Below are 57,671 nucleotides of genomic sequence, written 5' to 3'. Positions count from 1 at the left end.
CTTTTATATTTAGCAGAACCTAACCAGTCGTAACCTAATTCAAATGCTAAATAAGGATTTGCTTGAAAACCAAGGAAAGCACCACCAGCAACATTGCTACGATTTGATGTGCTAATGCCAACGTCATTCCACACACGAACTTTGTTTGCATCTAAGCGATAAAGCTCTGACCAACCTAATTTAGCACCAGTATAAAAAGTATTATTTTCATATGCTGCATTAGCTGCAGTGGTTGTTAAACTTGCAACTGCAATCGCTAGAGCTAGAGTAGTTTTTTTCATTTTATTGCCTCAACTTATATGTTGTTATAGACGATGTTTAGTTTCTTTATTGTTTAAAATTTACTTTAAATAAAAAGAACAATTACTTATTTTTATATAATTATGTCACCCATAATCTGTTGCCTAGTATAGCACATGTAATAGGCAAATCTATAGATAATGATAGTGCAATGAAAAAATATTTAAATGCTTTTTTAAACTATTTTGTTAATTGTTATATAAAAGTCATTAATGGTATTGGCTAATGAATTAGCCATAATAAAAAAGTCTGCTTCGAGTCTTTTATCAAACTCATCAGATCCTATATCTTCATTTTCGTCTAAGATAACCGAATCAAATTTAATTCGTTTAAAGGTTAAATCGCTATTAACAATAAAGCTGACGCCTCTTTCATCAATAATTTTAATTTTAGTGATCCATTTGCCAGAATCGAAATGAACACGCATTTCATCACTGGTGATTTCTTGATTTTTGCAGCTGATAATTCCATTTCCTTCAAGAGGATCTTTTAGTTCGGCTTGATCGCCTAATATAAAGGGTGGAAAATTCAGATTTTCTTTAACCCAAGTCGTCATGATTTGTTCAAGTGGTTTATCAATAGATAACGGCGTTAATGCAAGCGAGCCAAGCTCTTTACGCAAAATAGCTAAGATATCTTCGGCTTGTTTAAAGCTACTACAGTCAACAATAATGCGTTTATTATGCGTATCTAACCATAACCAATAGTGATTATATTTACTAAAAGCTCTTGGCATTAAGTCAATCATAACTTCATCTTTTAAAGTGGCTTTTTCGTTTTTAGTTAGTTTTCTGCTTAGTGCTTGTTCTTGTTTATCTATTTTTTCTAATAAAGCTTGTTTGATTACTGGAGAGGGCAATATTTTTGTCTCTTTTTTGATGCGTAATAATAAATGCCCTTGCATATCAACTATAAAATCCTCTTGATTATTATCATGATAAGGCGAAACCCAGCCCATTTTTGTGGTGTCTAAATTACCACATGGAGTAAAAGGGTGAGACTTTAGTGCTTTTTCTATTGCATCTTTATTAAGTAACGTGTCGTTATTAAGTTGGTAAATTATGGCATTTTTAAACCAAAGCATACTTTTCTATTTCCTGAATTTTTTGTAATAAAGATTTTATTTCATTTAAACAGCAATTACTGATTATTGTAAGTGTTGCTATTATGATTTTGATATTGAGTATCAATCAATATTAATTAAAAGTTATAAGATAACCCCATATAAACCGAAGTGATAGCACTATTGTCAACCATAGGACTACTTGCCGCATCACCAGTTAATTTGTCGATATGAATACCGCCAAAAGTCGCTATATTTTTGGTTAATGAATATTGCGCAGCTATTTCGGCATAAGGTGTTAATGAACTGCCTGCATTAAAGTATTGTAATTTTGAACGAGACGATTCTTTATGCGAAACGCCATAATAATAATCATTATGTTTACTATTAGCCCAATTTATACCAATAGACGGTGCTATAATTAAATTACCCTGCATATAAGGGACAGTATAATCGGCATTAGCTAAAACACTATCACTTTCGTTTAATACATCAGCGCCGATACTACTAGAAACCACTCCCCAATTGGTCACAATAGAATATTCTATTTCTGCCAGTAATGTTGAGTGACGGCTATTAAGTTGCCTTAATTGGTGATTATCTGAATTGTGTGGTTTAAATTCATTAGATAAGTAGCGAGCACCAATTGAGACGCTTTGATTATCAGTATTATAAGCATAAACGCCAGCAGATAAATCATCAATAAAAAATAGCCCATTGTCATAAACGATATGAGGAATAGGGTAATAATTATCATTATAATTTTTATAAGGTGAATTTGCCCAACCCATGCCTAAACCAAGGGAAGTTGGCTCAGCTAATGCAAACTGTGCAGTTCCTAAAGTGGTTATAGATAAAATAGACAGTCCACAAAGTATTTTTTTCATTTTTTTTATGCTTATATAAAAAGTGAATGTTTATTACAAATTAATAAGATTTAATTGTTTAGCTAATCGTCACACAATCTATACATTAACTGTACATTGTAACAAGCAAATTTCTTGAATAATAATGCCACATTTTATTGTATTTGAATATTGATTAGTGAGATAAATTATGAGTAAACCAACTTTAGAAATGACTAACAGTCGTCCTGATGATGCTACATTGTTAGCTGATGAAGCGAAATATTGCTCTTTTGGTGATACCGTACATTATGTTGAGCCACCAAAAATCTTTGACGGTTGTGAAGGTAGCTACATGTATGACAAAGAAGGTAAAGCTTTCCTTGATCTACAAATGTGGTACTCAGCATGTAACTTTGGTTATGCCAATGAACGCTTAAACAATGTTCTTAAAAAGCAAATTGATACCTTACCACAATGCGCTAGCCAATATTTACATCCTACAAAAATTGAATTAGCCAAAACCATTGCCCAAGGTATGGAAAAGCGATTTGGTTATGAAGGGCGGGTACATTTCAATGTAGGTGGTTCACAGTGTATTGAAGACTCGTTAAAAGTAGTGCGTAATGCAACAGGTGGTAAATCACTAATGTTTGCTTTCCAAGGTGGATACCACGGCCGTACACTTGGCGCCTCATCAATCACATCAAGTTATCGTTACCGCCGTCGTTATGGTCATTTTGGTGATCGAGCGATGTTTGTTCCGTTCCCATATCCTTTCCGTCGTCCTAAAGGTATGACTGCTGAAGAATATGGCGAACATTTAGTCGCTGAGTTTGCACGCCTATTTGAAACCGAATACCACGGTGTTTGGGATCCAAAAGTAGGGCAAGCCGAATACGCGGCATTTTATGCTGAACCTTTACAAGCAACGGGTGGTTATATTGTTCCTCCTCGTAATTACTTTAAAGGTCTTAAAAAAGTTTTAGATCAGTATGGTATTTTATTAGTCGTTGATGAAATCCAAATGGGCTTTTATCGTACAGGTAAACTTTGGTCAATTGAACATTTTGATGTTAAGCCTGATGTTGTGGTTTTCGCTAAAGCATTAACTAATGGTCTTAACCCACTTGGTGGTTTATGGGCGCGCGAAGAATTAATTAATCCTGAAGTGTTCCCTGTTGGCTCAACACATTCAACATTTGCATCAAACCCACTAGGTACGGCAGTTGGTCTTGAAGTATTAAAAATGACTTCAGAAACTGATTACGAAAAAATGGTTATGGATAGTGGAGCTTACTTCCTTGAAGGCTTAAAAACACTAGAGAAGAAACACAAAGAGATTGGCGAAGTTGATGGTTTAGGTTTAGCTCTTCGTGCAGAAATTTGTACAGAAGATGGCTTTACAGCCAATAAAGCACTTGTTGACAAAATGGTTGATATTGGCATGTCAGGTGATCTTGATTGGGAAGGTACCAAAATGGGCTTAGTACTTGATATTGGTGGTTACTATAAAAATGTGATTACTTTTGCGCCATCATTACATATTTCTCGTCAAGAGATTGATCAAGGTATTGAGCTTCTTGATCAATTAATTACACGAGCTAAAAAAGAACTTTAATCATTCATCTTAAATTCCCGCCAATATTTATTGGCGGGCTTGCGTGTTACAGCCAATCATTTATTTGAACGTTATGAAATACATCAACCAGTTAGAACCCAATGAATTAATAGACAATTTTCTAGAGCATCCGCCACAAGACTTTTCAGCATGGCTTAGTGAAGATGGTGTGCCTGTTTTTTCAGCAAAGTTTGATCTTTTGACTACTGCCGATGATGATTTCAGACATAAAATTCAAAAGCTTCCTTTTTATCATAAATGGCAACGCTACTTAAAACCTAATACCTGCTTTGTTGGAGCAACAGTTTCTGAATATTCGTTATTAAACGATAAAGTTGATGAAAATCAATTGGCTAAAAATTTAAAAACGGCTTATGCTAAACAATATCCTTTTTTGATTGTTAAAGATATTCCTGTTGCCTCGCCTTTACTGAGTGAAAAAGACAATGACTATTCATTACGCCTTATTTCATCATTAAAAACGCAAGGCTTTATTGAAGTTGAAGGGCAAGCATTGGCTTGGGTACCGATTGATTTTAGTGATATGGATGAAGTTTTTTCTCGTTTTTCGTATAGTCGACGTAAAAATTTTAGACGAAAACTAAAATCACGCAACAAGCTAGCCATTCATATTTTGCATAGTGGTGATGATTGTTTTTACCAACAAGCGGTTATAGATGAGTATTACCAACTTTATCTTAATGTCTATCAGCAAAGCGAAATACATTTTGATTTATTGACTAAATCTTTTTTTACTCAGCTATTACAAAACAAAACCCAAAATGCGCATATTGTAACTTATTATCATGATGATAAATTGGTTGGATATAATATTTGTTTTGTGGTTAATAATATGCTAGTTGATAAATATATTGGTATGGTTTATCCACAGGCTAGAGCGCTTAATCTCTATTTTGTAAGTTGGTTTGTTAATCTTGAATATGCTTTACAGCAAGGTTTTAGTCACTATATTGCAGGTTGGACTGATCCCGAAGTAAAAGCTTCGTTAGGTGCAAAATTTACCTTTACAAAACATTTAGTTTATATTCGCAATCCATTATTAAGAGCTGTATTACGAAGATTGATTAGTCATTTTGAAAGTGACAAGGAGAAAGTAGCATGACATGCCCTATTATTCTCAACTTTGATCAAAGTGTTGGTAAAATCGATTATGCTAACACAATTGATGTTACCCAGTGGCAAGATACAATTCGTTTTGGCTGTACTAAAAAGACGTTTAACCAATTTAACAATGTGTTACAGCAATTTTTACCAGAAAGTTATGGTACGGTACTAATGGGGAGTGGTGATTTTCATCATATTTCATTATTGCTTATTGAACGTTTAGCAAAGCAATATTCTGCTGATAACCCGATTCAAGTTGTGATTTTTGATAATCATCCTGACAATATGCGTTATTTGTTCGGTATCCATTGTGGATCATGGGTAAGTTATGTGGCAAGTTTGCCTTTTGTGAGCCATGTACATGTGCTTGGTATTACCTCTCATGATATTGGGCTTGCTCATTTTTGGGAAAATCGATGGGCGCCACTGTTTCATAAAAAGTTGACCTATTGGAGCTTAGATGTCAATATCACATGGGCCAAAAAAATAGGTTTAGGCCATGCTTTTCGGCATTTTGCGACACCAGATGATCTTATTGCTAACTTTCTATCGGAACAATATCATAGCGCACAGCCTGTTTATGTCTCGATTGATAAAGATGTATTGAGTGAAGAGGTTATTCACACCAACTGGGATCAAGGTAGATTACAAACTTACCACCTACTTGATACTATTTCTTCAATTAAATCTAGAATTGTCGGTAGCGATATTACGGGGGAACTATCAATATGGCAGCCAGCAAATTGGTTTAAGCGTTTGCTTAGTTCGCTTGATAAACAACCTACCATATCACCAAATAACCTTGTTAATTGGCAACAAGAGCAACATCAGCTTAATTTGACGTTATTAAAGGCATTAGCAGTATAAATTTTTGTAAAAAATTTTCAGGAAAGTACGCGTTTAAGTATAAAAATCACCTACTTTCCTTGCTATATTGGAATTTAACGTTGAAGATTGTTTGACTCTTGTTTAGATAATTTACTTTCTGCTAACGCTAAAAAAAGAATGCCAGAAATAATTAGTATTGTGCCAATTAACTTGAATAATGTAATTGGTTCGTGAAATAGCCAGATTGAAACAACCATAACAGTTACAATCTCAAAGTGAGATGCTGCAAAAGCAGGGCCTACAGGGGCTTTTTTTAGTAACGTCATCCAAGTAAAAAAAGTTAAAATATACCCAGCTATTGAGATATAAATCCATGGATTAGTAAATACACGAACTAACCAATCAACGCTCATAGCTAATGGTTCTGCATGTATTGCAGTTAATTTAAAACTACACTGTGCAATAGTGTCAAAAAACAACAATACGGTAAATCCAATGATATAAAATCTGGCCATATTAAGACATTCCTACAAAAATAACGCCTGCTGTGATTAATAGCATGCCAATTAAGCGATAAATGGTTAGCAATTCCTTAAAAATTACTCGACCTACTAGCATGATAGTAATGATATTAAATGAAGCAAGTAATACGCCTTGCGAAAGCGGTACTAATGTTAAAAAAGCCAACCATAATAAAAATTCAGCTACATAAGCGATAATGCCAACCCAAATCCACTTATTTTTAGCTAAATCTAACCAATAGTACCAACCATCGCGGTTATTGGGAGCAATGGCGGCAAATTTAAAAGCAACTTGCCCTAATGTATCAAAACAGATATTACTAACCCAAAGAATGATAACTAATGGCGACATTATGCTTTGATTCCTTCTGCAATATTATCAAAAAACGACGCGCACTCTTTGATTACTTCACGGCGTTGGCTATCAATTGTAATTAAATGATAACTATCATTTAATACCACTAATTTTGTTGCACCTGATACCGATTTTTCAACTAATTTGGCATTGGTTTCTATATTAGCAATATCATCATTACCTGAATGCATAATTAAACAGGGTGATGTCACTTTAGGTAATTGCTGACGCATCTCTTTTGCCAGTAATTGCATTTCGGCAAGTGCAGGAAACGGGTTACCAGCAAGCCCTGCTGATGCCGCATCGCCACTTAACATACTTTCAGAAACCACAGCCCTAATACGCTCGTCTTTAAGCCCGTAAGGTGGTTTTTCAATAAACACTTTCTTTTGGAAAATACCCAATTTCTTAAAATAAACCAGTAAGAAAAACAGTTTTTTTGCCCAAAATGGCATACTCCAACCATCATAACAAAATGTCGGTGCTAACACGCCAACGCCTTTAATTTGTTCAGGTCTGTCTGCGGCCAATTTTAGTGCCAATAATGCCCCCATTGATAAACCTGCTACAAACATATTCTCTACATGCTGTGCTAAATAATCAGCCCCATCTTGCACGCTTTTATACCAATCTTGCCATGTTGTTTTACACAGATCTTCTTCAGTACCACAATGCCCAGCTAATTGAATGGCATAAACGGTAAACCCTGCTTTATTTAAACCATTAGCTAAAATTCGCATTTCATTCGGAGTGCCAGTTAAACCATGAATCAATAACACGCCGTTTTTATTACCAGGTAGAAAGTAAGATAAATCTTCAATTTTACTCATTAAAATTCCTTATTCTTTTACCATCATGACAGGAATAACCCTTTGTTGTGCCTGTTTTAATGCGTTAGTTACATCAGCAAAGCTAGTGATTTTACGGTGTACTATTTTATTTTTTTCACAATAATTAACGAGCTTATCTTTGGCAAAAACAAAATCAACATTATGTGATACGCAATAGTCTGACGTACCATCGCCAACATAAAGAATCTGCGTAAAGTGCTGTTGTTTTTTAACATGGTTACATTTGCAGTTACCACTTTGCTTAATACAGCTTTTATTTGCGTAAGGGAATTCAAGACGCCAACTACGCGCATTATTATGCATCAGTTTATTGGCAAAAATAGGTAAATTCTCAATACCATGACGCTTTAAAATAAACTCAATGGCATAATCTAACCCATCACTCACCACGTGAACGGGAATACTATTTTGTTCGGCGTAATGAATAAAAGCTTTAAAAGCAGGATCAATCTCAATTTGTGATAAAACGCAATTAAGCTCCTCTAAGCTGGCGTCCATTAAAGCAATTTGTTTGCTCATACACTCTTGAGAGCCAATTTTGCCATTAACCCATAATTCTTCAAGCTCATCACAACCATCTTGACCAAAGTGGCTAAGTAACGTATCAGTCACATCTTTTACACTAATTGTGCCATCAAAATCACACAAAACAATTGGTGAGTGATGCTGGGTATAAGATGGGTGAAAGACCGTGTTTGTTATCGACGAAAAAGTGTTCATTTTTAATATAAAAATAGTCTAATTATAGATATTGGCGCAAATTCTCTCATAGAGTGGCAATAAACTTTGTAGGCTCTTTGTATATATTTTGTAACGGAGAATAAATTGTCTGTATAATGAAGTATCTTCAGTACAAGCAGTGGTAACTAAAAACAGATAATGAGTGAACGTATATTAATCATCGAGGATGATCAACGGTTAGCCAACTTAATTCAAGTTTATCTTATTCGACAAGGCTATCTTGTTGAGTGGCATAATAGCGGTGCTGGCGCTGAAGAAAAGATCCAACAACTAAACCCGGATTTAGTCATATTAGATGTCATGCTACCTGAAAAATCGGGTTTTGATATCTGCCGAGATATTCGCTCATGGTTTACTAACTATATCCTAATTATGACTGCTAGCGAAGATAATATTGATGAAATTGTAGGGCTTGAACTAGGCGCTGATGACTACTTGGCAAAGCCTGTTGAACCAAGACTACTGCTTGCCCGAATTCGAGCACTATTACGTCGAAAACAAATAGAAACCGACAAAGACAACACAAAAGAACATATTATACCTCAGAATAATAAAACATTAATCTTCGACCAATTAGCTATCGATGGCGAAAATCGCAAAGTCCTATTGCAAGAACATGAGATTGATTTAACCACCGCCGAGTTTGATCTGCTTTGGCTATTAGCTATTAATGCAGGAAGTATTTTGTCTCGAGATGATATATTTTCACAAGTTCGCGGTATTGATTTTGATGGCAGTGATCGTTCCATTGATGCGCGAGTCTCAAGACTTCGCCGAAAATTACTTGATGATCCCGATAATCCGTCACGAATCAAAACCGTTCGAGGCAAGGGCTATTTATTTATGCGAGAAGGGGAAAACCATTGAGACAATTACTTGCTAAGCCGCTATTTTTTAATCGCCGAATTGTCTTTTACCTCGTTATTTTACTATCATTGCAATGCATTATTGCCTATGGTGCATTACTAGTATTTGATTCGTTACCTTCATCATTAACTGATATGCCCGATGATCATATTGTCTTTCGAGAATCACAACGAGGCACGGTTAACTTGATTCGTATGCGCATTGATGAAAACAAAGATCGTCCTATTCAAGAAGTTGTTGACGAATTACAGCCTTATTTTGGTTATCCTATTATTGTGCTACCTGCCAATACACCACTATCTAAAACCGTGCACCAAGAGTTAGAAAAGTTAGGATTTTCATATGATAGTGATGAAGAGGTCATCTATATTGCTCTAAAAGACGGCCATTTGTTGCAACTAGGTCCAATGGTAATGCGAGATATTTTAAAATCCAATACGATGTCATTATCTGTGTTTTTAATTATCTGGGCTTTGTTCAGCGCGATTATCTTTTTTATTTTAATTTATATGGCTTTTAGTGCTGTTTGGAAAGATTTACTCAATATCAGACAAACAGCTGAACAGCTAGGACAAGGTAATTTAAAAGCACGGACAGTAAACGTAAAAGGCTGGTTATTTAAGCCGCTTGCCAACGTACTAAATAACATGGGCATGCACATTGAACACTTAGTCAGCACCAATCAAACCATCTCCCACGCAATGGCACACGAACTGCGTACACCACTGGCTAGAATGCGATTTGAACTTAGCATGCTTGAAGAATCTAACGACGAACAAGAACGCTTATTGTTACAAAAAGGCATGGGTGATGATATTAACGAACTTGAAACATTAATCAACGCCAGTTTAAATTACTTTAAAATGCAACAAAGTAATATTGAACTCAACTTAACGCGTATATCGCTAAAACAGTGGGGAGAAAGAATCTGTCAATCGTTAATATTATTTAAACCCAAAGACTTTGAACTTACTTGCAATAGCCAAAATGTCCAAGCAACCATTGACACCAATTTAGCTGAAACGATCGTCAAAAATCTTTTGCTCAATGCCTTTAAATATGCCACCCATAAAGCCGTATTAAACATTAGCAAACAAGAAAATCGAGTCATTATTGAAATTGATGATGATGGTGCAGGCATCCCCTTTGAAGCACGAGAAAAGATCTTCATGCCTTTTGCTAGACTTGATACCAGCCGTACTCGCTCAACAGGCGGATACGGCCTAGGTTTAGCTTATGTAAAATTAATGGCTGAATTTCATGACGGCAAAGCGTTTGTTGTCACAAGCCCATTAGGTGGTGCAAGATTTGTGGTTTCATTAAAATCAGGTGATGAATAGCGGCTATATTTATAGGTCAATGTGGTCAAAAACACCGAATTGTTTACACTTCATGATTAAAATAATCCGCTAAAAATCATAAGATGTTTTTCCTGAAATCGCTTTATGCGGTCTAACGGTATGATAAAAATTAATAAAGCATTTAAATTTTGTTTTCACTCTTTTGAGTCGTCAAATATTCGCTGATTATGCTGCATCTCAATTCAAAATTCGTATCACGCTTTCGGCTTTTCCATTAGTTTATGGGCAGGTGGTTTTTGCTTGATATACCGGTTATCACACAGTTTATCTAAATAAATCAATACAGTAGTATTTTTTGTTAAAAAGTTTCAGGAGTGTACTACGTTTATGTATAAAAACATTAAAAATCAAATAGATAATCTCAAGCAAATATTCTCTAGTTTGCTGCTTCGTTTCATTTTTAAGTAAAGGTAAACCTTTGGTATCAACCTGTCGTATTTCGTTCAGAAAGGTTTTGTTATCGCCTTTAGCTTGCCGTCTTAATTTATTTTCAATCGGGCTTTTTTTAGTGCGTTATAAATGGTAGGACAACTGACTATAAAGCGTTTAGCCAAAAATTGGTGACCGTTATTTTTCTTTTTGATATCAGCGCTCTATCGCTTGTCTGTGATAAGGCGTTAGTTCTGTTTTTGTATATTCATTACAGTAGTTTCTCAAATTACTGTAAACACCACGAAGAATTTCTACAGCTAATGCATTGGTTATTTTATTAAAAAATAGCATTGCTTAATCAAAAGCCAATTTTGTCGATACAAATAGCCTGTTTTCCGTTTCAGAAATAACAAAAATTTGTTATATTCATCAACTAACACAAAAATAATGGCAAGCAAATATTCTTAATTTGTTATTAATAAATATATCATCAGAGGTTTTTTATGAGCGGTTCACTACCGACTGAGACTGAAACTCGTCCAACAAACTTTATCCGTCAAATTATTGATGCGGATCTTGCTGCTGGCAAATATAAAACAACGCATACTCGTTTTCCGCCAGAACCAAACGGCTATTTACATATTGGTCATGCTAAATCAATCTGTTTAAACTTTGGCATTGCACAAGACTATCAGGGTAAATGTAATTTACGTTTTGATGATACCAACCCAGCTAAAGAAGATGTTGAATATGTTGAATCGATCAAACAAGATGTTCGTTGGTTAGGATTTGAATGGGATGGCGACATTTGCTATTCGTCTGATTATTTTGAGCGATTATATGAATATGCCATTGAGCTTATCAAAAAAGGACTTGCCTATGTTGACGAGCTATCAGCTGATGAAATTCGCGAATATCGGGGCACATTAACTCAACCAGGTAAAAACAGCCCTTATCGTGATCGTCCTATTGACGAAAACTTAGCACTGTTTGAGCAAATGAAAGCGGGTAAATTTGCTGAAGGAAAAGCCTGCCTAAGGGCTAAAATTGACATGGCATCACCATTTATCGTTATGCGTGATCCTGTGATATACCGTATTAAGTTTGCTGAGCACCACCAAACAGGTAACAAATGGTGCATTTACCCAATGTATGACTTTACGCATTGCATTTCTGATGCGATCGAAAACATCACACATTCACTCTGTACGCTTGAATTCCAAGACAACCGTCGTTTATATGATTGGGTATTAGATAATATCACTATCGAAGCACGCCCACATCAATATGAATTTTCAAGATTAAATTTAGAGTATGCCATTACCTCTAAACGTAAATTAAATCTATTAGTATCAGAAAAAATTGTCGATGGTTGGGACGATCCACGCATGCCAACTATATCGGGACTGCGTCGCCGTGGTTACACACCAGCGTCGATCCGTGAATTTTGTCGCCGAATTGGTGTTACCAAGCAAGAAAACACTGTTGAAATGAGCACGCTTGAGTTTTGCATTCGTGAAGACTTGAACGAAAACGCACCTCGCGCAATGGCGGTGCTCGATCCTGTTAAGGTTGTGATTGAAAACTTTTCAGATAATATTGATGAAATACTTAGCATGCCAAACCACCCAAATCGTCCAGAATTAGGCACGCGTGAAGCGACCTTCACCCGTGAAATCTATATCGACCGAGCCGATTTTAGGGAAGAAGCCAACAAAAACTACAAGCGCCTAGTACTTGGTAAAGAAGTGCGTTTGCGTAATGCCTATGTAATTCGTGCTGATCGTGTTGAAAAAGACGCCGAAGGCAATATCCAAACAATCTATTGTAGCTACGATCCGGCTACATTAAATAAAAACCCAGAAGACGGACGTAAAGTGAAAGGCGTGATTCATTGGGTTTCGGCTAAGTTTGCAAAATCTGCTGAAATTCGCTTATATGATCGCCTATTTAACACACCAAATCCAGGTGCTGCCGAGGACTTCTTAGCAACCATCAATCCAACATCTTTAATCATTAAACAAGGTTTTGTTGAAGCAAGCTTACAAAATGCCGAGGTTGGAATGGCTTATCAATTTGAACGTGAAGGCTACTTCTGTTTAGATAGCAAATATGCAACCGACGATAAGCTAGTGTTTAACCGAACCGTAGGGTTAAGAGATAGCTGGAACGAAGCCTAATTTAACTCAACCATTCACCGACTTATTAGGTCGGTGAATGGTTCTACTTGCCACCATATTCACATTACTGCAACCTACATAACTTCAATTGTAGGAATTACTCTCATCTAATTTTTCTATCCACTAGATCAATAGAAAAACAGAAAGTATAATATGCACTTTCATAGTAATGTGGCATAATTAGCAAAATTTAACAGTGTAATTATATCCTCCTAAAATAATATAGTAAGAAAAGTAGTACATTTTTTATCAAAGGAAATTTTACTCATGCATATCCATTTTATTATTCACGAGGCTTTTGAAGCTCCGGGTGCTTATGAGCAATGGGCAATAGATCATCATCACACTATAACTTATTCTCGCGTTTACCTTAATGAACCACTTCCTAATAGCATTGATGATATCGACTTTCTTATTGTTATGGGCGGTCCACAGTCACCATCAACGACCAAACAAGAATGTGCTCATTTTGATTCTAAAGCAGAACAAGCCATTATTTTATCAGCAATAAAAGCAGAGAAAGTAGTCATTGGTGTATGTCTTGGTTCACAATTAATCGGCGAAGCTCTAGGGGAAAGTTATAGCAACAGCCCAGAAAAAGAAATTGGCAAATTCCCTATTATGTTAACTCAAATCGGTAAAACAAATCCTTTGTTTACTGATTTTGGTAGTACATTAGAAGTCGGTCATTGGCACAATGATATGCCAGGTTTAACCAAAGATGCTCAAATTATTGCGTATAGTGAAGGGTGTCCTCGTCAAATCATTGCATACAGTAAATTTGTTTATGGTTTCCAATGCCATATGGAGTTAACACCTGAAGTAGTCGAATTATTAATTACCCATTCACAAAAGGAACTTAGCCAAGCAGAAAAATACCGCTTTGTCGATACACCTGATAAGCTTCGCTCTCATGATTACACTGAAATGAATCAAAAACTTTTCACTTTTCTCGACAAGTTAAGCCAACGCTATCTGTCACCTTTAGAAAAATAACTGATTATATCTTGTCGATAAGGGAATGGAAAATATGCAGGATATTATTATCGATAAACCGATAAAACGCAGTAAATTAAGGCTAAAATTAGGCAAAGAATATTTTATCTTAAAACGAAAATTTGATTGGTGGCAACATCGTAACGCATATTGCACTGTCGACATAAATAATAATACATGTTGTTATTCACACAAAAAACATCAGTCTGTTTTATTAAGACAACTAAAAGATGTTGATATGTATTTACAATATAACAAAATCACTAATCTTAGATTAGCAATTGAAAAACTTAATGGTTCAATCATTAAGCCTAATCAACGTTTTTCGATCTGGCAAAAAGTAGGACGCCCATCAAAACGGCGAGGATTTCTTGAAGGACTATCGCTACATAATGGACAAATAGGTAAAGATATTGGCGGCGGTTTGTGCCAATTAGGTAACTTAATTTATTGGATTGTATTACATTCTGATTTAACTATAGTAGAGCGTTGGCGACATAGCTTTGATGTTTTTCCTGATGTTAACCGTACCATTCCGTTCGCTTGTGGCGCAACTTTATCGTATAACTATGTGGATTTACAATTACTAAACAAAACCAATACCACTTATCGCCTTAATCTTTGGCTTGATGATGAATATTTACATGGCGAATTACTTGCTGATACGCCTTTATCTTATACTTATGAAGTCTTTGAAACCGATCACCGCATTGAACAACAATGGTGGGGAGGCTATACCCGACATAATAAAATATGGCAACGTAAAACACATTTAATTGATAATCATGTTGAAGAAAAGCTAATTAGTGAAAATCACGCTATTATGATGTATATCCCTTATCTAAAAAATAATGACGATTAATAAAATAGATAGTCATTAACTATCTATCTAATAGATTGTTAGTAATATTAATAGCCCGTATACTGCTAAGATAAAGTAGTTAATAATATGAAAGGAACAATACCATGGCTTATACTTTACCGCCCCTACCTTATGCTTATGATGCATTAGAACCTTATATTGATTCTGAAACTATGCATCTGCATCACGATAAACATCATCAAACTTATGTGAATAATGCTAATGCGGCGATTGAGTCATTGTCTGCTGAACTAAAACAGTTATGCCCAAGCGAATTATTAAAAAATTTAGATAAAGTCCCCGCTGACAAATTAACCGCTATTAAAAATAATGTGGGTGGACATGTTAATCACACCTTTTTCTGGGAACTTTTAAAAGTCGGTACTGAACTTAAAGGCGAGCTTAAAACTGCAATCGAAAAGGATTTTGGTTCAGTTGACGCCTTTAAAGAAAAATTTGCAGCAGCGGCAGCCACTCGCTTTGGTTCAGGTTGGGCTTGGTTAGTACTACAAAATGGCAAACTTGCTATTGTATCTACTGCTAATCAAGATTCTCCAATTATGGGCGAAAAATTTGCCGGTGTGTCTGGTACGCCAATTTTAACGCTTGATGTTTGGGAACACGCTTATTATTTAAAATATCAAAATCGCCGTGTTGATTACATCGGTGCATTTTGGAATGTGGTTAACTGGGATAAAGTTGCCGAACTTTATGCTCAAGCTAAATAATTAAATAATAATAAATATAATAATAAATATAATAATAAAATTTTATTGAAAATGGCGTATTATGCGTCATTTTTATTTTTTAATTTATCAATAAGTTAACCTAATCGGCCTAAAATTGGTCATTGCTAAATTATGCCCAAATCCGCTACAATGGACGCTTGTTTAATAAATCATAAAACAGAGCAACTCCATTTAAATCATGTTTGAAATTAATCCAGTTAAATCAAAGATAGCAGAACTTACCGAACGCACAGCCGTGATTCGGGGGTATCTTTGACTATGATCTAAAAAAAGAACGGCTCGAAGAAGTCAATGCCGAGCTAGAGCAATCCGAAGTATGGGCCGATCCAGAAAAAGCACAAGCGTTAGGTAAAGAACGCGTTGCACTTGATGAAATAATCAATACTATTCATTCATTAACTCAAGGTCTTGACGATGTTGAAGGCTTGCTTGAACTTGCTATTGAAGCTGAAGATCAAGATACTTTCGATGAAGCTAATTTTGAACTTGAACAGTTAGAGAAAAAACTGGCTGGACTTGAATTCCGACGAATGTTTTCTGGTAAATATGATAGTGCAGATTGTTATTTAGATATCCAATCAGGCTCAGGGGGAACTGAAGCACAAGATTGGGCAGAAATGTTACTTAGAATGTATTTACGCTGGGCTGAATCAAAAGGTTTTGCAACTGAAGTGATGGAAGTATCGGATGGTGATGTTGCTGGTATCAAATCGGCAACGATTAAAGTATCGGGTGATTATGCTTACGGTTGGTTACGCACAGAAACTGGAGTACACCGCCTAGTTCGCAAAAGTCCATTTGACTCAGGCAATCGACGCCATACCTCGTTTGCTTCTGTATTTGTTTATCCTGAAATTGATGATGATATTGATATCGACATTAACCCTGCCGATCTCCGTATCGATGTATACCGTGCGTCAGGTGCTGGTGGTCAACATGTAAATAAAACTGAGTCTGCTGTACGAATCACTCATATTCCTACGGGTATTGTTACTCAATGTCAAAATAACCGTTCACAACACAGCAATAAAGATCAAGCAATGAAACAGTTAAAAGCAAAACTGTATGAGCTTGAGATGCAAAAAAAGAATGCTGAAAAACAACAAATGGAAGAGACTAAATCTGACATTGGTTGGGGAAGCCAAATTCGCTCTTACGTACTTGATGATTCGCGTATCAAGGATTTGCGTACTGGCGTTGAAACTCGTAATACACAGGCCGTATTAGATGGCGATTTAGATCAATTTATTGAAGAAAGCTTAAAAGCAGGTTTATAAACCGCTTGGTTATAAATAAAAGGTAAAACTATGTCAACAGAGCAGCAAGATCAACAAAACCAAATTGAAGAGTTAAATAATGAACTAAAAGTACGTCGCGAAAAGCTCGCTCATCTTCGCGAACAAGGTATTGCTTTCCCTAATGATTTTCGCCGTGATGCGATTTCTAGTGATCTCCATAAACAATATGGCGATAAAACTAACGAAGAACTGATTGAAAAGAAAATTATTGTAACTGTGGCTGGCCGTATGATGATGCGTCGTATTATGGGGAAAGCCTCGTTTGTTTCTCTACAAGATGTTGCAGGGCAAATCCAACTTTACGTTACCCGTGATGATCTACCAGAAGGTTTTTATAATGAGCAATTTAAAAAGTGGGATTTAGGGGACATTGTTGGCGCTAAAGGTTACCTATTTAAAACCAAAACTGGTGAGCTTTCTATTCACTGTGAAGAAATTCGTTTACTGACCAAAGCACTTCGCCCATTACCTGATAAGTTTCATGGACTTGCAGACCAAGAGATGCGTTACCGCCAACGTTACTTAGATCTTATCACCAATCAAGAATCAAGAGAGACTTTTAAAGCGCGTTCCAAAGTTGTCAGTGAAATCCGCAACTTTATGATTGAAAACCACTTTATGGAAGTCGAAACGCCAATGATGCAGGTAATTCCGGGTGGTGCATCAGCTAAACCATTTATTACGCATCACAATGCGCTTGATTTAGATATGTATATGCGTATTGCGCCAGAACTTTATCTAAAACGATTAGTTGTAGGCGGCTTTGAGCGGGTATTTGAAATTAATCGCAACTTCCGAAATGAAGGCGTATCACCAAGACATAATCCAGAATTTACCATGATGGAAATGTACATGGCTTATGCTGATTACAAAGATCTGATCGTATTAACAGAAACATTATTCCGTCGTTTAGCTATTGCGGTAACAGGTGATGCTGTTGTGCAATATGGTGAACATACGTTTGATTTTGGTAAACCATTTATCAAAATGACCATGCGTGAAGCCATTTGCCATTACCGCCCTGAAACCAATAATGCAGACTTAGATGATTTTGATAAAGCTTGTGCTATTGCACAGTCAATTGGCATTAAAATTGAAAAAGGTTGGGGACTTGGTCGTGTTGTGACTGAAATTTTTGAAGAAGTGGCTGAATCGAACTTAATTCAACCAACTTTTATTACCGAATACCCAGCAGAAGTATCACCGCTTGCTCGCCGTAACGACGAAAACCCATTTGTAACAGACCGATTCGAGTTTTTTATTGGTGGTCGTGAAATTGGTAATGGATTCTCAGAGCTTAATGATGCTGAAGATCAAGCTCAACGCTTTGCTGATCAAGTATCACAAAAAGATGCGGGTGATGATGAAGCGATGTTTTATGATGAAGATTATATTACAGCGCTGGAGCACGGCTTACCGCCTACAGCAGGACTTGGGATTGGTATTGACCGTACGGTGATGCTATTTACCAACAGCCATACAATTCGTGACGTAATTTTATTCCCAACCATGCGTCCAATCAAATAAAACCGCTTATCACTACTTATCACTAAAAACACACTTATTTTTTGATAAGTGTGTTTTGATACTTAAGTACATACTTTCCTGAAAGTTTTTAACAAAATCTAGCTGTTTTTTAGATTATTTTTTTGTAAAAAATATTCAGGATTCTATACCGTTTCGCGATTTATTATAAATATCGTTGGCTATAAAACATCCAACGATATATAAGGAGTTTAAGGACTTTAATGAGTACCTGTCGACTTTTCTTGACGAGGTAAGATCAGGTTTAACACAATAGCTAAAATACCGCACAAACTAATACCTTGCAGTGTATAAGATCCAAAATCAAAGATCATCCCACCAATCCCAAAAACTAAGACTAATGAGACAATACACATATTTCGAGGCACGGAAAGATCCACTTTGTGTTTAACTAAAATATTTATGCCCACTGATGCAATAGAACCAAACAGTAACACCATAATCCCCCCCATTACTACAGTTGGAATTGAACTTAAAAATGCACCAATTTTTCCGATAAAAGACATTAAAATTGCCCAAAAAGCTGCCCATGTCATTACTCGAGTTTTGAAATTACGAGTTAGCGTTACTGCACCAATCACTTCTGCATAAGTAATACACGGTGGTCCACCAAAAAATCCTGCCATCGAAGTTGCTAGCCCATCACCAAGTAATGTACGCTGTAAACCGGGATCGCGTGTATAGTCTTTACCTGTTACCGAACCAATCGCCATAATATCACCAACATGTTCAATGGTTGGCGCAATGACAATTGGGATCATATACAAAATGGCTTGCCAGTGAAATTCAGGAAAAGTGAAATCGGGAACTTTAAACCATGGTGCGTCAATAATAGGTTGGAAATTGACAATACCAAACATGCAAGAGAGCGTATAACCAACTACAATACCTGAAATAATAGGTAATAATTTTAAAAAACCTTTTGCCCAAATAGCAACCACTAAAGTTGTTAATAATGATGCCATTGAAATAATAATCAATTGATAATTCTCGGCTTGCAGTCCACTATCTTTACCCATTGCCATACCTATAGTAACAGGTGCCAATGATAAACCAATAACCATAATAATTGGTCCAGTTACAACTGGTGGTAATATACGGTCAATAACATGGCTACCATTGATTTTTACTAAAAAAGCAAAAAACATAAAAACAAAACCCGCAGCCACTAAACCGCCTAAAGTGGCAGGAATGCCCCATTGAGCAACACCAAATGAAATAGGGGCAATAAAAGCAAATGATGACGCTAAAAATACAGGAACTTTACCTTTAGTTGTCAGTTGAAATAACAACGTACCAACACCAGCAGTAAAAAGAGCTACATTTGGGTTTAACCCTGTTAATAGTGGAACTAACACCAATGCACCAAATGCGACAAATAACATTTGCGCTCCAGTAAAAATATCTTGCCATGAATGCTTATGCTGTGATGTTATATTTTTTGTTTTATCTGTTGTGATATTGCTCACATCTCGCCTCTCTTACTTAACGAAGTTTATTGTATAACTTGCCTGATTAACAGGCATAAAAAAACCGGATTAACCGGTCTAAATTTTGAGATTTTATTTTGTGCCGAAGATTTTGTCTCCAGCATCACCCAGTCCAGGTAATATGTAGCCTTTTTCGTTCAACCTCTCATCAATCGATGCCGTATAAAGTTCAACATCAGGGTGAGCTTGTTCAAGCACTTTAATACCTTCTGGTGCAGCAACTAAAACTAATACTTTAATATTTTTACAACCTGCTTTTTTAAGTAAATCGATTGTCGCCACCATTGACCCACCTGTTGCTAACATTGGATCAACAACTAAAGCCATTCGCTCTTCAATATCCGAGGTTAATTTTTGGAAATAAGGAACAGGTTCTAACGTTTCTTCGTTACGGTAAAAACCCACAACACTAATACGGGCACTTGGCACATGCTCAAGCACACCATCCATCATACCTAAGCCTGCACGCAAAATAGGTACAACCGTAATTTTTTTACCCTTAATACGTTCTACTTGAACAGGCCCACACCAACCATTTATGGTGACTTTTTCAGTAGGGAGATCAGCCGTTGCTTCATAAGTTAATAAACTGCCAACTTCACTGGCAAGATCGCGGAAGTCTTTGGTGCTAATATCGTGTTCACGCATTAAACCAATTTTATGACGGACGAGGGGGTGTTTAACTTCAACTATTTTCATGGAGGGAACCTCAGTGTTATTTTCTATAATCTGTTAGTTGGTATAAATAACCACTGAGCGATAATTCTAGCATAGTTATCACTTTATGAAAACCTGAAATCAACAGGTTTATCGACAGTGTAAATATTAGTAAAAATATCAACAATAAAAATCAGTTTAATTTTCGTTTTATTTTCATTAGAATCGTTATCAGTTATTAAATAAAAAGGGATAGGGAATGAATTGGTTTATTGATTGTATTACAATAAATTATGCAAATTTTAATGGGCGAGCTTGCCGTAAAGAATATTGGATGTTCTCTTCGATCTATATTGTTCTAATTATTTTGATGATAATTATTGATAATATGATGAAAAATAACCTCGTTTTAACTTTGAGCTTGCTGTTGACTTTATTTGTTCCTAATTTCGCAGTTACAGTACGCCGTTTGCATGATGTTGATAAACCGGGTCGGTACTTTTGGACTGCAACACCTTATACGCTATTAAAACTTATGTGTACCGATTCAACTCCTGGTCCTAACCAATATGGCGAAAACCCTAAAGGGATGTAGTTTGTTAATTAGCCTAGTCACCAAACTACCGTTATTTTTTGGTAGACCTACTGTTGCTTTATCGTTAGCAAACAACCAACTTCACTATATCAAGATCGCAAAACTCTTTTGGTACTAATATCCTGTTCACACATTAAGCCAATTTTATGACATTAGTTGGTATAAATAACCACTGAGCGGTAATTTTAAAAATAGATATCCACTCTATAAAAACTGGAAATCAACAAGTCAATGGCAATAAATTTTGATAAAAAATAAAAAATATTTAATTCAATGATAAAAATCAGTTTTATTTTCGATTTTTTTTCATTAAAATAACAAACCCTAAATTACTTTACAAAACTTATCAAAAAAGGATATATATAAGGATGAATTGGTTTATTGATTGTATTACAAAAAAAAATTATGCAAATTTTAATGGTCGAGCTCGTCGTAAAGAATATTGGATGTTCATTTTATTCTATATTATTTTAGCTTTTATCACGATAATCATTGATAAAATGATTGGAAGTCCCTTAGTTATAACCGCTATCTTAGTGTCGGCATTATTCCTTCCTAGTTTAGCTGTTACTGTACGCCGCTTACATGATACAAGTAAATCAGGTTGGTGGGTTTTGTTACAATTTATTCCATACATTGGTGGTATTATTATATTAGTATTCTGCGTAATGGACTCAACACCAGGCAGCAACCAATACGGTGAAAACCCTAAAGGATTATAATTTACTAATAACCTTATCACTAAAGGTGGTAAGGTTAAATCATTATCAATATTATCCCCTATCTTCTAAATACTTTCTCCATCTAGATACTCAACCGGCAAATCAATCACTTTTTGCTCAACCTTCTCGCCGTTGATTCGTTTTAATAACAGCTCCGCTGCAATTTTCCCCATCTCAATTCTTGGTGTCTGTATAGACGCCAATTTGGGATTCATAAATTTACCAATTTGGTGTCCATGAAATCCAACAATCGCTATCTGTTTTGGCACTTCAATCCCCACCCGTTGGCATTCAAGTAATACCCCTAAAGCTAAGTCATCATTTGTACTAAAAATACCATCAACAGAAGGAAACTCTATTAAAATTTGATGTAAAAATCTCGCTCCTAATTCATAAGATGATGCTTCTTTAGTCGCTAGCGTTCGAGGTGTCAATCCAGATTCTTCCATAGCCTTTTCATATCCTTTTTGACGTATAATACTTCGTTGATCTTGTCTTGCACTAAAATAGACAATATTACGGCGACCTTTATCTATCATTTTATCAATCATATTCTTGGTTGCAGTAAAATTATCAAATCCGACAGCCATATCAATACAAGGTGAAACACTGTCCATAATTTCAACCACTGGTACACCAGACATTTCGATCATCTTTAATGTTGCAGGGGTATGTGTTCTTTCGGTTAAAATCAATCCATCAATATTATATGAAAGCAACGAACGCAAACGAGACTCTTCTTTTTCTGCGCTGTATCCAGTATGGGTAATCATGGTTTGATATCCGCTAGCATCAGTCACCATTTCAATACCTTTTAAAATATCGGCAAAAACTTGATTAGTTAAAGAAGGAAACACAACCCCGATTGCATTACTTTTGGCGTTAGACAGCATATCAGGTGCTTTATTAGGAATATAACCAAGCTCATCAATTGCAGCTGAAATTTGCAATTGGAGAGGTTTAGACACCAAATTGGGATCGCGTAAAAAACGACTTACCGTCATTTTACTAATTCCAATTAAATTGGCGATCTCTTGCAAACTTGTTCGACGTTTTTTATTCGCACTCATTTATGATCTTCCGGTAGTTTTGGTTGCCAATCAATGGGTGTTTTACCTTGTTGCATAATAATATCATTTGCTCTAGAAAAGTGCTTACAACCAAAAAATCCCCGATGTGCAGACAACGGTGATGGATGCACAGAGGTCAAAACATGATGTTTTTGCCGATTAATAAATTGCCCTTTTTTTTGTGCAGGCGATCCCCACAACAAAAAAACAACGCCTTCAAGATACTGATCAATTGCCGCAATAACATGATCGGTAAAGGTTTCCCAACCAATTTTAGCATGAGAATGCGCTAGCCCCGCTTCAACAGTCAACACATTATTTAATAGTAATACACCTTGAGTTGCCCAAGAAGCCAAATAACCATGAGAAGGAACTTTAAAACCATCAATATCAGTTGCTAGTTCTTTATAAATATTAACTAACGATGGTGGTGTTTTAACTCCGGGTAAAACAGAAAAAGAAAGGCCATGCGCTTGGTTTGGGCCATGATAAGGATCTTGTCCTAAAATCACCACTTTGATTTGATCAAACGGCGTAAAACGAAACGCATTAAATACATCATGCTGAGGAGGATAAATAACTTTGCCATTGGCTCGCTCTGAAGCCACAAATTGCATTATTTGTTGAAAATAAAGCTTTTCTTTTTCACCACCAATAACATCATGCCAAGTTAAATTTATCGTCATATTTTATATCACTCATTAATAATGCCTATATTACTTAACAAAAGCTAATTCAACTTAAGACATAATAACCCAACAAAAGTAAAAATTAAAACTAAAGGTATTACTTATCGAAGCAATAGTTTTTTTTGACTTTAATCAAATTTTTAAAGTGCTATATTAACCTTAATTATTTTAGGGTAATAAAGCCCGTTAGGAGGATTTAAAATGATTACAGGTATCCAAATTACTAAAGCAGATAACGCTGCACTTCTAAACTCTTTCTGGTTATTAGATGACACAACTAAAGAAGCTCGTTGTGTAGCTGCTAAATCAGTTTATAAAGAAGATCAAATTATCCCAACTGCAGAACTTGGTCAATTCGAATATCGTGAAGTACCATTAGATGTTGCACCAACTATTAAAGTTGAAGGTGGTCAACATTTAAACGTTAACGTTCTTCGCCGTGAAACTTTAGAAGACGCTGTTCAACATCCAGAAAAATACCCACAATTAACAATTCGTGTTTCTGGTTATGCAGTACGTTTTAACTCATTAACAGCAGAACAACAACGTGACGTTATTGCTCGTACGTTTACAACTAAAATTTAACTGTCTATTTAAAAACTTAGAAATACTCGCGCTTTACTAAACTTTAATTTAGACAAAAAGCTCACCAAAAGGCGAGTTTTCAGATTGATGACAAACCTCGATATAATTCGGGGTTTATTTTTTTATTTAAACCATAAACAGGATTTTTAATTTGGATTTTATTAAATAAATTAAAAAATGGCCTAAAAAACGTAACAAAACTAGCTTTATCGCTATTTTCTTGATATTTTGAGCCGTTGCGGCCAATAAACACTGTATTTGAACCTGCGCCCTTCCCCTAAATGGTGCATGGCGATGTCCGTGGTATTGTTTGGGATTCTCACCATGAGTGGGCGACGATAACCCAACACTGGATTAAAGCCAAACCGCCCTAACTGGCGTTTTAATCGAGTCATATAAGGCTAGGAATCATAGACATTTCCGGCTATAACATAGGTATCGGTAATTAAATTATGTTTGCCATCAATCGTTTGGTGATTTAAGTAGAAGAACCCTTTAGGCTTGCCTTCCTGATGCATAAAGCTACTGTCCGTATATAAAACCCGACCATTTATCAACCATTGGCAATGACCTGCTCAACAATTTAAAAAAACACAGGTGCATTTATGGCGGATTATTTTAATCATAACAAAGAATAATTCGCTGTTTTTTACAACTCAATTAGTAAAACCCTTAATAAAACTAAAAAAATTTTCAAAAAGGCTAGTCAAATAGTTTTCAAACGATTACACTAAAAAAGCGAAACAGATCATTTAACGATCGAACGGGTATAAAAAACCAAATAAAACAAAGAATTACTTGACAGAGGGAATATAATGCAGTACCATGTTAAACACCGAACACCGAACACCGAACACCGAACACCGAACACCGAACACCGAACACCGAACACCGAACACCGAACACTGGCAAACCTATGCCTTAAGCTTATCAAATAACGCCATTAGGCACGTTTTTACACTTTTCTTACTTATACCTTCGACATTTTGGTTTAAATCATCACTAAAATCATTGGCAAAAATTGCATTACTGGCACTGCCGTTATTGTCATATTCGTGGCAATTGCAGGCAGCAAATAATAACACTAATCAAACGGATAAGCGTAGTGATGCAATAATACTACCACCGTCAGAAGTTATTAATTATGCAAGGCCAACTCTAAGGTTTGGTCATGCAGGCCCTGCTGACATATGGAATTCGAATAAAGGCTTTTTAGTTCAATCAATCAATTCTGAATCATACTACCTCAATTTCCCGACCACAGGCGCGCATAATTTATCTTTTGATTTACTTATAAGTGGAGTAGATATAAATAAATTGACATGGCAACCAGTCACGCATGAGGGAATTACTGCAACAGTGACAAATGTTGTAAATACTACTTTGTGGACTCCTGAGAAGGAGGCTTATGAGGAGAGAGGAAAAGAGGTAGCTCGCGTAACACTAACCGGTCCAGAGGCAAGAAATGAATGGAACAATCCTCATCCTAGCCCAATTGCTAAGCCAAAGTTACCGCAGACGTTTGAGTTAGTGGGTAGAGATAATAATGGCAATGAAGTAGTCTATGGATTTGTGCTACAAAAGTGGTTCGTCAATCGTGGTTATCAATCTGAACCTTATAGTGACCAGTTAGCATGGTGCAATAGTTTGGGTTATCGCATGCCGAAGGTAAAAGATTTAACCAATGCGAAGTGTGGTAAACATATGTTTTTCCCCTGTAGGAATGGCATAGATGGCGCCAAGCCGTCGTCAGGATATAGTTCATTACAACGTCGAATTGGCGCTGGATTTTTTACGGAGTGGGGCTACATGCTAGACTACTATGGTGCGTACTTTTCCTTCCTCAACTATTGGACAAGTGACGGGATAGAGGCAGATAGAATTCGGTACAATGTTGACGCGGGCGGTGGCAACGTTGCCATTCCCAGCGAAAGCCCCGACACCCACTTTTATGCTGTTTGCACCACCCCTTAGCTTTTAGTTTTTAATCTTTAAAGTTATATAAGACAGCCAAGCAATAAAAAATAGCAGCCTCACATTGAGTGGGGCTGTTTATTTGTCTATTTTACTGGTTGTTTTTGTAAAAAATATTCAGGAGTGTATACCGTTTGGGCATTTAAAAACCGAAAAGTGTGATAGGTACTTTAATTGAAATAGCGCGTCATTAATCGATATTAAAGTATTTAACTATTTAAAATTATATAAATAATTTTAAAAACACAGGTGCATTTATGATGGATTATTTTAATCATAACGAGGATAATTCGCTGTTTTTTACAGCTTAAAAAGTGGGCTGTTTATTTGTCTATTTTACTGGTTGTTTTTGTAAAAAATATTCAGGAGTGTATACCGTTTGGGCATTTAAAAACCGAAAAGTGTGATAGGTACTTTAATTGAAATAGCGCGTCATTAATCGATATTAAAGTATTTAACTATTTAAAATTATATAAATAATTTTAAAAACACAGGTGCATTTATGATGGATTATTTTAATCATAACGAGGATAATTCGCTGTTTTTTACAGCTTAAAAAGTGGGCTGTTTATTTGTCTATTTTACTGGTTGTTTTTGTAAAAAATATTCAGGAGTGTATACCGTTTGGGCATTTAAAAACCGAAAAGTGTGATAGGTACTTTAATTGAAATAGCGCGTCATTAATCGATATTAAAGTATTTAACTATTTAAAATTATATAAATAATTTTAAAAACACAGGTGCATTTATGATGGATTATTTTAATCATAACGAGGATAATTCGCTGTTTTTTACAGCTTAAAAAGTGGGCTGTTTATTGGTTTATTTTACTGGTTATTTTTGTAAAAAATATTCAGGAGTGTATACCGTTTGGGGATTTAAAAAACCAAAAGTATATAATAGTCTTCACTTAATCTGACATTTGAGCTATTTTATAACACAAAAAGGAGAGTCAGAAATGAATCAAACCGTTTAATACTATTTTTATTTGTACTATTTTCTACAATCCCCCATAATGTTACTATAATAACATTATCACCCTATATCTGTTATTAAAATAACATTTACAACTAATAAATTCATTATATTAGACATCAAAACTAAAAAACTTAAGGACATTACTATGAATTATGCAAAGTATATCGATCATACTTTACTGGCAATGAACGCAACAAAAGACCAAATCACTAAACTTTGTGAAGAAGCTAAACAATACCATTTTTATTCAGTTTGTGTAAATTCAGGCTATGTTCCTTTAGTGGCTAGTTTACTGAAAGGTAGCGATGTAAAAGTGTGTTCAGTAGTTGGCTTTCCGTTAGGTGCAATGCTAACTAGTGCTAAAGCCTTTGAAACCGAAATGGCGGTTAAAGCAGGTGCGCAAGAAATCGATATGGTTATCAATGTGGGTTGGTTAAAAAGCAACGATTGGGATGCGGTTAAACAAGATATTGAAGCGGTATTTAATGCTTGTGGCGCTGTGCCATTAAAAGTGATTTTAGAAACCTGTTTATTAACTAAAGACGAAATTGTTAAAGTCTGCGAAATATGCAAGCAAATTGGCATTGCTTTTGTTAAAACCTCAACAGGGTTTAGTGTATCTGGCGCAACGGTTGAGGATGTTAAGTTGATGCGTGATACCGTTGGTAATGCGATGGGCGTTAAGGCATCGGGCGGTATTCGTGATCGTCAAACGGCTGAAAAAATGGTTCAAGCAGGGGCTTCGCGTTTAGGGGCTAGTGCTGGTATTGCGATTGTTTCTGGTGATGCAACTTCGACCAGTGATTATTAATCAATGATATCAATTAATAAGCTACTTATGTAGCTTGTTATTATTGATTTATGGGATCAGCATGGAAACACAATCACAAAAAAGAGTGAATGATCTTATTCAACTTTTAAAAAAAACAGATAAGATTCATTTAAAACAAGCCGCTAAGTTGTTGGCCGTTTCAGAAATGACTATTCGCCGAGATTTGAGCCATGTTGGCTGTTCCCTAAGTGTTTTGGGTGGCTATGTTGTTAGTGATGCTCGTCATCAAATTACCCCGTATTTTTTGTCAGACCAACAAGATAAACAGGTTTATGAAAAACAATATATTGCCAATATAGCTAGTAAATACATTGTAGAAAACGATACCGTTTTTTTTGATTGTGGTACCACTATTCCTTTTATTATTGATGCCATTGATGATGAAATAACTTTTACTGCGATCTGTTATTCATTAAACGCATTTTTAGCATTACAAAATAAACCCAATTGTAAGACAATTTTATGTGGTGGTCATTATCAGGCGAATAATGCGATTTTTAGTGCTATTGGTCAGCATAGTGAATTAAATTCGATTTGCCCAAATAAAGCATTTATTTCGGCCGCAGGGATTGATATTAAGCAAGGCGTAACTTGTTATCATTTTGATGAGCTTAATATGAAGCGTGCAGCAATACAACGTTCAGGTCAAACTATTTTAATTGCCGATCATACTAAATTTAATCAAGTTAAACCGGCTTTTATTGGTGAGTTAACTCTGTTTAATCAAATTATTACAGATAAAGTGCCAACCAAGGAATTTATTAATTTTTTAGCTAACCATAATATAGATTTAATGTATTAATATGAAAAATATCACAATTTTAGGTTCGACAGGTTCAATTGGTTGCAGTACGCTAGCGGTTATTGCTCAAAATCCACATCTATTTAAAGCTTATGCTTTAGTAGGAGGTAATAACGTTGCCAAAATGACTGAGCAATGTCTGGTTTTTAAGCCTAAATACGTTGCCATGACAACAGCGCAAGTCGCGACAGAGTTAAAAGCAAATCTTGCTAATTTAAAATTGGATATTGAAGTGTTAAGTGGTGAACAAGCCATTTGCGACTTAGCGCAGTTGCCCGAGGTCGATCAAGTGATGGCGGCTATTGTGGGGGCGGCAGGGCTAAGACCAACGCTTGCTGCGATTAAAAAAGGTAAGCGTATTTTGTTGGCCAATAAAGAATCGCTAGTAACCTGTGGGCATTTATTTATGCAAGCGATTAAAGAGTATGGTGCTGAGTTGTTACCAGTGGATAGTGAACATAACGCTATTTTTCAAAGTTTGCCAACAGTGGTACAGCATGATTTAGGTTTTGCTAATCTTGCTGAGCATGGTATTATTAAAATCGTGTTAACAGGATCTGGCGGACCATTTCGCGATTGGGATTTAGCTAAACTAGCGTACGTTACTCCCGAGCAAGCGGTGGCTCACCCTAATTGGTTGATGGGCAAAAAAATATCTGTCGATTCGGCAACGATGATGAATAAAGGCCTTGAATATATTGAAGCTCGTTGGTTATTTAATGCCAGTGCCGATGAAATGGAAATTATTATTCATCCGCAATCAATCATCCATTCCATGGTGCGTTATCAAGATGGTAGTGTGGTGGCTGAACTTGGTGTGCCTGATATGTGCACGCCAATTGCTTATGCCATGTCTTACCCCGATCGTGTGCCATCAAGTGTACCACCTTTAGATTTTACGCAAATTTCATCGTTAACCTTTAAACAACCTGACTTTGGTCGTTATCCATGTTTAAAATTGGCAATCGATGCCTTTAATCAAGGGCAAGCGGCTACCACGGCGCTTAATGCTGCTAATGAAGTTGCGGTTGAGGCCTTTTTGCAAAATAAAATTGGTTTTATGGATATTGCCAAGCAAGTATCAAATGTATTAGACAAGCTTAATCTGCCTGAACCAAACATGATTGACGATGTTTTTGTTATTGATGATTGGGCAAGATCGCAAGCATTAGTTTATTAGCGGTTATGGTTAAATGTATGGTGATGATTTCACCATACATTAGCTTTATAAGCATTAAGTGTTAATCCATTAATTTAGCCGATAGTGCAGGGTTATCAGCAATAAATGATTGTAAAAATGCACTATCAGGAAGCGCGCTTAACGCGCCTTTTTGGGTCGTGGCTAGTGCACCACAAGCACTGGCGACAGTCATCATACTTTCTAGCATTAATTTATCGTTTGGCATTCCTGATGTTGCAATGCTACTAAGCAATCCTGCAACAAAAGCATCGCCTGCGCCTGTTGTGTCAACACTATTAACATGATAAGCGTTAAACGAGAACATTTTATCTTGCCATAATACAACACTGCCATCTTTACCTTTGGTGATTAATTTTAATGGTGCATGATAATGCTGTTGTAGTTTGTTTAGGGCAATTGTCCAATTGTCACTTTCTGTTAACCAAAATAGCTCATCATCAGATAGTTTTAGAATATCAGCATCATGGCAAAATTGGTTGATTGTTATGCGCATTTCGGTTTTATCGACCCACATTTGTTCACGCAAATTGATATCAAAACTAATTAAACCTTTTTGAGTGCTAAGTTGGTTAATTGCCGTTTTGACGGTTTGTCGGCAAGTGTGGCCAACTAGCGCTAAAGAGCAAAAATGTAAAATATCTTGGTTAAATTTAGGAATAGCTTGTTGTGATAAAAATTGATCGGCCGATGGCGAAACTAAAAAAGTAAAGCTTCGTTCACCATTTTTACCTAGATCAACCACTACAGTGCTAGTTTTGTGGTGATCATCTTTTTCAAGACTTTGGCAATCAACGTGATGCTCGCAAAACGTCTTTTCCATAAAATGACCAAAAGGGTCGTTGCCTACTCGCCCAATAAATCCTGATCGAAGCCCTAATTTTGCAATGCCAATTGCGACATTGGCAGGTGCGCCACCAGCGCATGCTTTATAATTCATATCAACAAGCGGTAATAAATCAACGACCGCATCGCCAAGACACCAAACTTTAGTATTATTCATTTTATGACTCAATTTGTAGTTAGTTATGTTTTAATTTGCTAAATATATCGTTATTTTTGCATAAATGAGTTAAGTTTTTATTATTTGATATATCGTTATCAAAAATTGATAATAGACTAAATCATTTATCAAAAAAATCATGGTTAGTATTAAAAATATGTGACATTTATCACATATTTCGCTTGTTATTTTAACATAAGTTAACGTTAACAGGTAAATTAGAGTACTATGTAACTATATCAATTTAATATTGGGTGAATAAAGGGGATTTTATGTCTAGTGCTATTGATAAAGCTAATCAAGCTGTTGAAAATTTAGAAAAAGAAATGAATAAGCAATACTATCCGCATTTTCATTTAGCACCGCAATCAGGTTGGATGAATGATCCTAATGGTTTGATCTATTTTAAAGGGCAATATCATGCTTTTTATCAACATCATCCTTATAATGAAAATTGGGGACCAATGCATTGGGGGCACGCTGTTAGCGATGACTTGGTGACATGGCGTAGATTACCAATAGCTATTGCACCTGATCAAGATTTTGATAAAAGTGGTTGCTTTTCGGGTTCCGCTGTTGATAACCATGGCGAGCTGTGTCTACTTTATACTGGTCATATTTGGTTAAATGGTGAAGGTAATGATGCACAAATTAGCCAAACCCAGTGCCTTGCAACCAGCAAAGATGGTATTTATTTTGAAAAACAAGGTACAGTGCTTGTTCCTAAAGAAGGGATTATGCATTTTCGTGATCCTAAAGTTTGGCAACAAGAAGGTAAATGGTGGATGGTTGTTGGTCAACGAACTCCTGATGATGTGGGTGAGGTCTTGCTTTATCGTTCTGATAATTTAAAAAATTGGGAATTTGATCAGGTCGTTGTCAGCAATATCGATCCGAACGTTTATATGCTTGAATGCCCAGACTTTTTTCCACTTGGTGATAAATGGGTTTTGATGTTTTCACCACAAGGCATGAAAGCAAAAGGATATCAATACCGCAATCGTTTTCAGTCTGGTTATATTGTTGGTGATTGGCAACCAGGAAAACCATTTTCTATTATTAAACCTTTCCAAGAAATGGATTTTGGACATGATTTTTATGCGCCGCAATCATTTCTTGCTGCTGATGGACGCCGTATTGTTTTTGCTTGGATGGATATGTGGGAGTCTGCCATGCCGAGCAAAAAAGATAAATGGGCAGGCGCGTTTACGCTTCCACGTGAACTTATTTTAGATCATGATAATAAAGTTCGAAACCGCCCAATTAAAGAGCTTGAAGCATTACGAGAAAACCCACAATCGCTAAATAATATCATCCTAAAAAATCAACTTAAAAATACAGATATTCAATCTATTAGCTGTGAACTTAAGGTTGAACTTGATTTAACTCAAAGTGATGCCGAGCGGTTTGGTTTGCAACTTGCCGCAACCGAAGATGGTAAACAAGCAACATTACTGTTTGTTGATCTACAATCAAATCGTCTTGTACTTGATAGGAGCTTATCAGGTCTTGAATTAAAAGGTTACCGCAGTGTGTCGTTACCAGAAACAGATAAATTAACCTTGCACATTTTTATTGATGCCTCATCAGTCGAGGTTTTTGTCAATGATGATTTGTATAGCTTGACTAGTCGTATTTATCCACAATTACCTGCAAAACGCCAAATTAATTTATTTGCTGAAAATGGACAAGCTAAAATCACTAAATTAGACAGTTGGCAATTGAAATCTATTTATTCATAATATTATTCACTGCCAATAGGCAGTGAAGTTTTACTTTTGTAAAAGTCGAATTTTTATTGAAACGTATTCAGAAATACGACAAATTGTTTATTTTGTAAAGCAATTTTTATATTATCAAGATTAATGTAGGCAAATATTGCATTTATTATTAGTATATGTCACATGTTTCTAAATAATAAATGCAAAACTTTGTTTTCTATTGCATATTTATTTAGTGGCTATTTAGCTTTTGTTTTGCATCTGGTTTATTATAAACCCCAAAATGGCCTACGATTGTGCTACTTGCTTTATTTAGCCCTAAAACTTCTACTTGTGCGCCTTCTGTGCGGAATTTGATTACAACTTTATCTAAAGCTGCTACAGCAGTTATGTCCCAAAAATGTGCTTGGGTAAGATCAATTGTTACTTTTTTTGCTGATTTTGTAAAATCAAATGAACTAATAAATTTTGAGGAAGAAGCAAAAAATACTTGTCCATACACGATATAGATGTGCTGTTCCTTATTGTGTTGCTTAGTTTCAATTTGTAGGTAATGAGCAACTTTATTAGCATAAAATAATGATGCCAGTAACACTCCTACAAATACACCGTAAGCAAGGTTATGGGTAAATACCACTACAACTACAGTCGAAAGCATCACAATATTGGTTGAAAGTGGATATGATTTAAGGTTTCTAATTGATTCCCAGCTAAAGGTACCAATTGAAACCATTATCATGACAGCAACTAACGCAGCCATGGGAATTTGGCTTACCCAGTCTTGCAAAAACACAACTAATAATAAAAGAACACTTCCTGCTATGAATGAAGATAAACGTGTTCGCCCACCTGACTTCATATTAATTATTGATTGTCCAATCATAGCACATCCGGCCATACCGCCAAAAAAACCTGTTACGATATTGGCAATACCTTGTCCCTTACACTCTCTGTTTTTATCACTAGGTGTGTCGGTTATATCATCTACAATAGTTGCGGTCATCATTGACTCTAATAAACCAACAATGGCTAATGAAATGGAATAAGGAAGAATAATCAATAGAGTATCAAGATTAAAAGGAACATTTGGAAGTAAAAATGTAGGCAAACTTGTTGGAAGTGTTCCCATATCGCCGACCGTTCTTATATCCATTCCCAGATACATATAAATACCAGTAAGAGTAAGAATGCAGAGTAGCGGTGAAGGAAGTATTTTTCCTACTTTAGGAACATAAGGAAAAAGGTAAATAATACCAAGTCCTGCAATAGTCATTACATAAACGTGCCATGTTACATTAGTCAATTCTGGAAGTTGCGCTAAAAAGATCAAGATAGCTAAGGCATTGACAAAACCAGTTACTACAGAGCGAGAAACAAAGCGCATTAAGTTTCCTAATTTAAGAAATCCGGCAATAATTTGAAAAATACCACATAAGATTGTTGCAACTAGTAAATATTCAACTCCTTGATTTTTAACTAATCCTGCAATAACTAACGCCATTGCACCTGTAGCAGCAGAAATCATACCTGGACGGCCACCAGTAAAAGCAGTCACAACCGCTATACAAAAGGCTGCATATAGCCCCATTTTGGGATCAACGCCAGCAATAATTGAAAAAGCAATTGCTTCGGGAATAAGAGCTAGCGCCACAACGACACCGGACAGAACATCATTTCTGATATTTGAAAACCATTCTTTATATAAAGATTGCATTGAATTAAATCACCATCTGAAAAAGTAAAAGAAAATTACAGCGTGAAGGAATGCATTTATAAGGCTAGCAAAATTTGATAGGAACAAACATGAAGTCTGTGCATCACGCGAGTAATTATAATTATGATTGATAAAAAGAACTCGCAATAAACTACACAGGTATACTCCAGAATAAATTTATATTTTTATACTAATAAAGTTTAAGCAATTGTACAAGATTAATTTTTTATTATAGCCAAAGACAATAATAATTTTTATAAAGATTCCCTTTCTAAATAAGGCGATGCCACATGTACTATCTCTTTTTGGGGTTGATTAGTGATAATATGTAATGCTGCTTGTTTACCGATCTCATAATGAGGTAACTGAACTGTTGTCAGTGGTGGGTAAAATAGTTCACCTGTGCCCACCATATTATCGTAACCTAATACCGCAATATCATTTGGAATTTTTAATCCTTTGCTAAGTAAAAATTGATAAGCAACAAAAGCAATGCGGTCATTGCCACAAATTAGCACATCAAAATCCGGTTTTTTATTACAATGTTGTTTCAATATATCAACTGTCATCATATATTCTTGTTTAATATTACTTGGTAAATGAGATATATGGTAACTTGTTAGATCTTTTATGTCTTTGCCAGCATCTTGCCATGCTTGTTCAACTGCTTTACGTCGAGTATTACCTGCCAATGTTTTATCTGATAGGTAGATACATAAAGGTTTTTTATAACCTTTTCTAATTACTTGCTGCATAGCTTGATATTGACCTAAATAGTCATTTGGTATATAGCAAGGCAACTTTTCAGAATTACTAATACAATTAGCTAAAACTATATTTTTTTTCAGTAATTTTTTAGGGAGATCAACTTTTCGTAATCCCATTGTTGTATAAATAATACCATCAGGTCGATACGATAATAGTGTATTAATTGCGTGATCAGCGTGTTTATCATCAAACAAATTTACAATAAAAGTATTCCAACCATATTGTTGAGCTGTTTTTTCAATTGCTTGTAATAGTTCAACCGAAAAAGGCGTCATTGCTGTTTCTAAGGCAAGCACCCCAATAGCACGAGGCCCTGAATTATCACCTCTAATTTTACGTGCTGACAAGTCAGGAACATAATTAAGCTGATCAATGGCTTGTTTGACTCGATTATAAGTTTCTTTGTTTAATTTGCTAGGATCATTTATTGCTCTAGATACTGTCATCAAGGACACTGATGCCAGTTTTGCAACATCCTTTAGTGAAGCCATACATAAATCCTTTTTACTTACAAGTATAGAAGATTAACGATTAATCTTAACGTGATCAAATGATAACACAATGATAAATGATAAAAAATGTGAGATAAGTAGCAATTATGAAAATTGATTATGTTCATCCCTTAATAAATATGTGCATAATGTTAACATTAACATGTTAACGTTAAACGCAAACGATTATAGGGTAATAAATATGAATATAGTACAAAACAGAAATTATTGGTTCTCATCTGGTTACCTTTTTACATTTTATGCCGCATGGTCACTGTGGTGGTCTTTTTATGCTATTTGGTTAAACAATAAAATTGGCTTATCGGGTGAGCAGTTAGGCATTGTTTATGCTGCTAATTCTGCTGCTGCCATGTTTTTTATGATTTTCTATGGCATTATCCAAGACAAATTACAAACAGGTAAAGCAGTTGTTACTTTTCAAAGTATTATTATGATGCTTATTGGCCCATTTTTAATTTATGTGTATGAACCTTTATTACAAAATAATTTTATTTGGGGTGTTTGTATTGGTGCACCAGTTTTAAGTGCCAGCTTTATTTCAGGTAGCGCTTTGATTGACTCTTTTATTGAACGCATTAGCCGGTTATTTGGCTTTGAATTTGGTTCTGCTCGTTTTTGGGGATCATTTGGTTATGCTGCTGCAACATTTGTTGCGGGTAAGTTATTTGGTATTGATCCTCATATTAACTTTTGGATGGCATCGGTTGTTGCAGTTATCTTTTTTACTATTAATATTGTATTTAAGCCAAAACACTATCAAACATCACCGATTAAAAATAACAATACCACTTTGTCAGAAAAAACAACGACTATACCAACAATGGCTGAAATTTTCTCGCTTTTAGGATTGCAAAAATTTTGGTTATTTGTATTGTTTGTTATTGGTACTTATAGTTTTTATACTATCTATGATCAGCAGTTATTTCCTAATTTTTATACTAGCTTTTTTGACAAACCAGAAGATGGTTATGAAGTTTATGGCTATTTAAATTCCTTCCAAGTCTTTTTAGAAGCAGCGTGTATGGTTATTGCGCCTTATTTTATTAACAAAATGGGAGCTAAAAAATCGTTATTAGTTGCTGCATTAGTCATGATTTGCCGAATTGCATTATCTGCAACATTAGATAACGTTTATTTCATTTCGTTAGTAAAACTATTTCATGCGATTGAAATTCCCTTATTTATTTTGGCAATGTTTAAATATATTGTAGGTAATTTTGATGCAAGGTTATCTGCTACACTTTACTTAGTTGGTTTTAATATTTCATCAAATCTTGGTGTTATTGTGTTGTCATGGTTGGTGGGTAAATTATTTGATAAGACAGGATATGCAACAACATTTTATGTGCTTGCAGGAGTTGTTTTACTTACTTCGATAATAGCAATATTTACTTTAAGTGACGAGAAAAAGGCAAATCAACAATAGTTTTAAATTAGCGCTAATAATTACAAAAATGGGAACATATTGTTTCCATTTTTCTTTTTTATCAACATTAAATCAATACAATCCTTGCTTCCAAGGAAAGTTTGCGAAACAATATTAGCAATTTTAGTTATTGAGTATAGGGACTTGTAGTGAATGATGTAAAAGTAGTTGTTAAACCCGAGATGTTATGGCAAACCATTCGGCAAGAGGCTTTTGAATTAGTGGAAAGCGAGCCAATGCTAGCAAGTTATTTCCATGCAACTTTACTTAATCATGAAGATTTGGGCAGTGCTTTAAGCTATATTTTAGCTAATAAACTTGTTTCTCAGGTTATGCCCGCTATTGAAATTCGTGAAATTGCTAGGCAGGCTTATCAAGCTGATGAAAGCCTCATCCAATTTGCGGTAAGTGATATTAGTGCTGTTTATATTCGCGATCCTGCAACAAATTACTACTCAACACCACTTCTTTATTACAAAGGATTTTTGTCCTTGCAAGCTTATCGAATTGCTCATTGGCTTTGGAAGCAAAACCGTAAATCACTTGCCATTTTTCTACAAAGCCAAATTGCGATAGTGTTTGGGGTGGATATTCATCCTGCGGCAAAAATTGGTTGTGGTGTGATGTTTGATCACGCAACGGGCATTGTGATTGGTGAAACAGTCGTAATTGAGAATGATGTTTCTATTTTGCAATCTGTTACATTAGGCGGTACAGGTAAAGAAAACGGTGATCGTCATCCCAAAATTAGAGAAGGGGTAATGATTGGTGCTCACTCAACGATTTTAGGTAATATCGAAATCGGCAAAGGTGCCAAAATTGGAGCAGGTTCTGTTGTGCTAGATCCTGTGCCACAACATACCACCGTTGCAGGTGTACCTGCTAAAGTAGTGGGTTGTCCTGATTGCGAAAAACCCGCGTTAAATATGGATCAAGATATTTAATTAAGTTGACATACTCTCCCCCTAAAGGACGAGGTTTTACGGCTAACTAGATAATAAAAAATGCCGTTGATAAATATTGACGGCATTTTAAATAATTAGATGTTTAATAATATATTATTTTATAAATTACGACTTACTGTTAACATTTACATCCATAGTTGGGTATGGAATATTAATATTATTTTCATTCAATCCATTTTTGATATTTTCAAGTAGTTCACCTTTTACTGCTCCGTAGTTTTCATTTAATGTCCAAACTAATACATTAAAATTCATTGAAGAAGCATCTAAAACATCTAATCGAATAGTTGGCTCTTTAGTTGTTAATATATTTTTTGTTTTATCAACGGCTTGTTTCAATACTCGGTAAACGGTTTGAATATCTGAATCATAACCAACATTAACTACCAAATCTAAACGTCTTTCTGGTAAGCGTGTATAATTGATAATATTAGCACTTACCACTTGGCTGTTAGGAATTATAACTAGTTCGTTGGTTGGTGTAATAATAGATGTTGAAAAAATTTGTATTGAATCAACCACACCTTGTTGGCTATTAATCACAACTGTTTCGCCTACTTTAAATGGGCGGAAAATAATTAAAATAACGCCAGCTGCAAAGTTGGATAGCGACCCTTGTAATGCCAAACCAACCGCTAACCCCGCCGCACCAATAATAGCAACAATCGATGCAGTTTGTACACCTAATTGGCCTAACACCGCAACTAATGTCATTATAACGATGGCATAGTATGATAAGGCGCTGACAAATTTAACAACAGTTGGGTCAACATGGCGGTTTGATAATATGCGTTTTAATTGGTTGCTAATAAACCTAGCGATAGTTCTACCAATAACAAAAATAAGAATAGCAAAGCAGAAATGGGCAATATAACTAAATACAACCCCATCATATCTTTTGATAAAATAAATGACATGATTTAAAAAGAGTTCGAAATTTGTATTATTATCACTCATATTATTATCCTCAGTAATCGGTAACTGATATTTCTGTCAACGTGTTTTATCAGCATGAACTAAATCAGTTGTTTGGCCAATAAAGCCCAACGTGTATCAAAATCAGTTGTTGGTAGATGTTTAAAACCTGAACGAGAATAACGTACCATCATACCCTCGCAAAAAGCCAATAATTGGCTAGATAAAATACGTTCATCAGTACTAAACGCAACGCCTTCACGAATTTTACGTTCTCGTAAGACTTGCTTAATTTGTGTTTCAATTCGTTCAAATAGTTGGCTAATGCGTTCTTGTAATTGATCTTGTTCAAACATTAATGCGTGCCCAGTCATAATTCGAGTTAATCCTGGGTTTTTTTCAGAAAAGCCTAATATCAATGCAAGAATAAGTTGTAAGCGAGTATAGGTGTTTGGCTCATCTTTCATAATGACATTAATCCGAGACAACAAGATATCTTCAATATAGACAATTAAGCTTTCAAACATTTTGGTTTTGCTAGGAAAATGTCGATAAAGCGCTGCCTCAGAAACTCCAACTGTTGCCGCTAATTTAGCTGTCGTAATGCGTTGTGTACCTTCATTGGATTCAAGCATTTTGGCTAATGCTTGTAATATGTCTTCTTTGCGATTTCTATTTTTGCTACTCACGATCATTTTTTACCCGAATGTCCAAAACCACCTTCGCCTCGTGCTGATTCAACAAATTCATCAACAATGTTAAATTCGGCTTGTACAACCGGAACAATGATTAGTTGGGCAATTCGATCGCCTGCTTCAATCACAAAAGGGGTTTGGCTTCGATTCCAAACAGGCACAAACAATTGACCTTGATAGTCCGAATCAATCAAACCAACCAAATTACCAAGCACAATACCATTTTTTGAACCAAGTCCTGAACGCGGTAACACTAATGCCGCTAAACTAGGATCTGCAATATGCATTGATAAACCTGTTGGCGTTAAAATGGTTTCGCCAGGTTTGATTTCAGTTGTTTTATCAAACATTGCACGCAAATCAATACCCGCTGATCCTTCAGTTGCATAAGTAGGTAGTGGAAATTCATTTCCTAAACGTTTATCTAATACTTTTATATCAATTTTTCTTTTCATCGTGACTCGCTTTATATCGTTTTATAACTGCTTCAAGCAGTTGTATTGCTAATTGTTGTTTGTTGCTTAATGGTAACGTTTGCTCACCATTTTGCCAATATAGCGTTAACGCATTTTGATCAGAATTAAAGCCAATGCTCTTGTCTGAAACATCATTAGCGCAAATTAAATCCAGGTTTTTTGTCGTTAATTTTTTTAGTGCATAAGCTTTAACATCATTGGTTTCGGCAGCAAATCCAACGACAAAAGGGCGATGTTTTTTTAATGCTGCAACGCTTGCGACAATGTCGGGATTTTTTACTAATTCAATCACAAGCTCATCGTTATCGCCGGTTTTTTTTATTTTTTGCGTCGCAATTGTTTTTGCATGATAATCAGCAACGGCGGCACAAGAAATAAAAATCGTCGATTTTTGGGCATGCTCCAATGCTTCGTCGTACATCTGCCTAGCGCTTTTAACATCAATTCGGTTAACATTATTTGGGGTATCTAAATGAACAGGGCCACTAATTAAGGTGACTGTTGCTCCCATTTGTGCCGCGGCATTTGCAATTGCAAAACCCATTTTACCCGAACTGTAATTACTAATATAACGGACAGGATCGATTTCTTCAATTGTTGGCCCTGCTGTAATCGTTATCGATATGCCTGAAAGTGCCGCAGTGGCTGAAAAATACTGTTTAATATTTTCAACAATTGTTTCAGGCTCTAACATTCGCCCTGGCCCAATATCACCACAGGCTTGAAAGCCACTGTCAGGCCCTAAAATTAAGGTGTTTCTTGATGTTAATACTGATAAGTTATGTTGCGTCGCAGCCGCTTTATACATTTGTTGATTCATAGCTGGTGTAATGACAATTGGCGACGGGGTTGCTAAGCAAACTGTTGATAATAAATCATCGGCAATACCATTTGCCATTTTGGCAATAATATTGGCAGTTGCTGGGGCAATAAGGACTAAATCGGCCCATTTGGCCAGTTCAATATGGCTCATAGACAGCTCGGCAGATGGATCAAATAAATCACTCGATACCGAATTGCCCGAAACTGCTTGTAATGTCATTTTGGTAACAAAATGGCTAGCAGAATCAGTCAAAACAACACGCACTTGTGCGCCACATTTTTTTAAATGACGAACCAGATCAGGGCATTTATAAGCAGCAATTCCGCCAGTAATTCCTAATAAGATACGTTTACCCGATAGACTCATAAGCCAACTTCCTTCCTACCAAAATGAAAGCGTTATATTACCACAATTCGGTTAGATAATAAGTAGCTCTTTCGCATTGGCTAATGTTGCATCAGTAATTTTGTCGCCCCCTAATAACCGAGCAAGTTCGTTTAAACGCCCTGTATTATCTAGCTTTTGCATATCGGTTGATGTCTGCTTGCCGTTGGTTTGTTTGCTAACAAAATAGTGCTGATTTGCTTGCCCTGCAACTTGTGGCAAGTGGGTTACTGTGATCACTTGCGTTGATTCACCAAGTTGCCTTAATAACTGGCCGACTTTTGCCGCTGTTGGTCCACTAATACCAACATCAATTTCATCAAAAATTAAAGCTGGCGTATCCATTTTTTGAGCAGTTAACACCTGAATTGCCAAAGCAATACGCGACAACTCACCGCCTGAAGCCACTTTTGCAAGCGGTTGTGCGCTTTGTCCTGCATTGGTGCTGACTAAAAATGTTACCTGATCGGCACCATCTTCATTTAATCGATTTTCATCAAAAACAACATCAATACTAAATTGACCATTTGGCATTGATAAGTCATGCATGATAGTGGTCACTTTTTTGGCTAGTGTTTTGCTTATTGTTAATCTTTTTTGATGCAATTTTGTGGCAATTTCGACAGCGATTTGATGGTATTTAGTAATATCATTTTTAAGTTGTTCACTTTGCTCATCTTGCTGATTAATTTGCTTAAATTCAGCTAACAAAGTTTGATGTAAATTTGGCAATTCTTCGGGCAAGACATGATGTTTACGCGCCAAAGCAATCTGTTTAGATAACCGCTGTTCTAGTTGCATAACTCGAGCAGGATCAAGCTCTAAACGTTCACTATAGTGACGAAGCTCATCGCTTGCTTCTTTAATTTGGATCGATGCGTCTTCCAACATGTTATAAACATTATTTAACGTAGGATCGAGCGAGGTTAGTTCTTGAACACTATTTTTTACACTGTTTAGCAAATTGCTGATGTTATAGTCGTCCGCCTCGTCTAACAACATAACAGATTGCTGGCTTAAGTTAATTAACTGTTCGCTATTAGATAACCGTTTGTATTCTTCATCAATTTGTTGATATTCCCCCTCAATGGGCGAAAACTCATTGAGCTCTTTCAATTGATATTGCAAAAGCTGCATATGCGCATCACGCTCTTGCCGTGTTGTTTCGTATTGCTGATAAGCTCGTGTTGCCTCTTTCCATTGCTTATAGGATTGATGCATTTGGGCAAGTAGTGTTGGTTCATTCATATAATGATTTAACAACAATTGCTGATAATCACTGCGTAACAGACGCTGATGTTCATGTTGTCCATGAATTTGAATCAACATTTGCCCCAAATCTTTTAATTGCGAAATAGGAACAGCACGGCCATTAATAAACGCTTTAGAGCGCCCGTCTTGATTAATCACTCGTCGCAAAATACACTCATTGCCTTCATCAAGTTGGTTTTCGTGTAACCAAGCAAAAGCCGCTGGCGTATCATCAAGCACAAAACAAGCCGAAATATCCACACGTTCAGCACCATGCCGAATAGATGAAGCATCAGAACGATTTCCTAAACATAATCCCAATGCGTCAATAGCAATCGACTTCCCTGCTCCTGTTTCACCCGTAATTGCTGTCATCCCCAAAGAAAAATCCACAAGCAACCGATCGACGATAGCAAAATTATTAATAGTTAGTTGAGTTATCATAATAAATTAATACATAAGGCTAGTTATAATATTGGCAGTATAGCAGTAAAAACACTGTAAATAAATACAGTTTTTGTTTTTTTAAGATATTATTTGTAGGATAGTTTGTAATCCTTAGACATCTGTTGATCTCATTGTGTTAGCTCATATAAAACAATTAAAATTGGTGTATAACATCTGTGGAATGAAGCTTTTTTATTATTTCCCTCATTAAGTGCCTCACTGTAAATCCCCCCTTTTAAGTCCATTGAAAATAAATTAAGGCGGCAAGCTAAAGGTGATAACAAAAGCTTTCTGAGCGAAATACGACAGGTTGATACCAAAGGTTTACCGTTACTTAAAAATCAAATCAAACAGCAAACTAGAGAATATCTTTCCGAATTTAATTATTTGATTTTTTATAGTCTTTATACATAAACGTAGTACACTCCTGAAACTTTTTGACAAAAATGGCGCAGTTTTATTTATTTAAATAAAATATCTGTTTAGATGTAGGATTTACTAGCGTTGTTTACAGTAATTTGAGAAACTACTGTAATGAATATACATAAAAAAACAAAACTAACGGCTTATCACAGACAAGAGATATGGCGCTTATATCATAAAGAAAAAATAACGGTCACTGATTTGGCAAAACGCTTTATGGTCAGTCGGCTTACCATTTATAATGTACTAAAGAAAGCCCGATTGAAGCTTTTTGTGCCTTTAACCAGTAAGAATGAACGTTATAAAACCATTCGTTATTGAATTAAACGTCTGGTTAAAGTCGAAAAATCGATTGAAGATAAATTAAGGCGGCAAGCTAAACGCTATAACAAAACCTATCCGGGAGAAATGCTACACGTTGATACCAAACGTTTACCTTTACTTAAAAATGACACGAAACAGCAAACGAGAGAATATTTATTTGTCGGTATTGATGATTTTTCACGTGAGCTTTATGCGGGTATTTACCCTGATAAATCCCAATTTAGCGCGGCACAATTTTTACAAAACGATATGTTAACCCAATGTCCTTATACTATTGAATGTGTTTATTCCGATAATGGACGTGAATATCAAGGCACCAGCGAACACTTATTTGTTAAAACGTGTAACAACCCCCGTATTAATCAAAAATTCACCAAACCCGCCTGCCCACAAACGAATAGGAAAGCCGAAAGAGTGATACGAACTTTGAATTGCGATGTGGCATAATCAGCATATATTTAGCGATTCAATAGATAGAAAACAAAAACTGAAACGCTTTATTAATTTTTATAATACCGTTAAACCACATAAAGCGATTTCAGGGAAAACGCCTTATGAGTTTTTAGAGGATTATTTTAACCATGAAGTGTAAACAACTCTGCGTTTTCCTACAGTTTAGATAAACTACGTGATACTCAGCGTATCAAGCAAAAATCAGCAAATATACAAATTTATTTACAGGATCGTTCTTGAAATATAAACAAAAGGATAGCCGTTATCAATATAATTAATTCAAGCGAGCTTTACCTATCAATTCCCAACACTCTGGCAATAAAGTCACAAAACCTTTATACTATGTAACAGTTTTTAGTATGGCAGATGTCATACTAATATAATCCGTTCTTTAACATCATCAATTGGAATAAATTTATGCATCCGATGCTGAATATTGCTATTCGTGCTGCTCGTAAAGCAGGCAATGTGGCCATTAAGGCTTATGAAAATCCTAGTTCAATCGAAATCGAAACCAAAGGCGCTAATGATTTTGCCACTAATGCCGATCGTGCGGCTGAAGCTTTGATTATTGAAACAATTAAAAAAGCTTATCCTGACCATACTATCATTGCCGAAGAAAGCGGCTTAGCTAAAGGTAATGATGCCGATACTCAGTGGATAATTGACCCAATTGATGGTACTACCAATTTTATTAAAAATATCCCTCATTTTGCAGTGTCTATCGCAGCTCGGGTTAAAGGTAAAACCGAAATTGCCGTTGTTTATAATCCAATGAGTAATGAGCTGTTTACAGCGGCTCGTGGTAAAGGCGCCCAACTTAATGGTTATCGTATTCGAGTGAGTAATGCGAAAGATTTAGACGGTAGCGTGCTAGCAATGGCTTTTCCGTTTAAAGCTAAACAATATAGCGATAGTTATTTTGGCGTATTACAAAAATTATTTGTTAGATGTGGCGATTTTCGTCGCACTGGTTCTGCCGCTTTAGATCTTGCCTATGTTGCCGCAGGTCGTTTAGATGGCTTTTTTGAAATTGGCTTAAAACCATGGGATATTGCTGGCGGTGAGTTGATTTTGCGTGAAGCAGGTGGTGTTATTACCGATTTTGCAGGTGGCAATAATTATATGGTTTCGGGCAATGTTGTTGCGGGTAATCCTAGAATTGTTAAGGATTTATTAGTTTCTACTCAAAACGAGTGGCCCGAAAAATTACGTAACTAACGTTATCTTTTTTATTTCCTCTTATTTTGATCGCAAGTTAAACTCTTGCGATCTGTCTAGTATTTTTCTGCATTGTTATTAATTTTGAGTATATACTAATCAATAATCGTATAAAAATTAAGGCTGCATTTTATGAAGACAATACAATATCATCTTAATATTGAAGGAATGAGTTGTGCCTCTTGTGTTAGTCGTGTAGAAAAAGCAATTAAAAAAGTTGATGGTGTAATTGATGTCAGTGTTAATCTGGCAACTGAGAAAGCAACTATTAATGCAGATACTCATGTTAAACTTGAAGCATTAATGTCTGCGGTTGATAAAGCGGGCTATCGTGCTATTAAAATTTCAGATCAACAATCAGGTGTAAAGAAAGTTAACAAACAAGCATCTATTTGGCCGATTGTGATTTCTATTATTTTAGCCATTCCTTTTGCGTTACCTATGTTATTGAAACCTTTTGGGTTTCATTTGATGATGCCAGCTTGGTTACAATTGGTTATTGCCTCTATTGTGCAATTTGGACTGGGTGCTAAATTTTATCGAAGCGGTTTTAATGCGGTTAAAGCGTTGTCAGGCAATATGGATTTGTTGGTGGCTATTGGTACTAGTGCCGCTTATGGGCTGTCGGTGTATCAGCTTATCATGGGCAATGATGAGCACCTTTATTTTGAATCATCAGTTATTATTATTACCTTAATTTTGCTTGGTAAGTGGTTAGAATCAAGAGCTAAACATCAAACCACACAAGCAATTGAATCCCTGTCTGCGCTACGTCCTGATGTTGCTTTAGTAAGGCTTGATAATCAAGAAATCAGTTTACCCATTAACCAAGTTAAAGTGGATGATATTGTTATTATTAAGCCTGGAGAGCGTATTCCAGTTGATGGCGTTGTGATTGAAGGTGCATCTAGTAGTGATGAATCAATGCTAACCGGTGAGAGTTTTCCTGTAAATAAAGCCGTTAATGATGTTGTTACTGGCGGTACAATTAATGGCGAAGGGTTACTTATCGTTAAAACCACAGCGATTCAAGCGGATTCTACTTTATCCAAAATTATTGAAATGGTTGAATCTGCTCAGGCTAAGAAAGCACCAATCCAACGAATTGTTGATCGCATCAGCGCTATTTTTGTGCCAGTGATTTTATTGATTGCACTTGTTACGTTATTGGCTTGGGGGGTGATATCGCATGATTGGCAACAAGCATTACTCCATGCGGTGGCTGTGTTAGTGATTGCTTGCCCTTGTGCATTAGGCTTGGCAACACCAACAGCAATTATGGTTGGTACAGGAGTGGCAGCTAGTCATGGTATTTTAATTAAAGATGCCGAGGCATTAGAAACACTGCATAATATTAATATGGTTGCATTTGATAAAACAGGCACATTAACCATTGGTAAACCAGAATTAGTTGAAATGGATATTATGGGTAGCGAGACGCCCGATCAAATTTTATCGCTCGCAGCGTCATTACAAGCAGGTAGTGAGCATCCACTTGCTAAAGCTATTTTAAGTAAAGCTAAAGAGTATCATTATGCTCAAAATATTACTTCGGTAGCTGGTTCAGGAGTGATGGCAACCGTTGATAACACCGAATATTATTTAGGTAGTTTGCGTTGGATGAAATCATTAAATGCCCATTTTATTGGTATGGAAGATAAAATTAATCAGTTATCGAGTAAAGGTTATACCATTTCGTTTTTAGCCAAACAGCAATTAGAAGGTGGTGTGGTGATATTGGCGCTCTTGGGTTTTGCTGATGTTATTAAACAAGAAGCAAAAACGGCAATTGAAGCATTACATCAATTGAATGTAAAAACCGTTATGTTAACGGGTGACAATCAGAAAGTGGCCAATATGGTTGGTCAACAATTAAGTCTAGATAAAGTTATTGCTGAGGTGTTACCGCAAGATAAAGCTAATTATATTTATCAACTGCAACAAAATGAAAATTCAACCGCAGTTAATAAAGTGGCAATGGTTGGCGATGGTATTAATGATGCCCCTGCTTTGGCGGCGGCCGATATTGGTATTGCTATGGGTACAGGAACTGATGTGGCTATGCATGCAGCAAGTATTACTCTAATGCGTGGTAATCTGTTTTTGATTTCTGATGCGATCGATATTTCGCGCCGAACCTATAATAAAATTAAACAAAATTTATTTTGGGCATTTTTCTATAATTTAATTGGTATTCCGCTAGCGGCATTGGGATTTTTAAATCCAATGATAGCTGGTGCCGCTATGGCGTTAAGTAGTGTTAGCGTTGTAACCAATGCACTTTTACTTAAACGTTGGAAGGCAAAATCAGAAAACCAATAATATAAGATTTTTGTTTTGAATTAAGGAGTCTCTAAGCCTCCTTTATATTGATTAGAAGACAAATTAACTTAATTCATTCTACAAATAAGCGTACATTCTTGTTAAAAAGTTTCAGGTAACATGGTGTTTGAGTATAAAACTTATCAAAAAAAGTACGTCCAATATTGTTAAATAGTAATAATAAACAAGATAAATATGCCTTATTTTGTTTACTGAATTATTTTAGGGTGGTATCGATCTAATAGCATGTTATTGAATTTATTTTCTGGGTCTAATTGTGCTTTAAGTTTAAAAAAGCGATCTGCTTGTGGGTATGCGCGCTGAAATTGTTCACCAGTTGCATGTAATTGATACGGTAAATAATAACTTCCACCCTTTGCTAATACTGCATCGATTAATTCTCGTGTCCAGATTCCTACTTTCTTTTTGCTTTGTTCATCAGTATCTTGTTGATAATAAATAACAAAAGCAAACACTTCGGTTTTAGCCCATGCTAGTAATGAACCGCTATCAGGATTTGCATGACGAATCGAAATATTAATTACATTGGCCTGATGTTTTTTTAGGATAGCAATTAATTCAGGATAAAAATCCTCAAACCGCTCTACGGGGATAAAATACTCCTGTAGAGCAAAACTTTTATTTTTGCTTTTAATTGGCTGTAAATTCGACACATCATAACTGGCTTCATAATTACGCCACATTACTGGTTGTTTTGTATAATCTATATCATCATACAATTTACGTAAATGCTTGCCTAAATTTGATGAGGCGACAATTTTTATTTTTTGTTCCTGCTCAAACGAATATTGGTCGGTTGGGCGTAATCTGTCCAAAATAGTTAATGGTTCTTGTGTTTCTTTAAAAGTCACAGCACGAACTTCTTCAAAATCAGGTGGGTAAATTACTGAGTTGTGAAATATGGCACTTTTGTCAGAGCGAATCTGTTGCATAAAATATGGGTAATACTTGGTAATTGGCATAACATCGCTAATGCGTTTTACTTTAACATTATCAACAAGTCGCAAAGTGACTTCTGTAATCACGCCTAATCCACCATAACCGCCGATAGCACCATAAAATATATCTTGATTTTCTTTTGGACTGGCTTCGACAATAGCGCCATCAGCTAGGACAATTTTGAACTTCTCAACAGATAAAATCATAGGGCCTTCTCCGATATAACGCCCATGCACATTTACACTAAGCGAACCACCAATACTAAAATTGGCATAGCTTTGCATAATTTTTACTGATAAATTGTAGGGATCAATCAATTCCTGTACTTGACGCCAAGTTGCGCCTGTTTCAATGGTTAAAAGTTTCTTCTCAGGGTTGAAATCAATTACATGGTTGAGTTTTTGTGTATCTATTTGAATTCCATTGCTTATTGCTGTTTGTCCACCCATGCTGTATTTGCCACCAGCTATACTAATTGGACCAGAGGTATTTTTAACTAGTTCAGAGACCTGTTGAGTCGATTCTGGTTGCATAACTGCAGTAACTTCGATAGGTGTCATGCCTGTAACATCATTAACAACTACGGCTTTTGTTGTTAATGGCAATACAAGGAAAAGACAGTAGCTCAAGGAAGTTAATTTTTTCATTGTAAACTAATATGTATATGATATTTAAAAATTAATTCTACCTATGCTAGGTATATAAATCAATAGGTTGTTATTTTTTAAACTAACAGATAAAAAATAAACCATAGCATTTAATACATTAAATCGATGAATTATTATTCCGCAAGAGTAAAACCGACTTGTGTTCCTTTTCCTTGTTCTGTCACAAATACGCCAACTGCGCAAATCAGTTGTTCGTTGTAGTAAATTAGAGGGATTCGAGTTCGCATCCATGGTGGAATATTATGCTCTTGCCATAGTTTTTTTATTGATCGTGAACCATGGCGATTAACAATTTGAAATTTTCCTTGAGCATGGAATCTAACGGTGATTTTTTCATCTGCTTGTGGTAAGCGGCAACATAAATCAGTTTGATAATTAACTTGTAATTCGCCAACATTATCTGGAAGTGTTAATGGCAACGCTAAATCCCAGTTTAGGATTTGCTGTTCAATATCTTGATATAATGCTAACAAATAAAGTTGATTTTGATAACGGCGAACTTGTTGGTTATTAAAGATAAATTTCGGATTAGCATCTTCTTTTGCTAATGCAACGGTTTGCCAAATTAATGTTATTTGTTGGCGTGTTGGCATATTAATATGATTGTGTTTAAACCACATGCGTAAAATTGCATTTCGTTTATACTCGGAATAGTCCATTAATGGTGCAATAGCCAGTTGATTTTGTTCGGTGATAACTTGCTTAAATTCTACCAATAATAACTCATTAATTAACGTTTCTTGTTGTTGACATAATTCCGTACTGCGTGCAACCATTTGCGAAAAATGTGGCCAGCGTTGATTAAGAATTGGTAAGACTTTTAAGCGTAAAAAATTACGGTCGTAGTGATCATCTTGGTTGCTTTCATCTTCTATCCAATTGAGTTGATGTTTATTCGCATAGGTTTCAATTTGTGATCGTGATATTGTTAATAAAGGTCGAAGATGTTGTTGATTTTCCCTTGGCATTGCGGACAATCCCGCAGGTCCACTACCACGTTTCAATGCCAAGAAGAAAGTTTCACATTGATCATCAAGATGTTGAGCTGTACATAACGTTTCATCATCTTTTAGATGATGATATATAGCTTGGTAACGTGCATTTCTAGCTTGCTCTTCAATATTACCCGCTATGGGATCAAGTCTGACTTTTTCAATAATTATTGGAACTTGCCATGTTTGGCATTGTTGCCTGCAATGCGTTGCCCAGTTGTCAGCATTGCTACTCAAACCATGATGAATATAGATCGCTCTTAGTTCTAAATTTGGTAACAATTGTTTTTTAAGCTTAACAAGCACATGCATTAATACCGTTGAGTCAACACCACCACTATATGCAACCAGTAGCGCTTTGTGGTGTTTTATATTATGAAAAACTGTTTGTTTTATTATTTCGTCACACGTGATTTGGCTATGATTATTCATCTTTTACTTAATTATGCTAAACTAAACATTCGTAATGCATTGGCTTTATATAGATTTATTTTTTATAGCTTGATTCTGTCTAAACCAGTAGCAAGATCGGCAATTAAATCATCGGGATCTTCAAGCCCTATATGAAGACGAATTAAAGTTCCTTTAAAATTAATACCAGATACAGGTCTAATTTTTGCTAGTTCTTCGGGTTGATTAGCTAAAATTAATGATTCAAACCCCCCCCATGAATAAGCCATTGAGAAATAAGTTAAGTTGTCAATAAAATCAGATAATTGCTCGTCAGTTAATCGATCTTTGAGTACAAAAGAAAATAATCCACTTGCACCTGAAAAATCACGTTTAAAAAATTCATGCCCCTTACAACTTTCTAATGCTGGGTGATTGACGGTAGCAACTTTAGGATGATGAGCTAACCATTTTGCTACTTTTATGCCATTTTCGTGGTGTTGCTTTAATCGTATTGCTAATGTTCGCAATCCTCGTGCGGCTATATAAGCGGTATCAGCATCGCACATTTGTCCCATTAAGTAAGAACGTTCGCGTAATTTTTCCCAACAACGCTGGTTAGCAACAGCGGTGCCTATCATGGCATCAGAATGACCGATTAGGTATTTAGTACCTGCTTGTATTGAGATATCAATATCATGATCTAATGCTTTAAATAATACGCCGGCGCTCCATGTATTATCGATCATAATAATAATTTCTGGATTGGCGCTGCGAATTGCTTTAACCATTGAAGGAATATCATGAATTTCCATCGTAATGGAACTTGGTGATTCTAAAAATACGACTTTGGTATTGGGCTTAATTTGATTTGTAATATTGTGACCCACTAATGGCGTAAAGTAATCTGTTTCAACACCAAAATTTTTTAAAATTTGCTGACAAAATTCTTGAGTAGGTTCGTAAGCGGCTTCAGACACTAATATATGATCGCCAGCTTGAACAAAAGCTAAAATAGCATTAGCGACGGCAGCTGCGCCACAAGGGTATAGATAGCAACCAGCTCCACCTTCGATTTCAACCATCGCATCTTGTAGCGCAAAATGAGTTAATGTACCACGGCGTCCATAAAATAATGCACCATTAGCACGGTTTTTGGTTGCTTCTTTTTTTGTTTCAATTGAATCAAAAACCAATGATGATGCACGTTGAATAACCGAATTAACAGCGCCTTGTGTATAACGCTTTTTACGTCCTGCATGAACTAATTTTGTTGGTAATGACATAATGATACACCCTTGCTACTATTTATTAAGGTTGATATTTTTATTAATTTTGATAACAGTTAGCATAGCATGCTGTTAGAATAGTAAAAAATAAATTTTATTAATATTTTCTTGCCAATTATGCTAATTGTTCAACTTGCTTGTCTTAAGGATGCTGACATTGATTTTTCACTGTTGCCTCAAACGCTTCTTTATGAAGCGAATAATTTAAGTGGCCAACGTAAAAAACAGTTTTTAGTTTGCCGATCAATTTTGGCTCATTTGCTTAAACAATACTGTGATATTTCGATGTTACCTGTTATTAAGGTTGGAGATAATGGTCGTCCCTCTTTTTTAGAGCCACACTTACCAGATTTTAATATTAGTCATAGCCAAGATTGGGTAGCAGTTGCGATTTCGTTAGTAGGTAAGGTTGGTTTAGATATCGAAGTAGCACGTCCACGAAAAAATTATTTGAAAGTAGCTAAAAATTTTTTTGCTGATGACGAATATCAATGGATGACTAAACAAGATGATACATTAAGAGCCTTTTGGCAACTATGGACATTAAAAGAGTCTGCATTAAAGCTTTATGCTAAAGGTGTTTGGCAAATAAAATCGGTTAACGTCGATTTAAAACAGCAGATGATTATGGCACCTTTTGCTCAAGAATTTTATTATCAATATCGTCAAGTGGATAATGTTCATCTGTCGGTGAACAGCAATCAACCGATCTTTAAATTAATTTTGTTGTCTTAATACAATGTTTTTCCATTATTTATTATGGTGCGATAATGGCTTGTTATTTATTAAACCAGATAGATATCTTGAATTCTTTTTCTATTAGTTTCGTTTAATTGATATTCCTGTGATAACCAATTGTCAATTGTACCGTGACGCGTTTTAATTGCATTCAGTGCCGCAGTTAGATACTCTTTTTTGGCGGCAAAAATTAATTTGCGTTTTTCAAACTCATCAGGCGTCATTTTATGTTGATATTGGCTTAATATATTTTCACGATAATCTGACAATAGCTGTTCTGTTAGTAAATAATCTTGCATGACAGTTTCTTCACTAACACCCAAAGCAAACAATGTTAATGCAACGCCAACACCTGTACGATCTTTACCAACAGCACAATGTTGTACCAATGGTCTACCTTGTGAGTTTAGTAGGATTGAGGAAAGTTTTTGATATGCTGTGTTATTAAATGGTAGTAGCTGGTAAAGCTTAATCATAAAATCAAATGGAGCATTTTTTTTAAGTGTTTGGTGAGCATTGCCTAGATCACTTGTTAAACTTGCGGTGATCGTATTACTTAACGGATTAGCTGGTACATTAATATAATGAGTATTTTGCCATAATTTATCTGGATTTCGCTTAATTTCATCAGGATCGCGATAGTCTAAAACGTAGTGCAGATTTAGCTGATTAGCTAAAAAAGATTGCTCTTGTTGTGTAATAAGCGAGAATGCGCCTGAGCGGTATAGTAGGCCAGATCGAATTTGACGTCCATCAATTGTTTTGATTCCACCTAAATCACGAAAATTAATCCCATTTTTTATCGGTACAACTGATGCCATAACCCATCCTTATTTATTTTTAACTTTACTTGCTATATTAACATGTTTCTGATTAGAATTAATTCATTGTTATGTTGTTTATCAATTTTTTGAGGTTTTTACTATGTCGATGTTATCTGTTTTACTAACTGATAAACCTGCACCAAAACAGTGGGGAAAAGATGCATTGCTGAGTTTTTCTAACGAGGCGATTACTATTCATTATAAACCGGAACATCGCTTAGGGGCGATTCAACGTGCAGGTCGAAAGTTAGATAACCAAGGAATAAATTCGGTTAAACTAAGCGGTGAAAATTGGGATATCGAAGCTTGTTGGCATTTTTGGTTAGGCTATCGTAATGCCAAAAAAAGTACAAAAGTAACTTGGTCAGAACTCAACACCAAAGACAAACAAGAATTGAAACATCGTATAGAAATTATTGATTGGTGTCGGGATATTATTAATGAACAAGCCGAAACATTAAGTCCTGTTGAGTTAGCCACACGAGCAGCTAAGTTAATTAGCACTTACTCATCTGCTGTGACTTACAACATCATTTCAGGTGAAGCTTTAAGAGAGCAAGGTTATATGGGCATTTATACGGTTGGAAAAGGTTCGGATCGGCCAGCGGCTTTGCTTGAACTAGATTATAACCCAACCCAAAACCCTAATTCACCGATAACAGCCTGTTTAGTTGGTAAAGGTATTACCTTTGATTCAGGAGGATATAGTTTAAAACCAAGTAATTTTATGGAGTCAATGCGCTCAGATATGGGTGGGGCTGCGTTAGTAACAAGTGCATTAGCATTAGCCATTGCGCGCGGTTTAAATCAACGTATTAAGCTTTATCTATGTTGTGCGGATAATTTAGTGAGCGGCAATGCGTTTAAGTTAGGCGATATTATTCATTACCGTAACGGTAAAACGGTTGAAGTTGATAACACTGATGCAGAAGGGCGACTAGTTTTGGCTGATGGTTTAATTTGTGCTGATAATGATCAGCCTCATTATATTATTGATTGTGCAACACTGACTGGAGCGGCTAAGATTGCGGTGGGGAATGATTATCAGTCATTACTTTCGTTTGATGATAACTTTGCTAGCCAATTGTTAGCTAGTAGCGATATTGAGCATGAAGCTTTTTGGCGATTACCATTAGCCGAATTTCACCGTTCGCAATTCCCATCATCATTTGCTGATATAGCAAATTCAGGTATACCTAATACTGCTGGGGCAAGTACTGCTGCGGCTTTCTTATCGCATTTTATTAAAAATTATCAAAAAAATTGGCTACATATTGATTGTTCAGCAACATTCCGTAAAAGTGCCACAGCTTTATGGGCAACAGGGGCCACGGGCGTTGGAGTGAGAACTCTGGCAAACTTATTAATAGCATTAAAATAGTTTGGAGATGATAGTTGTAAATGTAGGCTAGCATTATTTGGATAAACACCTCTGCAGTTGTTTCATTTGCAGAGGTGTTTTGTTATTAGATCATTTCTTATTAAAAAATTGCAATAATTATCTATAGTTGCTGTCTTATTATTCTTTAATAACAATGGTTTTTTTTATGTAAATTGACTCAATTGGAACATTTTGGTGAGGTCCTACGCGCTTAGTTTCTACGCCCACAATTTTGTCAACTACGTCCATTCCTTTAATAACTTTACCAAATACTGCATAACCATATTGCATTGGTGATTGGTAATTAAGAAAATCGTTGTTGGCGACATTGATAAAAAATTGGCTAGTAGCACTGTCTACTTCACTTGTTCTTGCCATAGCAATGGTGCCACGATCATTTTTTAAACCGTTGTTGGCTTCATTTTTAATTGCTGGATTAGTTTCTTTGAATTTTAATTGATCATCAGCACCACCTCCTTGAATCATAAACTCAGGGATAACGCGATGGAAAGTTAAATTTTCATAGAATCCACTATTTACATAATCAAGAAAGTTTTTGGTAGTAATCGGCGCATGTTCGCTGTCTAGTTCAATTTCAATATCACCCATGCTGGTTTGTAATAATACTTTGGTGTCAGCTAAAGTAATGCTAGAAAACAACGTTAGCAATATGGTGATAAATAACAGTTTAATTTTTTTCATGTATTAATTCCTTGCTCCAAAAATGAGGTAGTTGATTATACCGAATATTTAATTATTTTGAATATTATTATGAAAAATCAGATGATTTTTTGAGTTATAGCTCGTAAAAATGTTGAATTGTATAAAATGGCAAAGCCAATTAACTTATTATGTTGATGTTTCCTGAAACTTATTTTGCAAATAAATATATTGAATTTTATGCGATGTATTTTGTGTGATATGCCTTTATTTTTGCCTCATCACGGCATTTGTTGTCAATGTGTTAATAATTTACCAAAATTCAATAAAATTTGTCATCAATGCTGTTTGCCACACTCTTTACCAACTGATATTTGTTATCGATGCCGTGTTAATAAGCCTTATTGGGATGAGCTTATTGCGGTTTCTGACTATGTTAATCCGCTAAAAAAATTAATTCATCATTTAAAGTTCTACAATAAAGTCGAATTAAGTACAGCATTAGCAAGATTGATGTTTTTAGCTTGGTATCAACGGCGAGAAAACGATACTTTAGCTAAACCTGATTTGGTGACTTGTGTGCCTTTGCATCATATTCGTTATTGGTCTCGTGGTTTTAATCAAGCTGATTTATTGGCAAAGCCAATTGCTAGATGGTTAAATCGTGATTTTTATCCTTATTTGTTGTCTCGGAACAAAAGTGGGCAAGATCAAAAAAGGCTGTCTCTTACCGAACGGATTGCTAATGTTGACGCGCTTTTTATATGTCATCAAGATCTTTCAAATAAATCGATAATGCTTATTGATGATATTGTCACAACAGGTAATACAATCAATGTCATTAGCCAACAATTAAAAAAATGCGGTGCAACGAGCGTTCAAGTCGTTTGTTTATGCCGTACAGTATTGTAAAATCCTAAACAACGCCTATAATAACCAAGAAAGTTAGTCAACTATTATTATATTATAAATGATATTGGGTTTATTAATTACCTAATGACATTAAAGTGAGGGGTTATGTCTATTATCACTATTTCTGAGTCAGCTCAACAACACTTTAAAAAATTGCTTGCTAATCAACCTGATGGAACACAAATTCGGGTGTTTGTTATTAATCCAGGTACGCCTAGTGCTGAATGTGGTGTTTCGTATTGTCCTGCTGATACGGTGGAAGATAGTGATATTGAGGAAAAGTATACCGATTTTTCAGTTTATATTGATGAAATTAGTGCGCCATTTTTAGATGAAACTGTTATTGATTATGTGACAGATGAATTAGGTTCGCAATTAACACTAAAAGCGCCAAATTCAAAAATGAAAAAGGTCGCAGATGATGCTCCGCTTATTGAGCGTGTTAATTATGTAATCCAAGCGCAAATCAACCCTCAATTAGCTAACCATGGAGGGCATGTTAGTTTGGTTGAATTAACTGACGATAATTATGTTATATTACAATTTGGCGGTGGATGTAATGGGTGCTCAATGGTCGATTACACTTTAAAAGAAGGCATTGAGAAACAATTAATGGCAGAATTTCCTGAACTAGCTGGTGTAAAAGATATTACTGAACATCAATCTGGATCACATTCTTTTTGCTAAAATAAATTTTATTTAAGCCTTGCTTATTGCTAGGATTGAGTCATAATCGGATGACGTTTGCCATTTGACATTCTGATGGGGTTTTATGAATCAAGTTAGTATTATTTCAGATCTTATCGTTTGGATTGAAAAAAATCTAGAGCAACCATTGTCTATCGATCATGTTGCCCAAAAATCAGGTTACTCTAAATGGCATTTACAACGTATGTTTAAAGAGGTAACCGGTCAGGTACTTGGTACTTATATCCGTCATCGC

At 35.7% G+C, this 57,671-nt stretch carries 55 protein-coding genes and 1 pseudogene (2 of these 56 only partly in view); 31 read left to right on the top strand and 25 right to left on the bottom strand.

Annotated features, from left to right (window positions below):
* The 3 genes from ompA to A9G35_RS01640 all read right to left on the bottom strand — a co-directional run.
* On the bottom strand, positions 1-281 hold the start of the coding sequence (gene ompA / locus A9G35_RS01650; protein WP_065635411.1) for a porin OmpA. Its footprint begins 814 nt before the window's first position; 281 of the gene's 1,095 nt are visible here — the first part of the coding sequence; the start codon lies at positions 279-281; its stop codon lies beyond the left edge, outside the window.
* A gap of 194 nt (positions 282-475) precedes the next feature.
* A complete protein-coding gene (locus A9G35_RS01645; protein WP_065635410.1) occupies positions 476-1,384 on the bottom strand; it encodes a recombination-associated protein RdgC in 909 nt (302 codons plus the stop codon).
* 116 nt (positions 1,385-1,500) lie between these two features.
* Positions 1,501-2,250, bottom strand: a complete 750-nt coding sequence (locus A9G35_RS01640) for a MipA/OmpV family protein (RefSeq protein WP_065635409.1) — start codon at positions 2,248-2,250, stop codon at positions 1,501-1,503.
* 169 nt (positions 2,251-2,419) lie between these two features.
* On the opposite strand from A9G35_RS01640, the gene A9G35_RS01635 reads away from it, so the two are divergent.
* The 3 genes from A9G35_RS01635 (at position 2,420) to A9G35_RS01625 (ending at position 5,821) form a co-directional block, all read left to right on the top strand.
* The gene (locus A9G35_RS01635; protein ID WP_218057166.1) at positions 2,420-3,829 is read left to right on the top strand and encodes an aspartate aminotransferase family protein; all 1,410 of its coding nucleotides are present in this window, start codon (positions 2,420-2,422) and stop codon (positions 3,827-3,829) included.
* 73 nt (positions 3,830-3,902) lie between these two features.
* The gene (locus tag A9G35_RS01630; protein ID WP_065635419.1) at positions 3,903-4,952 is read left to right on the top strand and encodes a GNAT family N-acetyltransferase; all 1,050 of its coding nucleotides are present in this window, start codon (positions 3,903-3,905) and stop codon (positions 4,950-4,952) included.
* On the top strand, positions 4,949-5,821 hold the full coding sequence (locus tag A9G35_RS01625) for an arginase family protein (protein ID WP_065635408.1): 873 nt from the start codon (positions 4,949-4,951) through the stop codon (positions 5,819-5,821). Before A9G35_RS01630 ends, A9G35_RS01625 begins: the two co-directional genes overlap by 4 nt.
* Before the next feature lie 74 nt (positions 5,822-5,895).
* Here the strand turns inward: A9G35_RS01625 and A9G35_RS01620 are convergent, their stop codons facing one another.
* The 4 genes from A9G35_RS01620 to A9G35_RS01605 are packed head-to-tail and all read right to left on the bottom strand — an operon-like array spanning position 5,896 to position 8,229.
* Positions 5,896-6,297: a DMT family transporter gene (locus tag A9G35_RS01620; protein ID WP_065635407.1), complete on the bottom strand. Its 402-nt coding sequence runs from the start codon at positions 6,295-6,297 to the stop codon at positions 5,896-5,898.
* A 1-nt stretch (position 6,298) separates the two neighbouring features.
* The gene (locus A9G35_RS01615) at positions 6,299-6,655 is read right to left on the bottom strand and encodes an EamA family transporter (RefSeq protein WP_065635406.1); all 357 of its coding nucleotides are present in this window, start codon (positions 6,653-6,655) and stop codon (positions 6,299-6,301) included.
* The gene (locus tag A9G35_RS01610; protein ID WP_065635405.1) at positions 6,655-7,488 is read right to left on the bottom strand and encodes an alpha/beta hydrolase; all 834 of its coding nucleotides are present in this window, start codon (positions 7,486-7,488) and stop codon (positions 6,655-6,657) included. Before A9G35_RS01610 ends, A9G35_RS01615 begins: the two co-directional genes overlap by 1 nt.
* A gap of 9 nt (positions 7,489-7,497) precedes the next feature.
* On the bottom strand, positions 7,498-8,229 hold the full coding sequence (locus A9G35_RS01605; RefSeq protein WP_065635404.1) for an MtnX-like HAD-IB family phosphatase: 732 nt from the start codon (positions 8,227-8,229) through the stop codon (positions 7,498-7,500).
* Positions 8,230-8,388: 159 nt separating this feature from the next.
* On the opposite strand from A9G35_RS01605, the gene A9G35_RS01600 reads away from it, so the two are divergent.
* The 8 genes from A9G35_RS01600 to lysS all read left to right on the top strand — a co-directional run bounded on the left by A9G35_RS01600 (position 8,389) and on the right by lysS (position 18,462).
* Positions 8,389-9,117, top strand: coding sequence for a winged helix-turn-helix domain-containing protein (locus tag A9G35_RS01600; protein ID WP_065635403.1), 729 nt, complete (start codon positions 8,389-8,391; stop codon positions 9,115-9,117).
* Positions 9,114-10,457, top strand: a complete 1,344-nt coding sequence (locus A9G35_RS01595) for an ATP-binding protein (protein WP_065635402.1) — start codon at positions 9,114-9,116, stop codon at positions 10,455-10,457. Before A9G35_RS01600 ends, A9G35_RS01595 begins: the two co-directional genes overlap by 4 nt.
* Positions 10,458-11,353: 896 nt before the next feature.
* A complete protein-coding gene (gene glnS, locus A9G35_RS01590) occupies positions 11,354-13,030 on the top strand; it encodes a glutamine--tRNA ligase (protein ID WP_065635401.1) in 1,677 nt (558 codons plus the stop codon).
* A 267-nt stretch (positions 13,031-13,297) separates the two neighbouring features.
* On the top strand, positions 13,298-14,026 hold the full coding sequence (locus A9G35_RS01585) for a type 1 glutamine amidotransferase (protein WP_065635400.1): 729 nt from the start codon (positions 13,298-13,300) through the stop codon (positions 14,024-14,026).
* 25 nt (positions 14,027-14,051) lie between these two features.
* Positions 14,052-14,888: a VanW family protein gene (locus A9G35_RS01580; RefSeq protein ID WP_218057165.1), complete on the top strand. Its 837-nt coding sequence runs from the start codon at positions 14,052-14,054 to the stop codon at positions 14,886-14,888.
* Positions 14,889-14,992: 104 nt separating this feature from the next.
* Entirely contained in the window at positions 14,993-15,616 is a 624-nt protein-coding gene (locus tag A9G35_RS01575; RefSeq protein ID WP_065635398.1) for a Fe-Mn family superoxide dismutase, read from the top strand.
* 199 nt (positions 15,617-15,815) lie between these two features.
* A protein-coding gene (gene prfB / locus A9G35_RS01570) for a peptide chain release factor 2 (protein ID WP_141672761.1) occupies positions 15,816-16,914 on the top strand; the annotation gives its coding sequence in 2 pieces (ribosomal slippage) (positions 15,816-15,890 and positions 15,892-16,914; 1,098 coding nt in all).
* 30 nt (positions 16,915-16,944) lie between these two features.
* Complete coding sequence (gene lysS, locus A9G35_RS01565; protein ID WP_065561673.1) at positions 16,945-18,462, top strand: lysine--tRNA ligase; 1,518 nt, start codon at positions 16,945-16,947, stop codon at positions 18,460-18,462.
* 218 nt (positions 18,463-18,680) lie between these two features.
* Here lysS and A9G35_RS01560 read toward each other — a convergent pair whose 3' ends face one another.
* Together A9G35_RS01560 and upp are read right to left on the bottom strand one after the other, a co-directional pair.
* Positions 18,681-19,916: a uracil-xanthine permease family protein gene (locus A9G35_RS01560; protein WP_065635418.1), complete on the bottom strand. Its 1,236-nt coding sequence runs from the start codon at positions 19,914-19,916 to the stop codon at positions 18,681-18,683.
* Positions 19,917-20,042: 126 nt separating this feature from the next.
* Positions 20,043-20,669 carry a uracil phosphoribosyltransferase gene (gene upp / locus A9G35_RS01555; protein WP_065635397.1) on the bottom strand — a complete coding sequence of 209 codons (627 nt, stop codon included), beginning with the start codon at positions 20,667-20,669 and terminating at the stop codon, positions 20,043-20,045.
* 217 nt (positions 20,670-20,886) lie between these two features.
* Here upp and A9G35_RS01550 point away from each other — a divergent pair, with 217 nt between their 5' ends.
* Positions 20,887-21,222, top strand: a complete 336-nt coding sequence (locus A9G35_RS01550) for a DUF805 domain-containing protein (protein ID WP_065635396.1) — start codon at positions 20,887-20,889, stop codon at positions 21,220-21,222.
* A gap of 368 nt (positions 21,223-21,590) precedes the next feature.
* Positions 21,591-21,944: a DUF805 domain-containing protein gene (locus A9G35_RS01545; protein WP_065635395.1), complete on the top strand. Its 354-nt coding sequence runs from the start codon at positions 21,591-21,593 to the stop codon at positions 21,942-21,944.
* Between the two features lie 65 nt (positions 21,945-22,009).
* Here A9G35_RS01545 and gntR read toward each other — a convergent pair whose 3' ends face one another.
* Positions 22,010-23,014: a gluconate operon transcriptional repressor GntR gene (gene gntR, locus A9G35_RS01540; protein WP_065635394.1), complete on the bottom strand. Its 1,005-nt coding sequence runs from the start codon at positions 23,012-23,014 to the stop codon at positions 22,010-22,012.
* Complete coding sequence (gene ung, locus A9G35_RS01535; protein ID WP_065635393.1) at positions 23,011-23,700, bottom strand: uracil-DNA glycosylase; 690 nt, start codon at positions 23,698-23,700, stop codon at positions 23,011-23,013. Before ung ends, gntR begins: the two co-directional genes overlap by 4 nt.
* A gap of 204 nt (positions 23,701-23,904) precedes the next feature.
* Here ung and grcA point away from each other — a divergent pair, with 204 nt between their 5' ends.
* A complete protein-coding gene (grcA, locus tag A9G35_RS01530) occupies positions 23,905-24,288 on the top strand; it encodes an autonomous glycyl radical cofactor GrcA (protein WP_065635392.1) in 384 nt (127 codons plus the stop codon).
* 126 nt (positions 24,289-24,414) lie between these two features.
* On the opposite strand, the pseudogene A9G35_RS13805 reads toward grcA, so the two are convergent.
* A pseudogene (locus A9G35_RS13805) lies at positions 24,415-24,818 on the bottom strand (hypothetical protein); the annotation flags it as partial.
* Positions 24,819-25,113: 295 nt separating this feature from the next.
* Here A9G35_RS13805 and A9G35_RS13040 point away from each other — a divergent pair.
* From A9G35_RS13040 to ispC, 4 genes are all read left to right on the top strand, one after another.
* Positions 25,114-26,262 carry a hypothetical protein gene (locus A9G35_RS13040; RefSeq protein WP_065635391.1) on the top strand — a complete coding sequence of 383 codons (1,149 nt, stop codon included), beginning with the start codon at positions 25,114-25,116 and terminating at the stop codon, positions 26,260-26,262.
* A 1,116-nt stretch (positions 26,263-27,378) separates the two neighbouring features.
* Complete coding sequence (gene deoC / locus A9G35_RS01520) at positions 27,379-28,050, top strand: deoxyribose-phosphate aldolase (RefSeq protein ID WP_065635390.1); 672 nt, start codon at positions 27,379-27,381, stop codon at positions 28,048-28,050.
* A gap of 61 nt (positions 28,051-28,111) precedes the next feature.
* Positions 28,112-28,873: a DNA-binding transcriptional repressor DeoR gene (deoR, locus tag A9G35_RS01515; RefSeq protein ID WP_065635389.1), complete on the top strand. Its 762-nt coding sequence runs from the start codon at positions 28,112-28,114 to the stop codon at positions 28,871-28,873.
* A gap of 1 nt (position 28,874) precedes the next feature.
* Positions 28,875-30,053: a 1-deoxy-D-xylulose-5-phosphate reductoisomerase gene (gene ispC / locus A9G35_RS01510; RefSeq protein WP_065635388.1), complete on the top strand. Its 1,179-nt coding sequence runs from the start codon at positions 28,875-28,877 to the stop codon at positions 30,051-30,053.
* Positions 30,054-30,114: 61 nt separating this feature from the next.
* Here the strand turns inward: ispC and A9G35_RS01505 are convergent, their stop codons facing one another.
* Positions 30,115-31,074, bottom strand: coding sequence for an aminoimidazole riboside kinase (locus A9G35_RS01505; protein WP_065635387.1), 960 nt, complete (start codon positions 31,072-31,074; stop codon positions 30,115-30,117).
* Between the two features lie 272 nt (positions 31,075-31,346).
* Here A9G35_RS01505 and A9G35_RS01500 point away from each other — a divergent pair, with 272 nt between their 5' ends.
* The gene (locus A9G35_RS01500) at positions 31,347-32,816 is read left to right on the top strand and encodes a glycoside hydrolase family 32 protein (RefSeq protein WP_065635386.1); all 1,470 of its coding nucleotides are present in this window, start codon (positions 31,347-31,349) and stop codon (positions 32,814-32,816) included.
* A gap of 211 nt (positions 32,817-33,027) precedes the next feature.
* On the opposite strand, the gene A9G35_RS01495 is transcribed toward A9G35_RS01500, so the two are convergent.
* A complete protein-coding gene (locus A9G35_RS01495) occupies positions 33,028-34,509 on the bottom strand; it encodes a SulP family inorganic anion transporter (RefSeq protein ID WP_065635385.1) in 1,482 nt (493 codons plus the stop codon).
* Positions 34,510-34,763: 254 nt separating this feature from the next.
* Positions 34,764-35,768 carry a LacI family DNA-binding transcriptional regulator gene (locus A9G35_RS01490; RefSeq protein WP_065635384.1) on the bottom strand — a complete coding sequence of 335 codons (1,005 nt, stop codon included), beginning with the start codon at positions 35,766-35,768 and terminating at the stop codon, positions 34,764-34,766.
* 202 nt (positions 35,769-35,970) lie between these two features.
* Between A9G35_RS01490 and A9G35_RS01485 the strand changes: the two genes are divergently transcribed.
* Both A9G35_RS01485 and cysE read left to right on the top strand, forming a co-directional pair.
* Positions 35,971-37,215, top strand: coding sequence for an oligosaccharide MFS transporter (locus A9G35_RS01485; protein ID WP_065635383.1), 1,245 nt, complete (start codon positions 35,971-35,973; stop codon positions 37,213-37,215).
* Positions 37,216-37,397: 182 nt separating this feature from the next.
* Entirely contained in the window at positions 37,398-38,159 is a 762-nt protein-coding gene (gene cysE / locus A9G35_RS01480; RefSeq protein ID WP_065635417.1) for a serine O-acetyltransferase, read from the top strand.
* A gap of 126 nt (positions 38,160-38,285) precedes the next feature.
* Here cysE and A9G35_RS01475 read toward each other — a convergent pair whose 3' ends face one another.
* From A9G35_RS01475 to recN, 5 genes are read right to left on the bottom strand one after another with little or no spacing between them, the layout of a single operon-like run.
* A complete protein-coding gene (locus A9G35_RS01475) occupies positions 38,286-39,137 on the bottom strand; it encodes a mechanosensitive ion channel domain-containing protein (RefSeq protein ID WP_065635382.1) in 852 nt (283 codons plus the stop codon).
* Between the two features lie 59 nt (positions 39,138-39,196).
* Positions 39,197-39,790 carry a nucleoid occlusion factor SlmA gene (gene slmA / locus A9G35_RS01470; protein ID WP_065635381.1) on the bottom strand — a complete coding sequence of 198 codons (594 nt, stop codon included), beginning with the start codon at positions 39,788-39,790 and terminating at the stop codon, positions 39,197-39,199.
* Positions 39,787-40,245: a dUTP diphosphatase gene (gene dut / locus A9G35_RS01465; RefSeq protein ID WP_034909576.1), complete on the bottom strand. Its 459-nt coding sequence runs from the start codon at positions 40,243-40,245 to the stop codon at positions 39,787-39,789. The genes slmA and dut overlap by 4 nt, the downstream gene beginning before the upstream one ends.
* Positions 40,229-41,455 carry a bifunctional phosphopantothenoylcysteine decarboxylase/phosphopantothenate--cysteine ligase CoaBC gene (gene coaBC / locus A9G35_RS01460; protein WP_065635380.1) on the bottom strand — a complete coding sequence of 409 codons (1,227 nt, stop codon included), beginning with the start codon at positions 41,453-41,455 and terminating at the stop codon, positions 40,229-40,231. The genes dut and coaBC overlap by 17 nt, the downstream gene beginning before the upstream one ends.
* Positions 41,456-41,506: 51 nt before the next feature.
* Entirely contained in the window at positions 41,507-43,168 is a 1,662-nt protein-coding gene (gene recN / locus A9G35_RS01455; RefSeq protein ID WP_065635379.1) for a DNA repair protein RecN, read from the bottom strand.
* Between the two features lie 537 nt (positions 43,169-43,705).
* Here recN and A9G35_RS13615 point away from each other — a divergent pair.
* The 5 genes from A9G35_RS13615 (at position 43,706) to A9G35_RS01440 (ending at position 47,914) form a co-directional block, all read left to right on the top strand.
* The gene (locus A9G35_RS13615; protein WP_218057161.1) at positions 43,706-43,915 is read left to right on the top strand and encodes an HTH domain-containing protein; all 210 of its coding nucleotides are present in this window, start codon (positions 43,706-43,708) and stop codon (positions 43,913-43,915) included.
* 87 nt (positions 43,916-44,002) lie between these two features.
* Positions 44,003-44,365: a DDE-type integrase/transposase/recombinase gene (locus A9G35_RS13610; protein ID WP_218057160.1), complete on the top strand. Its 363-nt coding sequence runs from the start codon at positions 44,003-44,005 to the stop codon at positions 44,363-44,365.
* On the top strand, positions 44,355-44,510 hold the full coding sequence (locus A9G35_RS14030) for an integrase core domain-containing protein (protein ID WP_141671754.1): 156 nt from the start codon (positions 44,355-44,357) through the stop codon (positions 44,508-44,510). Before A9G35_RS13610 ends, A9G35_RS14030 begins: the two co-directional genes overlap by 11 nt.
* Positions 44,511-44,788: 278 nt before the next feature.
* Positions 44,789-45,592 carry an inositol-1-monophosphatase gene (gene suhB / locus A9G35_RS01445; protein ID WP_034909524.1) on the top strand — a complete coding sequence of 268 codons (804 nt, stop codon included), beginning with the start codon at positions 44,789-44,791 and terminating at the stop codon, positions 45,590-45,592.
* Between the two features lie 132 nt (positions 45,593-45,724).
* Positions 45,725-47,914, top strand: a complete 2,190-nt coding sequence (locus A9G35_RS01440) for a heavy metal translocating P-type ATPase (RefSeq protein ID WP_065635378.1) — start codon at positions 45,725-45,727, stop codon at positions 47,912-47,914.
* 209 nt (positions 47,915-48,123) lie between these two features.
* Here A9G35_RS01440 and A9G35_RS01435 read toward each other — a convergent pair whose 3' ends face one another.
* The 3 genes from A9G35_RS01435 to metC form a co-directional block, all read right to left on the bottom strand.
* Positions 48,124-49,521 carry an FAD-binding oxidoreductase gene (locus A9G35_RS01435; protein ID WP_065635377.1) on the bottom strand — a complete coding sequence of 466 codons (1,398 nt, stop codon included), beginning with the start codon at positions 49,519-49,521 and terminating at the stop codon, positions 48,124-48,126.
* 134 nt (positions 49,522-49,655) lie between these two features.
* The gene (gene tilS, locus A9G35_RS01430; RefSeq protein ID WP_065635376.1) at positions 49,656-50,966 is read right to left on the bottom strand and encodes a tRNA lysidine(34) synthetase TilS; all 1,311 of its coding nucleotides are present in this window, start codon (positions 50,964-50,966) and stop codon (positions 49,656-49,658) included.
* 62 nt (positions 50,967-51,028) lie between these two features.
* Positions 51,029-52,210 (bottom strand): cystathionine beta-lyase, encoded by a 1,182-nt coding sequence (gene metC, locus A9G35_RS01425; protein ID WP_065561035.1) that lies wholly within the window; start codon positions 52,208-52,210, stop codon positions 51,029-51,031.
* A 120-nt stretch (positions 52,211-52,330) separates the two neighbouring features.
* On the opposite strand from metC, the gene A9G35_RS01420 reads away from it, so the two are divergent.
* Positions 52,331-52,948 (top strand): 4'-phosphopantetheinyl transferase family protein, encoded by a 618-nt coding sequence (locus A9G35_RS01420; protein ID WP_065635375.1) that lies wholly within the window; start codon positions 52,331-52,333, stop codon positions 52,946-52,948.
* A gap of 50 nt (positions 52,949-52,998) precedes the next feature.
* Here the strand turns inward: A9G35_RS01420 and A9G35_RS01415 are convergent, their stop codons facing one another.
* Positions 52,999-53,772, bottom strand: coding sequence for a tyrosine-protein phosphatase (locus A9G35_RS01415; protein WP_065561033.1), 774 nt, complete (start codon positions 53,770-53,772; stop codon positions 52,999-53,001).
* Between the two features lie 103 nt (positions 53,773-53,875).
* Here A9G35_RS01415 and pepB point away from each other — a divergent pair, with 103 nt between their 5' ends.
* The gene (gene pepB / locus A9G35_RS01410) at positions 53,876-55,156 is read left to right on the top strand and encodes an aminopeptidase PepB (protein WP_065635374.1); all 1,281 of its coding nucleotides are present in this window, start codon (positions 53,876-53,878) and stop codon (positions 55,154-55,156) included.
* A gap of 138 nt (positions 55,157-55,294) precedes the next feature.
* On the opposite strand, the gene A9G35_RS01405 is transcribed toward pepB, so the two are convergent.
* Positions 55,295-55,858 (bottom strand): peptidylprolyl isomerase, encoded by a 564-nt coding sequence (locus A9G35_RS01405; RefSeq protein WP_065635373.1) that lies wholly within the window; start codon positions 55,856-55,858, stop codon positions 55,295-55,297.
* Between the two features lie 306 nt (positions 55,859-56,164).
* On the opposite strand from A9G35_RS01405, the gene A9G35_RS01400 reads away from it, so the two are divergent.
* From A9G35_RS01400 to robA, 3 genes are all read left to right on the top strand, one after another.
* On the top strand, positions 56,165-56,728 hold the full coding sequence (locus tag A9G35_RS01400) for a phosphoribosyltransferase family protein (protein ID WP_218057159.1): 564 nt from the start codon (positions 56,165-56,167) through the stop codon (positions 56,726-56,728).
* 111 nt (positions 56,729-56,839) lie between these two features.
* Positions 56,840-57,415: a Fe-S biogenesis protein NfuA gene (nfuA, locus tag A9G35_RS01395; RefSeq protein WP_065635416.1), complete on the top strand. Its 576-nt coding sequence runs from the start codon at positions 56,840-56,842 to the stop codon at positions 57,413-57,415.
* Between the two features lie 85 nt (positions 57,416-57,500).
* Positions 57,501-57,671, top strand: the beginning of a protein-coding gene (gene robA, locus A9G35_RS01390; RefSeq protein WP_065635371.1) for an MDR efflux pump AcrAB transcriptional activator RobA. Its footprint extends 747 nt past the window's final position; only the first 171 of its 918 coding nucleotides appear in the window; it begins with the start codon at positions 57,501-57,503; the stop codon falls past the right edge of the window.

The sequence above is a fragment of the Gilliamella sp. Choc5-1 genome (assembly GCF_001690595.1).
Lineage (GTDB): Bacteria > Pseudomonadota > Gammaproteobacteria > Enterobacterales > Orbaceae > Gilliamella > Gilliamella apicola_M.
This window is presented reverse-complemented; position numbering and strand designations above follow the sequence as displayed.

Coding starts and splice junctions, on each gene's coding strand:
- A9G35_RS01645 (WP_065635410.1), bottom strand. CDS start 1,384: ATGCTTTGGTTTAAAAATGCCATAATTTACCAACTTAATAACGACACG.
- A9G35_RS01640 (WP_065635409.1), bottom strand. CDS start 2,250: ATGAAAAAAATACTTTGTGGACTGTCTATTTTATCTATAACCACTTTA.
- A9G35_RS01635 (WP_218057166.1), top strand. CDS start 2,420: ATGAGTAAACCAACTTTAGAAATGACTAACAGTCGTCCTGATGATGCT.
- A9G35_RS01630 (WP_065635419.1), top strand. CDS start 3,903: ATGAAATACATCAACCAGTTAGAACCCAATGAATTAATAGACAATTTT.
- A9G35_RS01625 (WP_065635408.1), top strand. CDS start 4,949: ATGACATGCCCTATTATTCTCAACTTTGATCAAAGTGTTGGTAAAATC.
- A9G35_RS01620 (WP_065635407.1), bottom strand. CDS start 6,297: ATGGCCAGATTTTATATCATTGGATTTACCGTATTGTTGTTTTTTGAC.
- A9G35_RS01615 (WP_065635406.1), bottom strand. CDS start 6,655: ATGTCGCCATTAGTTATCATTCTTTGGGTTAGTAATATCTGTTTTGAT.
- A9G35_RS01610 (WP_065635405.1), bottom strand. CDS start 7,488: ATGAGTAAAATTGAAGATTTATCTTACTTTCTACCTGGTAATAAAAAC.
- A9G35_RS01605 (WP_065635404.1), bottom strand. CDS start 8,229: ATGAACACTTTTTCGTCGATAACAAACACGGTCTTTCACCCATCTTAT.
- A9G35_RS01600 (WP_065635403.1), top strand. CDS start 8,389: ATGAGTGAACGTATATTAATCATCGAGGATGATCAACGGTTAGCCAAC.
- glnS (WP_065635401.1), top strand. CDS start 11,354: ATGAGCGGTTCACTACCGACTGAGACTGAAACTCGTCCAACAAACTTT.
- A9G35_RS01585 (WP_065635400.1), top strand. CDS start 13,298: ATGCATATCCATTTTATTATTCACGAGGCTTTTGAAGCTCCGGGTGCT.
- A9G35_RS01580 (WP_218057165.1), top strand. CDS start 14,052: ATGGAAAATATGCAGGATATTATTATCGATAAACCGATAAAACGCAGT.
- A9G35_RS01575 (WP_065635398.1), top strand. CDS start 14,993: ATGGCTTATACTTTACCGCCCCTACCTTATGCTTATGATGCATTAGAA.
- lysS (WP_065561673.1), top strand. CDS start 16,945: ATGTCAACAGAGCAGCAAGATCAACAAAACCAAATTGAAGAGTTAAAT.
- upp (WP_065635397.1), bottom strand. CDS start 20,669: ATGAAAATAGTTGAAGTTAAACACCCCCTCGTCCGTCATAAAATTGGT.
- A9G35_RS01550 (WP_065635396.1), top strand. CDS start 20,887: ATGAATTGGTTTATTGATTGTATTACAATAAATTATGCAAATTTTAAT.
- A9G35_RS01545 (WP_065635395.1), top strand. CDS start 21,591: ATGAATTGGTTTATTGATTGTATTACAAAAAAAAATTATGCAAATTTT.
- gntR (WP_065635394.1), bottom strand. CDS start 23,014: ATGAGTGCGAATAAAAAACGTCGAACAAGTTTGCAAGAGATCGCCAAT.
- ung (WP_065635393.1), bottom strand. CDS start 23,700: ATGACGATAAATTTAACTTGGCATGATGTTATTGGTGGTGAAAAAGAA.
- grcA (WP_065635392.1), top strand. CDS start 23,905: ATGATTACAGGTATCCAAATTACTAAAGCAGATAACGCTGCACTTCTA.
- A9G35_RS13040 (WP_065635391.1), top strand. CDS start 25,114: ATGTTAAACACCGAACACCGAACACCGAACACCGAACACCGAACACCG.
- deoR (WP_065635389.1), top strand. CDS start 28,112: ATGGAAACACAATCACAAAAAAGAGTGAATGATCTTATTCAACTTTTA.
- ispC (WP_065635388.1), top strand. CDS start 28,875: ATGAAAAATATCACAATTTTAGGTTCGACAGGTTCAATTGGTTGCAGT.
- A9G35_RS01505 (WP_065635387.1), bottom strand. CDS start 31,074: ATGAATAATACTAAAGTTTGGTGTCTTGGCGATGCGGTCGTTGATTTA.
- A9G35_RS01500 (WP_065635386.1), top strand. CDS start 31,347: ATGTCTAGTGCTATTGATAAAGCTAATCAAGCTGTTGAAAATTTAGAA.
- A9G35_RS01495 (WP_065635385.1), bottom strand. CDS start 34,509: ATGCAATCTTTATATAAAGAATGGTTTTCAAATATCAGAAATGATGTT.
- A9G35_RS01490 (WP_065635384.1), bottom strand. CDS start 35,768: ATGGCTTCACTAAAGGATGTTGCAAAACTGGCATCAGTGTCCTTGATG.
- A9G35_RS01485 (WP_065635383.1), top strand. CDS start 35,971: ATGAATATAGTACAAAACAGAAATTATTGGTTCTCATCTGGTTACCTT.
- cysE (WP_065635417.1), top strand. CDS start 37,398: ATGTTATGGCAAACCATTCGGCAAGAGGCTTTTGAATTAGTGGAAAGC.
- A9G35_RS01475 (WP_065635382.1), bottom strand. CDS start 39,137: ATGAGTGATAATAATACAAATTTCGAACTCTTTTTAAATCATGTCATT.
- slmA (WP_065635381.1), bottom strand. CDS start 39,790: ATGATCGTGAGTAGCAAAAATAGAAATCGCAAAGAAGACATATTACAA.
- dut (WP_034909576.1), bottom strand. CDS start 40,245: ATGAAAAGAAAAATTGATATAAAAGTATTAGATAAACGTTTAGGAAAT.
- coaBC (WP_065635380.1), bottom strand. CDS start 41,455: ATGAGTCTATCGGGTAAACGTATCTTATTAGGAATTACTGGCGGAATT.
- recN (WP_065635379.1), bottom strand. CDS start 43,168: ATGATAACTCAACTAACTATTAATAATTTTGCTATCGTCGATCGGTTG.
- A9G35_RS13615 (WP_218057161.1), top strand. CDS start 43,706: ATGAATATACATAAAAAAACAAAACTAACGGCTTATCACAGACAAGAG.
- A9G35_RS13610 (WP_218057160.1), top strand. CDS start 44,003: ATGCTACACGTTGATACCAAACGTTTACCTTTACTTAAAAATGACACG.
- A9G35_RS14030 (WP_141671754.1), top strand. CDS start 44,355: ATGTGGCATAATCAGCATATATTTAGCGATTCAATAGATAGAAAACAA.
- suhB (WP_034909524.1), top strand. CDS start 44,789: ATGCATCCGATGCTGAATATTGCTATTCGTGCTGCTCGTAAAGCAGGC.
- A9G35_RS01440 (WP_065635378.1), top strand. CDS start 45,725: ATGAAGACAATACAATATCATCTTAATATTGAAGGAATGAGTTGTGCC.
- A9G35_RS01435 (WP_065635377.1), bottom strand. CDS start 49,521: ATGAAAAAATTAACTTCCTTGAGCTACTGTCTTTTCCTTGTATTGCCA.
- tilS (WP_065635376.1), bottom strand. CDS start 50,966: ATGAATAATCATAGCCAAATCACGTGTGACGAAATAATAAAACAAACA.
- metC (WP_065561035.1), bottom strand. CDS start 52,210: ATGTCATTACCAACAAAATTAGTTCATGCAGGACGTAAAAAGCGTTAT.
- A9G35_RS01420 (WP_065635375.1), top strand. CDS start 52,331: ATGCTAATTGTTCAACTTGCTTGTCTTAAGGATGCTGACATTGATTTT.
- A9G35_RS01415 (WP_065561033.1), bottom strand. CDS start 53,772: ATGGCATCAGTTGTACCGATAAAAAATGGGATTAATTTTCGTGATTTA.
- pepB (WP_065635374.1), top strand. CDS start 53,876: ATGTCGATGTTATCTGTTTTACTAACTGATAAACCTGCACCAAAACAG.
- A9G35_RS01405 (WP_065635373.1), bottom strand. CDS start 55,858: ATGAAAAAAATTAAACTGTTATTTATCACCATATTGCTAACGTTGTTT.